Source organism: Bergeyella zoohelcum ATCC 43767, assembly GCF_000301075.1.
GTDB classification, from domain to species: domain Bacteria; phylum Bacteroidota; class Bacteroidia; order Flavobacteriales; family Weeksellaceae; genus Bergeyella; species Bergeyella zoohelcum.
This window is the reverse complement of the sequence record NZ_JH932293.1, coordinates 194,417-252,087: the sequence shown is the minus strand read 5'-3', so window position 1 is coordinate 252,087 and position 57,671 is coordinate 194,417. Positions and strand designations below refer to the sequence as shown.

At 37.9% G+C, this 57,671-nt stretch carries 47 protein-coding genes, 3 tRNA genes and 3 rRNA genes (1 of these 53 cut by a window edge); 34 read left to right on the top strand and 19 right to left on the bottom strand.

Translation table 11 applies throughout. The features are described from left to right. From HMPREF9699_RS01170 to rrf, 5 genes are all read left to right on the top strand, one after another. A 16S ribosomal RNA gene (locus HMPREF9699_RS01170) occupies nt 1–980 on the top strand; it begins 548 nt to the left of the window's first position. Between the two features lie 162 nt (nt 981–1,142). After that, a tRNA-Ile gene (locus HMPREF9699_RS01165) sits at nt 1,143–1,216 on the top strand. Nucleotides 1,217–1,299: 83 nt separating this feature from the next. Next, nucleotides 1,300–1,373, top strand: a tRNA-Ala gene (locus tag HMPREF9699_RS01160). Between the two features lie 205 nt (nt 1,374–1,578). After that, nucleotides 1,579–4,324: ribosomal RNA gene (locus tag HMPREF9699_RS01155) — 23S ribosomal RNA — on the top strand. Between the two features lie 198 nt (nt 4,325–4,522). Next, nucleotides 4,523–4,630, top strand: a 5S ribosomal RNA gene (gene rrf, locus HMPREF9699_RS01150). Together the 16S, 23S and 5S rRNA genes with 2 tRNA genes alongside form the textbook arrangement of a ribosomal RNA operon. A gap of 96 nt (nt 4,631–4,726) precedes the next feature. Here rrf and HMPREF9699_RS10720 read toward each other — a convergent pair. Both HMPREF9699_RS10720 and HMPREF9699_RS10715 read right to left on the bottom strand, forming a co-directional pair. Beyond that, complete coding sequence (locus tag HMPREF9699_RS10720; RefSeq protein ID WP_002661680.1) at nt 4,727–5,050, bottom strand: WCX domain-containing protein; 324 nt, start codon at nt 5,048–5,050, stop codon at nt 4,727–4,729. A gap of 29 nt (nt 5,051–5,079) precedes the next feature. Then, nucleotides 5,080–5,559: a helix-turn-helix transcriptional regulator gene (locus tag HMPREF9699_RS10715; RefSeq protein WP_169313985.1), complete on the bottom strand. Its 480-nt coding sequence runs from the start codon at nt 5,557–5,559 to the stop codon at nt 5,080–5,082. A 107-nt stretch (nt 5,560–5,666) separates the two neighbouring features. Here HMPREF9699_RS10715 and HMPREF9699_RS01140 point away from each other — a divergent pair, with 107 nt between their 5' ends. Next, the gene (locus HMPREF9699_RS01140; RefSeq protein ID WP_169313984.1) at nt 5,667–6,599 is read left to right on the top strand and encodes a hypothetical protein; all 933 of its coding nucleotides are present in this window, start codon (nt 5,667–5,669) and stop codon (nt 6,597–6,599) included. A 645-nt stretch (nt 6,600–7,244) separates the two neighbouring features. On the opposite strand, the gene HMPREF9699_RS01135 is transcribed toward HMPREF9699_RS01140, so the two are convergent. Together HMPREF9699_RS01135 and mutL are read right to left on the bottom strand one after the other, a co-directional pair. Continuing rightward, the gene (locus HMPREF9699_RS01135) at nt 7,245–7,976 is read right to left on the bottom strand and encodes a rhomboid family intramembrane serine protease (RefSeq protein WP_002661677.1); all 732 of its coding nucleotides are present in this window, start codon (nt 7,974–7,976) and stop codon (nt 7,245–7,247) included. A 14-nt stretch (nt 7,977–7,990) separates the two neighbouring features. Further along, entirely contained in the window at nt 7,991–9,772 is a 1,782-nt protein-coding gene (gene mutL / locus HMPREF9699_RS01130; RefSeq protein WP_002661676.1) for a DNA mismatch repair endonuclease MutL, read from the bottom strand. Between the two features lie 398 nt (nt 9,773–10,170). Here mutL and topA point away from each other — a divergent pair, with 398 nt between their 5' ends. The 12 genes from topA (at nt 10,171) to HMPREF9699_RS01070 (ending at nt 26,217) form a co-directional block, all read left to right on the top strand. Next, nucleotides 10,171–12,720, top strand: a complete 2,550-nt coding sequence (gene topA, locus HMPREF9699_RS01125; RefSeq protein WP_002661675.1) for a type I DNA topoisomerase — start codon at nt 10,171–10,173, stop codon at nt 12,718–12,720. A 6-nt stretch (nt 12,721–12,726) separates the two neighbouring features. Next, on the top strand, nt 12,727–14,088 hold the full coding sequence (locus HMPREF9699_RS01120; RefSeq protein ID WP_002661674.1) for a hypothetical protein: 1,362 nt from the start codon (nt 12,727–12,729) through the stop codon (nt 14,086–14,088). 15 nt (nt 14,089–14,103) lie between these two features. Further along, nucleotides 14,104–15,177: an arginase family protein gene (locus HMPREF9699_RS01115; RefSeq protein WP_002661672.1), complete on the top strand. Its 1,074-nt coding sequence runs from the start codon at nt 14,104–14,106 to the stop codon at nt 15,175–15,177. 4 nt (nt 15,178–15,181) lie between these two features. Next, a complete protein-coding gene (locus tag HMPREF9699_RS01110; RefSeq protein ID WP_002661669.1) occupies nt 15,182–16,174 on the top strand; it encodes a glycosyltransferase family 2 protein in 993 nt (330 codons plus the stop codon). A gap of 46 nt (nt 16,175–16,220) precedes the next feature. Further along, nucleotides 16,221–17,345: a glycosyltransferase family 4 protein gene (locus HMPREF9699_RS01105; RefSeq protein ID WP_002661667.1), complete on the top strand. Its 1,125-nt coding sequence runs from the start codon at nt 16,221–16,223 to the stop codon at nt 17,343–17,345. Beyond that, on the top strand, nt 17,338–18,222 hold the full coding sequence (locus tag HMPREF9699_RS01100) for a polysaccharide biosynthesis/export family protein (RefSeq protein WP_002661664.1): 885 nt from the start codon (nt 17,338–17,340) through the stop codon (nt 18,220–18,222). Before HMPREF9699_RS01105 ends, HMPREF9699_RS01100 begins: the two co-directional genes overlap by 8 nt. A 10-nt stretch (nt 18,223–18,232) precedes the next feature. Next, entirely contained in the window at nt 18,233–20,713 is a 2,481-nt protein-coding gene (locus HMPREF9699_RS01095; protein WP_034985379.1) for an exopolysaccharide transport family protein, read from the top strand. 183 nt (nt 20,714–20,896) lie between these two features. After that, the gene (gene porG / locus HMPREF9699_RS01090) at nt 20,897–21,790 is read left to right on the top strand and encodes a type IX secretion system protein PorG (protein WP_245946108.1); all 894 of its coding nucleotides are present in this window, start codon (nt 20,897–20,899) and stop codon (nt 21,788–21,790) included. Nucleotides 21,791–21,798: 8 nt separating this feature from the next. Beyond that, nucleotides 21,799–22,548 carry an isoprenyl transferase gene (locus HMPREF9699_RS01085; RefSeq protein ID WP_002661660.1) on the top strand — a complete coding sequence of 250 codons (750 nt, stop codon included), beginning with the start codon at nt 21,799–21,801 and terminating at the stop codon, nt 22,546–22,548. Between the two features lie 21 nt (nt 22,549–22,569). After that, a complete protein-coding gene (gene bamA / locus HMPREF9699_RS01080; RefSeq protein WP_002661657.1) occupies nt 22,570–25,119 on the top strand; it encodes an outer membrane protein assembly factor BamA in 2,550 nt (849 codons plus the stop codon). Nucleotides 25,120–25,131: 12 nt separating this feature from the next. Further along, a complete protein-coding gene (locus tag HMPREF9699_RS01075) occupies nt 25,132–25,677 on the top strand; it encodes an OmpH/Skp family outer membrane protein (RefSeq protein WP_002661655.1) in 546 nt (181 codons plus the stop codon). Between the two features lie 42 nt (nt 25,678–25,719). Continuing rightward, complete coding sequence (locus tag HMPREF9699_RS01070) at nt 25,720–26,217, top strand: OmpH/Skp family outer membrane protein (protein WP_002661654.1); 498 nt, start codon at nt 25,720–25,722, stop codon at nt 26,215–26,217. Between the two features lie 71 nt (nt 26,218–26,288). Here HMPREF9699_RS01070 and HMPREF9699_RS01065 read toward each other — a convergent pair whose 3' ends face one another. The 3 genes from HMPREF9699_RS01065 to HMPREF9699_RS01055 all read right to left on the bottom strand — a co-directional run bounded on the left by HMPREF9699_RS01065 (nt 26,289) and on the right by HMPREF9699_RS01055 (nt 30,114). Continuing rightward, nucleotides 26,289–27,227, bottom strand: a complete 939-nt coding sequence (locus HMPREF9699_RS01065; RefSeq protein WP_002661652.1) for a ribose-phosphate pyrophosphokinase — start codon at nt 27,225–27,227, stop codon at nt 26,289–26,291. A gap of 100 nt (nt 27,228–27,327) precedes the next feature. After that, nucleotides 27,328–28,860, bottom strand: coding sequence for an SGNH/GDSL hydrolase family protein (locus tag HMPREF9699_RS01060; protein WP_002661650.1), 1,533 nt, complete (start codon nt 28,858–28,860; stop codon nt 27,328–27,330). 18 nt (nt 28,861–28,878) lie between these two features. Continuing rightward, nucleotides 28,879–30,114: an OmpP1/FadL family transporter gene (locus tag HMPREF9699_RS01055; RefSeq protein WP_002661648.1), complete on the bottom strand. Its 1,236-nt coding sequence runs from the start codon at nt 30,112–30,114 to the stop codon at nt 28,879–28,881. Between the two features lie 328 nt (nt 30,115–30,442). Here HMPREF9699_RS01055 and HMPREF9699_RS01050 point away from each other — a divergent pair, with 328 nt between their 5' ends. From HMPREF9699_RS01050 to HMPREF9699_RS01035, 4 genes are all read left to right on the top strand, one after another. Then, nucleotides 30,443–31,717, top strand: a complete 1,275-nt coding sequence (locus HMPREF9699_RS01050; protein WP_002661647.1) for a PSP1 domain-containing protein — start codon at nt 30,443–30,445, stop codon at nt 31,715–31,717. Then, a complete protein-coding gene (locus HMPREF9699_RS01045) occupies nt 31,710–32,171 on the top strand; it encodes a gliding motility lipoprotein GldH (RefSeq protein ID WP_002661645.1) in 462 nt (153 codons plus the stop codon). Before HMPREF9699_RS01050 ends, HMPREF9699_RS01045 begins: the two co-directional genes overlap by 8 nt. 13 nt (nt 32,172–32,184) lie before the next feature. Then, complete coding sequence (locus HMPREF9699_RS01040) at nt 32,185–34,554, top strand: penicillin-binding protein 1A (RefSeq protein ID WP_002661644.1); 2,370 nt, start codon at nt 32,185–32,187, stop codon at nt 34,552–34,554. A gap of 144 nt (nt 34,555–34,698) precedes the next feature. Beyond that, the gene (locus HMPREF9699_RS01035) at nt 34,699–35,868 is read left to right on the top strand and encodes a GlmU family protein (RefSeq protein ID WP_002661642.1); all 1,170 of its coding nucleotides are present in this window, start codon (nt 34,699–34,701) and stop codon (nt 35,866–35,868) included. A 64-nt stretch (nt 35,869–35,932) separates the two neighbouring features. On the opposite strand, the gene HMPREF9699_RS01030 is transcribed toward HMPREF9699_RS01035, so the two are convergent. Then, nucleotides 35,933–36,799: a hydroxymethylglutaryl-CoA lyase gene (locus HMPREF9699_RS01030; RefSeq protein WP_002661640.1), complete on the bottom strand. Its 867-nt coding sequence runs from the start codon at nt 36,797–36,799 to the stop codon at nt 35,933–35,935. A 208-nt stretch (nt 36,800–37,007) separates the two neighbouring features. Between HMPREF9699_RS01030 and HMPREF9699_RS01025 the strand changes: the two genes are divergently transcribed. The 6 genes from HMPREF9699_RS01025 to uvrB all read left to right on the top strand — a co-directional run bounded on the left by HMPREF9699_RS01025 (nt 37,008) and on the right by uvrB (nt 42,156). Beyond that, nucleotides 37,008–37,847 carry a hypothetical protein gene (locus tag HMPREF9699_RS01025; RefSeq protein WP_115599261.1) on the top strand — a complete coding sequence of 280 codons (840 nt, stop codon included), beginning with the start codon at nt 37,008–37,010 and terminating at the stop codon, nt 37,845–37,847. A 10-nt stretch (nt 37,848–37,857) separates the two neighbouring features. Further along, nucleotides 37,858–38,787: a hypothetical protein gene (locus HMPREF9699_RS01020; protein ID WP_002661636.1), complete on the top strand. Its 930-nt coding sequence runs from the start codon at nt 37,858–37,860 to the stop codon at nt 38,785–38,787. A gap of 117 nt (nt 38,788–38,904) precedes the next feature. Continuing rightward, nucleotides 38,905–39,129, top strand: a complete 225-nt coding sequence (locus tag HMPREF9699_RS01015) for a hypothetical protein (protein ID WP_002661635.1) — start codon at nt 38,905–38,907, stop codon at nt 39,127–39,129. Next, nucleotides 39,111–39,410 carry a type II toxin-antitoxin system RelE/ParE family toxin gene (locus HMPREF9699_RS01010; RefSeq protein WP_002661633.1) on the top strand — a complete coding sequence of 100 codons (300 nt, stop codon included), beginning with the start codon at nt 39,111–39,113 and terminating at the stop codon, nt 39,408–39,410. The genes HMPREF9699_RS01015 and HMPREF9699_RS01010 overlap by 19 nt, the downstream gene beginning before the upstream one ends. A gap of 184 nt (nt 39,411–39,594) precedes the next feature. Next, nucleotides 39,595–40,158, top strand: a complete 564-nt coding sequence (gene pth, locus HMPREF9699_RS01005) for an aminoacyl-tRNA hydrolase (RefSeq protein WP_002661632.1) — start codon at nt 39,595–39,597, stop codon at nt 40,156–40,158. 6 nt (nt 40,159–40,164) lie between these two features. Further along, nucleotides 40,165–42,156 carry an excinuclease ABC subunit UvrB gene (gene uvrB, locus HMPREF9699_RS01000; RefSeq protein ID WP_002661630.1) on the top strand — a complete coding sequence of 664 codons (1,992 nt, stop codon included), beginning with the start codon at nt 40,165–40,167 and terminating at the stop codon, nt 42,154–42,156. 23 nt (nt 42,157–42,179) lie between these two features. Here the strand turns inward: uvrB and HMPREF9699_RS00995 are convergent, their stop codons facing one another. The 4 genes from HMPREF9699_RS00995 to HMPREF9699_RS00980 form a co-directional block, all read right to left on the bottom strand. Next, nucleotides 42,180–42,875, bottom strand: a complete 696-nt coding sequence (locus HMPREF9699_RS00995) for an HAD family hydrolase (protein ID WP_002661629.1) — start codon at nt 42,873–42,875, stop codon at nt 42,180–42,182. Between the two features lie 18 nt (nt 42,876–42,893). Beyond that, nucleotides 42,894–43,346: a heme-binding domain-containing protein gene (locus tag HMPREF9699_RS00990; protein WP_002661627.1), complete on the bottom strand. Its 453-nt coding sequence runs from the start codon at nt 43,344–43,346 to the stop codon at nt 42,894–42,896. Then, nucleotides 43,330–45,012, bottom strand: a complete 1,683-nt coding sequence (locus HMPREF9699_RS00985; protein WP_002661626.1) for an Ig-like domain-containing domain — start codon at nt 45,010–45,012, stop codon at nt 43,330–43,332. The genes HMPREF9699_RS00990 and HMPREF9699_RS00985 overlap by 17 nt, the downstream gene beginning before the upstream one ends. Before the next feature lie 192 nt (nt 45,013–45,204). Beyond that, entirely contained in the window at nt 45,205–45,516 is a 312-nt protein-coding gene (locus tag HMPREF9699_RS00980) for a hypothetical protein (RefSeq protein ID WP_002661624.1), read from the bottom strand. Between the two features lie 98 nt (nt 45,517–45,614). On the opposite strand from HMPREF9699_RS00980, the gene HMPREF9699_RS00975 reads away from it, so the two are divergent. Continuing rightward, nucleotides 45,615–45,818, top strand: a complete 204-nt coding sequence (locus HMPREF9699_RS00975) for a hypothetical protein (RefSeq protein WP_034985376.1) — start codon at nt 45,615–45,617, stop codon at nt 45,816–45,818. A 14-nt stretch (nt 45,819–45,832) separates the two neighbouring features. Here HMPREF9699_RS00975 and HMPREF9699_RS00970 read toward each other — a convergent pair whose 3' ends face one another. Next, entirely contained in the window at nt 45,833–47,053 is a 1,221-nt protein-coding gene (locus HMPREF9699_RS00970) for a serine hydrolase domain-containing protein (RefSeq protein ID WP_002661623.1), read from the bottom strand. Between the two features lie 114 nt (nt 47,054–47,167). Beyond that, complete coding sequence (locus HMPREF9699_RS00965; RefSeq protein ID WP_002661621.1) at nt 47,168–49,459, bottom strand: DUF5686 family protein; 2,292 nt, start codon at nt 49,457–49,459, stop codon at nt 47,168–47,170. 522 nt (nt 49,460–49,981) lie between these two features. Between HMPREF9699_RS00965 and rpsT the strand changes: the two genes are divergently transcribed. The 3 genes from rpsT (at nt 49,982) to HMPREF9699_RS00950 (ending at nt 50,802) form a co-directional block, all read left to right on the top strand. Beyond that, nucleotides 49,982–50,236, top strand: a complete 255-nt coding sequence (gene rpsT, locus HMPREF9699_RS00960) for a 30S ribosomal protein S20 (RefSeq protein ID WP_002686847.1) — start codon at nt 49,982–49,984, stop codon at nt 50,234–50,236. Between the two features lie 14 nt (nt 50,237–50,250). Next, nucleotides 50,251–50,325 (top strand) — tRNA-Glu (locus HMPREF9699_RS00955). 57 nt (nt 50,326–50,382) lie between these two features. Beyond that, nucleotides 50,383–50,802 (top strand): type II 3-dehydroquinate dehydratase, encoded by a 420-nt coding sequence (locus HMPREF9699_RS00950; RefSeq protein ID WP_002661616.1) that lies wholly within the window; start codon nt 50,383–50,385, stop codon nt 50,800–50,802. Between the two features lie 2 nt (nt 50,803–50,804). Here the strand turns inward: HMPREF9699_RS00950 and HMPREF9699_RS00945 are convergent, their stop codons facing one another. From HMPREF9699_RS00945 to HMPREF9699_RS00925, 5 genes are all read right to left on the bottom strand, one after another. After that, nucleotides 50,805–51,326 carry an NUDIX domain-containing protein gene (locus HMPREF9699_RS00945; protein ID WP_002661615.1) on the bottom strand — a complete coding sequence of 174 codons (522 nt, stop codon included), beginning with the start codon at nt 51,324–51,326 and terminating at the stop codon, nt 50,805–50,807. Continuing rightward, on the bottom strand, nt 51,323–52,237 hold the full coding sequence (locus HMPREF9699_RS00940) for a tyrosine recombinase (protein ID WP_002661613.1): 915 nt from the start codon (nt 52,235–52,237) through the stop codon (nt 51,323–51,325). The genes HMPREF9699_RS00945 and HMPREF9699_RS00940 overlap by 4 nt, the downstream gene beginning before the upstream one ends. Before the next feature lie 72 nt (nt 52,238–52,309). Beyond that, nucleotides 52,310–52,744, bottom strand: coding sequence for a deoxycytidylate deaminase (locus tag HMPREF9699_RS00935; RefSeq protein ID WP_002686856.1), 435 nt, complete (start codon nt 52,742–52,744; stop codon nt 52,310–52,312). Between the two features lie 4 nt (nt 52,745–52,748). Continuing rightward, a complete protein-coding gene (locus HMPREF9699_RS00930; protein ID WP_002661609.1) occupies nt 52,749–53,516 on the bottom strand; it encodes an enoyl-CoA hydratase/isomerase family protein in 768 nt (255 codons plus the stop codon). A 170-nt stretch (nt 53,517–53,686) separates the two neighbouring features. Next, complete coding sequence (locus HMPREF9699_RS00925) at nt 53,687–55,174, bottom strand: catalase (protein ID WP_002661608.1); 1,488 nt, start codon at nt 55,172–55,174, stop codon at nt 53,687–53,689. Nucleotides 55,175–55,323: 149 nt separating this feature from the next. On the opposite strand from HMPREF9699_RS00925, the gene HMPREF9699_RS00920 reads away from it, so the two are divergent. Both HMPREF9699_RS00920 and HMPREF9699_RS00915 read left to right on the top strand, forming a co-directional pair. After that, nucleotides 55,324–56,274 (top strand): hydrogen peroxide-inducible genes activator, encoded by a 951-nt coding sequence (locus tag HMPREF9699_RS00920; RefSeq protein WP_002661606.1) that lies wholly within the window; start codon nt 55,324–55,326, stop codon nt 56,272–56,274. A gap of 18 nt (nt 56,275–56,292) precedes the next feature. Next, nucleotides 56,293–57,513 (top strand): BaiN/RdsA family NAD(P)/FAD-dependent oxidoreductase, encoded by a 1,221-nt coding sequence (locus tag HMPREF9699_RS00915; RefSeq protein ID WP_002661605.1) that lies wholly within the window; start codon nt 56,293–56,295, stop codon nt 57,511–57,513. The last annotated feature ends 158 nt before the right edge of the window (nt 57,514–57,671 follow it).

Below are 57,671 nucleotides of genomic sequence, written 5' to 3'. Positions count from 1 at the left end.
GTTATCCGGATTTATTGGGTTTAAAGGGTCCGTAGGCGGGTCGATAAGTCAGTGGTGAAAGCCTGCAGCTTAACTGTAGAACTGCCGTTGATACTGTCGGTCTTGAGTGTATTTGAGGTAGCTGGAATGAGTAGTGTAGCGGTGAAATGCATAGATATTACTCAGAACACCAATTGCGAAGGCAGGTTACCAAGTTACAACTGACGCTGATGGACGAAAGCGTGGGGAGCGAACAGGATTAGATACCCTGGTAGTCCACGCTGTAAACGATGCTAACTCGTTTTTGGGGTATTATACTTCAGAGACCAAGCGAAAGTGATAAGTTAGCCACCTGGGGAGTACGAACGCAAGTTTGAAACTCAAAGGAATTGACGGGGGCCCGCACAAGCGGTGGATTATGTGGTTTAATTCGATGATACGCGAGGAACCTTACCAAGACTTAAATGGGAATTGACAGCTGTAGAAATACGGTTTTCTTCGGACAATTTTCAAGGTGCTGCATGGTTGTCGTCAGCTCGTGCCGTGAGGTGTTAGGTTAAGTCCTGCAACGAGCGCAACCCCTGTCACTAGTTGCCATCATTAAGTTGGGGACTCTAGTGAGACTGCCTACGCAAGTAGAGAGGAAGGTGGGGATGACGTCAAATCATCACGGCCCTTACGTCTTGGGCCACACACGTAATACAATGGCCGGTACAGAGGGCAGCTACACTGCGAAGTGATGCGAATCTCGAAAGCCGGTCTCAGTTCGGATTGGAGTCTGCAACTCGACTCTATGAAGCTGGAATCGCTAGTAATCGCGCATCAGCCATGGCGCGGTGAATACGTTCCCGGGCCTTGTACACACCGCCCGTCAAGCCATGGAAGTCTGGGGTACCTGAAGTCGGTGACCGTTAAAGGAGCTGCCTAGGGTAAAACAGGTAACTAGGGCTAAGTCGTAACAAGGTAGCCGTACCGGAAGGTGCGGCTGGAACATCTCATTTTAGAGACTAAGAAGTCAAAAACAAAGACTTACTCATAGTTTCGCTTTGGTTTTCGTTGGTTGTTATATATATACCCCTATAAAGATTAGTATCAGGGAAATGAGATAATTTTAATTAATAGTTTTATGATTTATACTTAAAAATATTAGTTAATAATTAAAAAGTCTCGTAGCTCAGCTGGTTAGAGCGCTACACTGATAATGTAGAGGTCGGCAGTTCGAGCCTGCCCGAGACTACTAATTAAGCATTAGGCGATAATGCAGTAAGCCATAGGCGATAAGCCTACTGCCTACACTATAGAGCCTAGAGCGTAATAAAGGGGGAATTAGCTCAGCTGGCTAGAGCGCCTGCCTTGCACGCAGGAGGTCAAGGGTTCGACTCCCTTATTCTCCACGAAGCTTAAAGCAATAGGCTTTAGGCAATAAGCTAGGAGTTTTGAGAGAAGTAGGAAAAAGGTATTAGAGCATACTGCCTACGGCTTAGAGCTTACAGCAAGAAAAAAGATCATTGACATTAACGATAAAGACATCACAAAGAGAAAACCGAGTGCTATTTATTTTTTAAATAGAAAATAAGAGTGCTTGAGTAAACCAAAAGGAAAGAAATCGTTAAGGGCGTATGGCGGATGCCTAGGCTTTCAGAGGCGAAGAAGGACGTGGTAAGCTGCGAAAAGCTACGGGGATTGGCACACACGAATTGATCCGTAGATATCCGAATGGGGCAACCCAATACATTGAAGATGTATTACACCGTAAGGTGAGCGAACCCGGAGAACTGAAACATCTAAGTACCCGGAGGAAAAGAAATCGAAGAGATTCCGTAAGTAGTGGCGAGCGAAAGCGGATTAGCCCAAAAGTTTATATATGTTTAGTAGAATACACTGGAAAGTGTAGCCATAGAGGGTGATAGCCCCGTACATGAAAGGCATAAATAGATGAAGAAAGAGTAGGGCGGGACACGTGAAATCCTGTCTGAATATGGGGGGACCATCCTCCAAGGCTAAATACTCCTGAAAGACCGATAGTGAACAAGTACTGTGAAGGAAAGGTGAAAAGCACTTCGAATAGAAGGGTGAAAGAGAACCTGAAACCGTACGCCTACAAGCGGTCGGAGCAGCATTGAGCTGTGACGGCGTGCCTTTTGCATAATGAGCCTACGAGTTAATTTTACTAGCGAGGTTAAGGATTTAAGATCTGGAGCCGAAGCGAAAGCGAGTCTGAATAGGGCGTTGAGTTAGTAGGATTAGACGCGAAACCTTGTGATCTACCCATGGGCAGGTTGAAGCTTTGGTAACACAAAGTGGAGGACCGAACCGGTTGACGTTGAAAAGTCTTCGGATGACCTGTGGGTAGGGGTGAAAGGCCAATCAAACTGGGAGATAGCTCGTACTCCCCGAAATGCATTTAGGTGCAGCGTTGTGTTAGTTTATTAGAGGTAGAGCTACTGATTGGATGCGGGGGTTTCACCGCCTACCAATTCCTGACAAACTCCGAATGCTAATAAATGATGCACAGCAGTGAGGGCATGGGTGCTAAGGTCCATGTCCGAGAGGGAAAGAACCCAGACCAACAGCTAAGGTCCCCAAATATATGCTAAGTTGAAGCAACGCGGTTGAACTGCATTGACAGCTAGGATGTTGGCTTGGAAGCAGCCATTCATTTAAAGAGTGCGTAACAGCTCACTAGTCGAGCGGTTCGGCATGGATAATAATCGGGCATAAGCATATTACCGAAGCTATGGCAGTATTGTATACTGGGTAGGGGAGCATTCTATCGGCGCTGAAGCTGAGCTGTGAGGCTTGGTGGAGCTTATAGAAAAGAAAATGTAGGCATAAGTAACGATAAAGCGGGCGAGAAACCCGCTCACCGAAAGACTAAGGTTTCCTCAGCCATGCTAATCAGCTGAGGGTTAGTCGGGGCCTAACGCGAACCCGAGAGGGGTAGTGGATGGACATAGGGTTAATATTCCCTAACCTGCTCACAATAAAAGTGACGGTTCAGCCAGACTTCTGGAGACTGACGGAATAGTCAAGGCTTAGCCTTCGGGCGAAGCTGTTGAAGAGTAACTGGATCCAAGAAAAGCGAGTGCAGCAGCCCGTACCATAAACCGACACAGGTAGTCGAGGAGAGAATCCTAAGGTGCTCGAGTGAGTCGTGGCTAAGGAACTAGGCAAAATAGTCTCGTAACTTCGGAATAAGAGACGCCATCAGTAATGATGGCCGCAGTGAAGAGGCCCAGGCGACTGTTTATCAAAAACACAGGACTCTGCTAAATCGAAAGATGCTGTATAGGGTCTGACACCTGCCCGGTGCTGGAAGGTTAAGGAAGGTTGTTAGCGTAAGCGAAGCGATTGACTGAAGCCCCAGTAAACGGCGGCCGTAACTATAACGGTCCTAAGGTAGCGAAATTCCTTGTCGGGTAAGTTCCGACCTGCACGAATGGTGTAACGATCTGGGCACTGTCTCAGCCACGAGCTCGGTGAAATTGTAGTATCGGTGAAGATGCCGATTACCCGCAATGGGACGAAAAGACCCTGTGAACCTTTACTATAACTTCGTATTGCCTTTGAGTAAGTAATGTGTAGGATAGGTGGGAGACTTAGAAGCTGGCACGCTAGTGTTGGTGGAGTCGTCGTTGAAATACCACCCTTTGCTTACTTGGAGTCTAACTTCTTTTTAGAAGGACATTGCGTGGTGGGTAGTTTGACTGGGGTGGTCGCCTCCAAAAGAGTAACGGAGGCTTTCAAAGGTACCCTCAGCACGCTTGGTAACCGTGCGTAGAGTGTAATGGCATAAGGGTGCTTGACTGTGAGACCTACAAGTCGATCAGGTGCGAAAGCAGGACATAGTGATCCGGTGGTTCCGTATGGAAGGGCCATCGCTCATAGGATAAAAGGTACTCCGGGGATAACAGGCTAGTCTCCCCCAAGAGCTCACATCGACGGGGAGGTTCGGCACCTCGATGTCGGCTCGTCACATCCTGGGGCTGGAGAAGGTCCCAAGGGTTGGGCTGTTCGCCCATTAAAGTGGCACGCGAGCTGGGTTCAGAACGTCGTGAGACAGTTCGGTCTCTATCTATTGCGGGCGTTAGATGTTTGAGAGGGCTTGAATTTAGTACGAGAGGACCGATTTGAACAAACCTCTGGTGTATCTGTTGTGCCGCCAGGCGCACCGCAGAGTAGCTATGTTTGGTTAGGATAAGCACTGAAAGCATATAAGTGCGAAACCTGCCTCAAGATGAGACATCTTTTAAGGGTCGTGGGAGATGACCACGTTGATAGGTTATAGGTGTAAAGTTGGTAACAACATAGCCGAGTAATACTAATTACCCGTAGATTTATTGCCTTTTTTCAGGCACTCTTAGTTAAGCGGTTTGCTCTTTGTGAAAGTTTTTATCTAAGAGCTGTAGGCTATAGTCTTTAAGCATTAATCGAAGTGATTATTGTTTTAGAGTAAGCCGAAAGCGAAATAAAGCATATGTTAAAAGCAGAGTGTATTTATAAGCCTAGGGCTTATTTCCTCATGCTTATAGCTAAAGACCTTTAGGGTGGTTTTAGCGGTGGGGCTCACCTGTTCCCATTCCGAACACAGAAGTTAAGCCCACCAGCGCCGATGGTACTGCGAAAGCGGGAGAGTAGGTCGCCGCCAGTTTTTTAATCGAAAGCCTTGTGAATCCTCACAAGGCTTTTTCGTTTTTATATATATCACTACTCGTTAATTAACCAAAAGTGAATAGCTAATCACCAATCAGCTCATATTGGTCTGATATTGTTTTAGATTCTTTTCGAGTTCATGGATGATGATTTTAGAAAGGCTTTTAGGTGCTAATACTTTTACTCGGTTACCATAGGAAAATAGTTCTTGGATGAAATCATAGGTAGGAACTAAAAAATACTCAAAGGTGGTGGTATCTTCGGTTTGGGATACGATGGATTGAGAATGATGGAGGGGCAAGGCTTTGATATAATGGACTTGTTGGGTATCAAAGGAGAGTCTTATTTTTTGTGGAATTTCTCCATTAGGGGAAACAATTCCAAAAGCGTGATGGAATGCTTCACCTGTATCATACATCTGTCTTTTAAATGAGCTATTACTGGTTTCTAATGGGTGATGCGGTCTAGGCCGTAGGCTTTTATTTGGAATTTTTCTTTTTTGTGTTCATTGGCCAATAGATACCATCGGTGTTTAAATTCTTTTAGGGCATAAGGTTCTACTGATTTTTTAACGATATTTCCATCGGTCCAAAATTTTTGGTAGTTAAAGGAAACCACTTTCTGTTGGGTAATGGCAGTGATGAGTTCATTAAGGTGGTAGAGTCCTCGTGCAGTGCGTTGTTCAAAGAACATAATATTGATTTTATGCTTTATTTCTCTGTAGGCATTTACTAGAAGAAGATTGTCTAGGATATTATCTTCCTGCTGGTCTATTTCGTCTTTTGCGATGTGATAGACACCTTTTTTTCGGTTGTACTGGATTTCTACTCCTAGAACTCTTTCTAAGGTATTTTTATCCCTTTGGAATGTTCTTTTTTCAAAACTAAATTCACCTAAAGCATCATGTTCTTTAAATTTCCTTTCCAATTCGTTTGTTATTTCTTCAAAAGTAGCCCCCCGTTCTCCTTTTGTTCTTAAAAAGTTCTCAATGCTTAAAGGAAAGCGAAGTCGCCAAGCGAAAGAGAATACAGGAATTGGAGGCAGATTGCGAAAAGTGGTTTGCCTACTATTTTCCTCTTCATTATAAAAATAAACCTGCTCCATTCCACATCAAAGCCAGTAAAAGGGTAACAGAAAATAGCGAATGGTTAGAGGTGCGTTCGTGGGCAAGGTCCTTGGCAAAATCTACAAGAACGATGATGGAGGTGTTGTATTTGTCGCTCACAGGAAAGAAAAAGAATTGGCTAATGATTGCCGATACCGAAGCCAACGCCATTAGGTTATTGATGCCGTATAAAAATATTTTAGAGGCAAATAATCGCATCATCAACGACTATGGCACACAAAAGCAAATCGGTAAATGGGAGGAACAGGAATTTACCTCAAAGGCTGGGTTTTCATTTCGTGCATTGGGCGAGGGGCAATCGCCCAGAGGTACGCGAAACGATGCGTATCGTCCTGATGGTATTTTGGTAGATGACTTTGATACCGATGAGAAATGCCGTAATAAGGACAGAGTAAAAAACGCTACGGATTGGCTACAAGAAGCGGCGTTTGCTACTCGTGATGTAGATACCGATTTGCTCATTATCGTCAATGGAAACATCATTGCCAAATACTGCACCATTACCATTTTGGGAGAGTTGGCAGATTGTTGGGATATTGTGAATTTGACCGACAAAAATGGGAAATCCACGTGGCCTAACAAAAACACACCCGAAGCCATACACCGAATGTTTTACAACTCCAAAGGCAAAAGGAAAGTCTCAGAAAAAGCCAAGCAAAAGGAGTATTACAACAATCCCACCGCAGAGGGCGACACCTTTAAGCAGTTTGTTTATGGCAAATGCCCACCGCCGAAAAAATGCGAGAAAATAGTAACCTATATAGACCCATCGCCCTCCAACAATAAGGACTGGGCAATTTTGGATGTTACGCTTTTCTTTGCGGTAACCCGCCATAGATAGTTTGCCATAATTATATTGTTTTAATTTCTACTTATTTTTTTACCAATAAAAAAGGATACAAAGCGTGTTTTTTCCTATTTTTTTCGGTTGGGCTCTGGTAAGCCTTGAAGTCCAAATAAGTAGAAACAGCCTGCGTCCCGTACGGGATGCAAAAACCAATTTCCACTATTATCTTAGACTTCTTTTTAAATGTACCAGATTTAACCGAATCCAATAATAGCAGGTGTTTTATGCAATATGTCTTTTAATATATTTTGTTCCGTATAATTTTCTAAATTTTAGAATGAATCCGTAAATTTAACAAAATTTTTAATATATACATACCGCAGGCTGTGATTTTTTTATTTTATTTTACAAATTTAAAAGTAGATAGAGTCAAAATGAGTCGCTTTGCTATTAGGGCTTAAAATTTTTCTGAAAATTTTCTAAAAATCCTTTTGATATTCTTAAAACTTTAGCCAAAAAGTAGGGGATGAGCCGGCTGTTCATCGTCTGCCATTTGAAAAGTTGCATGGAACTAACTCTGCCAAAAGTCAATAGTTACTTGCTATGAGTCATGAGTCATCGGAAAGTCTTTGTTGCTCATAAAAAATCCCCTTCCTGAAATGAGCAGAAAGGGGGCGGATGTTATTGTGTATGTTTGTTTTACAGCATCATATTCTGTTTCTTTTTCCAGTTTTTAATCCAAAAATAGCCTACTACGGCTCCTCCTAAATGGGCAAAGTGTGCGATATTATCTCCTTCCAATTGTCTTATTCCTAAATATAATGAACCTAAAATAATCATTGGTAAAAGATATTTTGCCTTAATCGGGAAAGGGATAAACATGAAGAAGAGCTTGGCATTAGGAAATAATATGGCAAATGCCGTTACTACTCCGAATATGGCTCCTGAAGCACCTACCATGGGAGTAATAAGAAAACGATACAGGTCTTGTGCAGGTGCAGGAAGACCATAGTAATAGCGGGCATCTCTTTCGGTATAATGGGCATTGGCAAAAACTTCGGAAGGGTTCATACCTATTGCTTCTACCGCTTGTACGATTTGCTGAATCTGAAAGAAATTCCACACATTAAACAAAACGAAAGACCCTAATCCACAGATAAAATAAAAGGTGATAAATTTTTTCTGTCCCATGATTCTTTCTAATACAGGCCCGAAACTGAAAAGCGTAAGCATATTAAATAAAATATGCATAAAATCTCCGTGTACGAACATGTGGGTGATGATTTGCCAAATCTTAAAATCTTGGCTCATAGGATAGTAAGCCGCTAAGAATGTTTTGAGCGGTGGAAATAAGAACTGTGTCAGTACAAATACAATGGCATTGAGCAGAAGAATTGCTTTTACTGCAGGAGGGATATTTCGGAAATCCATAGTTTTCTTTTTGTTTAAAATTTATTTTTGAGTTCCTCTAAAGGGAGTTCTATATAGCATCTTTTTCCATCGGGAAGGTATTGTGGGAAACCTAAGGCGGTAAAATCTTTGATGAGCTGTTCGGCATCTAACTTATTGATAAAGTCAAATCTGGATTTACTCTGTAGTTTATTCCACTGGTTTTGGTAATACTCCATGAAATCTTCTTCGCTCCGATAGTCTAAAATTTCGAATAGATTTTCTATAAATGCATGCACTTGGCTTTCTTTGAGTCCTTCTGGGACGGCCTGAATCCTCAAAACAGAATCATGAGCTAAATCAATTTGGAAGCCCAAAGTAGGTAAATATTTTTTGATAGAGCGGTATTTGGCTTTTTCCATTTCGCTCAAGTGGTATTCTACAGAAAAGAGTAGGGTATTAGAAATTACTTTTTTATTTTCTGTTTGGGTATTTCTTTCAGAGATGATGAGTCTGTGCATTCTTCCTAAATCCATCATCAGCGTTTTATCCTCTCTATTCATCAGCCAATATCCATTAGGCAGTCGCATCATATCTTCATCAAAATCTTCTTCTTCAAAGAGATTGATTTTAGAAGGGGTAGCTTCAAAGGAAGGTGTGTAAAAATCACTCATGCCATGGATTTGTGCCTGAGAGATAGTGTTTTCTGTTTCGAAGGGATTAAAATTTCTATCTACAGCGATAGTGGGTGGTATAGTAGAATTTCCTGATGATGCGTTGCTTTTAGAAGATTGTATGATCATCTCCTCAAAATCTGGATTTCTATCAAAATCCAAACTTGGAGCGATATTATAGATTCCCAAAGAACGCTTTATGGTAGATCTTATTAATGCGAAGATTAAATGCTCATCTTCAAATTTGATTTCTGTTTTTTGGGGATGTACATTTACATCTATTTTTTCGGGTTCTGTTTCTAGGAAAAGAAAAAAGCTAGGTGTATAGCCAGGCATCAGTAGCCCCTCAAATGCCTCTTGAACGGCTTTATTGAGGTAAGGGCTTTTAAAAAATCTACCATTGACGAAGAAAAACTGTTCTCCTCGTGTTTTTTTTGCTCCTTCAGGTTTGGCTACGAAACCTTGGAGTTTTATCCAGCCTAAATCCTCTTTCAGGGGGATAAGTAGGGGCTGTAGTTTTCGTCCGAAAATATCTACGATTCTCTGTAGTGAGCTTCCTTTCCGTAGTCTGAAAATGGGAGCATCATTATGAAAAAGATCAAATTCTATCTGTTCATGTGCCAATGCTACTCTTTGAAATTCATCTAGGATATGTCTAAATTCTACATTATTATTTTTAAGAAATTTTCTTCTTGCAGGGACATTGTAGAAAAGGTTTTTTACCGCGATGCTTGTTCCTGTAGTAGTTTGTATGGGTTCTTGGAACTGGAGCATTCCCCCTTCTATATAGATATTCGTCCCAATGTCAGCATCTTGTTTTTTGGTTTTCAGCTCCACCTGTGATACTGCCGCGATGGACGCTAGGGCTTCTCCTCTGAACCCCTTAGACATAATTTTAAATATATCTTCCGTAGTTCTAATTTTGGAGGTAGCGTGTCTTTCAAATGCCATTCGGGCATCTGTTTCAGACATACCTATACCGTTATCTACCACCTGTACTAAATTTCTTCCTGCTTCTCTTACAATGAGTTCCACTTTGGTAGCTCCAGCATCTATGGCGTTTTCCATAAGTTCTTTCACGATGGATGCGGGTCTTTGTACTACCTCTCCGGCAGCGATTTGATTGGCAACATGGTCAGGTAAAAGCTGGATGATATCTGGCATAGTACTTATTTCCGTGCAAAGTTACGGAATCCAAAGTAGAGCGTAAAGATGAAAATGTAAATGTGGAAAAAAATCATGAACATCCGCAATCTTTATCACAATGGCTTCTTTTGCTATCAAATTTTTTAGGCGAAAAATTTTTCTTAATGACTTTGAAAATAGAATAACAAGCAAATATGATGGCGAATATAATGAGGAGGTATTGTAGCGTTTCCATAGTGAATCATTCAGTGGTGATAATTATTACAAATGTACGCAAAATATGTTTTCATCTGTATATTAAGGAGTAGAATCGTTTTTAATATCGGAACTCATGCTCAGTAAGATGAAAATCAAAACCAATTTCTTATGCTTCCCCACTTCAAAAAAAAGAGTACTTTTGCAAAAATTTTCATCGGATGGCTAAAAATTTAGTGATAGTAGAGTCGCCTGCCAAGGCAAAAACCATTCAGAAGTATTTGGGAAAAGATTTTGAAGTGAAGTCTAGCTTCGGTCATATCAGAGATTTACCTAAAAAAGGAATGGGAATTAATCTCGAAACTTTTACTCCTGATTATCAAGTTTCTGCCGATAAAAAAAAGGTGGTAACGGACCTGAAATCCGCGGTGAAAAAAGCTGAAATGGTATGGCTCGCTTCTGATGAAGACCGTGAAGGAGAAGCCATTGCTTGGCATTTGGCAGATGAGCTAAAACTGAAAAGTGAAAATACTAAGAGAATAGTATTTCATGAAATTACTAAAAATGCCATTCTCAAAGCCATTGAAAATCCGAGAGAGATAGATCAGAATTTAGTCAATGCACAGCAGGCTCGTAGAGTGCTGGATAGGATCGTAGGTTTTGAGATGTCTCCTGTGCTTTGGAAGAAAGTAAAAACAGGACTTTCCGCAGGAAGAGTACAGTCAGTAGCGGTTCGTCTTATCGTGGAAAGAGAACATGAAATCAGAGATTTTAAGCCTGTAAGTTCTTATAAAGTAGAGGGGAATTTCATTACTGAAGACCAGCAGAAGATTAAGGCAAAAGTAAAGGTAGATTTTGCAGATGAAAAAGCAGCGGAAGCCTTTTTGGAACAAACTCAAACGGTGAATTTCTCAGTATTAAATATTGAAAAGAAACCAGGAACGCGTACGCCATCTGCTCCTTTTACCACTTCTACACTTCAGCAGGAGGCTTCTAATAGATTAGGCTATGGTGTAACTACTACCATGCGTGTGGCACAGAGACTTTATGAAGAGGGGTATATTACCTATATGAGAACGGACTCTGTAAACCTTTCTCAGGAAGCAATAGATGGAGCGAAAAATCAGATTATCAATGAATATGGAGTGGAGTACTCTAACCCTAAGAAATATACTACCAAATCTGCCTCTGCACAAGAGGCACACGAAGCAATAAGGCCTACGGATTTTTCGGTAAAAAGCATTGATGATGCTCAGCTGAATAAACTTTACCAGCTTATCTATCGTAGAACGCTTGCTTCACAAATGGCTCAAGCGAAAATAGAGAAAACGACGATCAGTATAGGGGGTAAGAAATTAAGTACTCATTTTGAAGCACAAGGGGAAGTAATTGTCTTTGATGGTTTTTTAAGAGCTTATGGCATGATGAAAGAGGAAAATGATGATGAACCAGTAGAAGGTATGTTGCCAAAAGTGGAAGTAGGAGCAAAACTTAGCTACTCTGAAATTAAGGCGATGGAGAAATTTTCTAGACCTCCTGCCCGATTTACAGAAGCGGCTCTGGTAAAAAAGTTAGAAGAACTCGGCATAGGAAGACCCTCTACTTACGCACCTACCATTCAAACGATTCAAAATAGAGAATATGTAGATAAAAGGGAAATTCTTCCTCAGCAAAGAGAAGTGATGCAGATGGTGCTGAAGAAAGGAAAGATTTCTAAAGAAATACGCACTGAAAATTTTGGAGGGGATAAAAATAAATTCGTACCTACGGATATAGGTGAAGTGGTAACGGAGTTTCTGATTCAGAATTTTGCTGAAATTTTGGATTATGGCTTTACCGCAAAAGTAGAGCAGGAGTTTGATGATATTGCTAATGGAGATGAACAGTGGAAAAGTGTACTCTCAGGATTTTATAATGAATTTCACCCTAAAATAGAAGATGTAGAGGAAAATGCAGACCGTGCTACTGGGGAAAGACTCCTAGGAAAAGACCCTAAAACAGGGAAGAATGTCTATGCCCGAATGGGGAGATATGGAGCCATGATTCAGATAGGTGAAAGTGATGACGAGGAAAAACCTACCTTCGCTTCACTCCTTACCATGCAAAATATCGCTACCATTTCTTTGGAGGAAGCATTGGATTTATTTAAGGTGCCTTTTGATCTTAATCCTGTGGATGCTTTGCCAGTGAGTGTGGGCGTAGGGCGTTTTGGTCCTTATGTGAAATGGGGAGAAACCTACATCAGTATCCCGAAAGGAGAAGATCCACTGAGTGTAAACCAAGAAAGAGCAGAGGAGATTATCGCTGAAAAGAAAAAAGCCGATGCTCCAGTGGCTACCTATAAGGGAGAGCCTGTAACGAAGGGGACAGGAAGATTTGGACCATTTATTAAATACCAAAATCTATATATCAATGTGCCGAAAAAGTATAATTTCGATGCACTTGCTACAGAGGAAATACATGAGCTTATTGAAGCGAAATTAGAAAAAGAAGCCAACCGGTATATTCAGCAGTGGCAAGATGAAAAAATCAGTTTGGAAAATGGTAGATGGGGGCCTTTTATTCGTTTTGGTAAGGCAATGCTCAAAATTCCTAAGAATGAAAATGATGAGAAATATACGGCAGATGAGCTGAAAGAAGTTTCTTTAGAAGAAGTGAAAAAATGGATTAAAGCACAGGATGAAACCGCCTTCGAACCAAAGAAAAAAACGGTAGCCAAGAAGACTGCTACAAAGAAAGCAACTACCACAAAAAAGACGACTAAGAAATAGAAAAAAATGCAAATTCGCTCTCTGAGGTTTCAAGATATTAAGACGCATTTTCCCATTAAAACCATGCTCATCATCATTGGGGTATGGCTGGTTTTAGCGTTAGGGAATTTTTTATCCATAGAGTATGGAGTATATTTAGGGGTGGATTTGTTTTTTCCATTTTCGGTGCTTTATCCTTCTGAGTTTTTATGGCAAGGCTTTATTTTTAGCTTCTTATTCGGTGTGGCAGGAGTGTATTGCTGGGATAAGGTAGAACGGTTTTCTTTATTACAAGTGATTTTGTGTTGTATATTGCTGGTTTTTTTAGGTAATATGATGCAGGGGAGTTTTGATAATGCTTTTCTTAAGCCTTTTTATTGGAAAGGACAGCAATATTATTCTGATGCCATAAAGGTTACAGATGCTGCTGATTTTCTCAGAACTTTTGAAGAGAAACAAGATACTTTTTTACTCCATACCAAAACGCATCCTCCCTTTGTAGTGCTGATACATTATTATTTATTGCAAATATCGGGAGGAAGTATAGTTTTTTTGTCTTTAGTATTCACTGGTTTTGCCATGCTTATTTTTCCTATTATGATGAGGATATGGCAGAATTTTGACTTTCCTGCATTACAAATCAAGAAATTATTATTATTATTGGCAATAGTACCTTCGGTAAATATCTATACTTTAGTGAGTTTAGATGGTTTGATATTGGTCTCTGTGGCATTGGCTTTGTGGGCGGTAAGTGAGGTGTACAAGGTAGGGAAAGTAAGTTTATTCTCCATTATTCTTACGGTTTTATCTATTGTTATTTCTAATTCATTGAGTTTTTCAGGGTTGTTTGTCATTGCTTTTTTAGGGATTTTAGCATTGGTTCAGCTATGGAAAAGAGACGCCCGATTTGCTTGGTTGGGAGGAATTAGCTTGATGATTTCCATTTTGGTCTTTTTAGGGTATTATTATATAGGAGGGTATAATCATTGGGAAGTGTTTAGAGCTGCTTCGGCGTCTGAAAACCGATATGGATTTATGCTTTTTTCTATTCCTCACATTTATTTTGCCACTCGTTTGCAAGATATAGCAGAAATCATGATGTTTTTATCATTGCCTTTTATTACGCTGTGGTTCGATAGAAAATACAGCGCTTCATTTTTAGAAGATTCGTTTACAAAAAAGGTGGCCTATTCTGCTATTTTTGTTTTGTTACTCATGTTTTCTACGGGGGCTTATGGCACGGGAGAAACGGCAAGGGCGTGTTTATTCATCGTTCCATTTATTTTTATTTTGGAGAGGAAAATACCTGCCATTACCTTTACCATTGTTTATTTTCTGTGTGTGATGCAGACATTAATCATGCAGACTGTAGGTAATTTTTTCTGGTAGTTAATATTAAAAACTATGAATATTTCTGATGTTTTTTCTCCTTTTCAGAAACCTGATGTAAAAGAATGGCAGTTGGGGGCTCATCTTCGTAAATCTTTGAATCATGGTCAGGTAGTTATACTTACTTGTAGTGATTATAGAGGTGTAAATATGGAAAGGACGGTAGATTTTTCCATGTTAAGAAATGAACTTTACCAGCTCGCTTCTATAGAAGCACAGTTTGCTTTTTATGATTTGGGAGATTTGATTTCAGGAAAGACCTTACAGGATACGCATTATATTTTACAAGAGGTTTTGCTCTTTCTTTTTCAGAGAAATTGTAAGGTCATCGTTGTAGGAGGAGGGGGTGATTTGTCTTATGCACTTTTTTCTGCGGTCAATTCATTTAAGAAAAGCGTAAGGTATGCTCATTTTTGTGCAGGTCTAGATATTCATTCGGAACAATTGGAGCAAGATTTAGACGCTACTAATTTCTTGGCAAAAATTTTTGATAACTCATCTTTTCATGTGAAAGATTTTACCCTTTTGGGATATCAGAGACATCTGACGAGTCCTTTTACACTGAATTACTTAAAAGAAGTAAATTTTGATACACTTCGTCTCTCTGAGATATTGTCTGCGTCTTATATCGTAGAGCCTAGACTTCGTTTTGCAGATTTGGTAACTATGGATGCCAATGTCTTAGAGACTATGCGTGAACCTATTGCTTTTCATCCTCAGGTCAATGGTTTGAATAGGAGGGAGATATGTTCATGTATGCAAAGTATAGGTTTAGGAGTGAATTTGTCTGCGGTAGGACTTTTTAATTTTGATTTTTCATCTTCTTGGCAAAATACATCTCTTCTCGCACAGATGATTTGGTATTTGATGGAAGGAATGTCCATTGCTCAAACTCGTCCAAGGGTACCAAATGTGGAAACTTATTTCGTAATGATTAATGAGGAGAATTTTGTTTTTAAAAAAGATGTTTTCACGGATCAATGGTATTTTGGTGCTTCTGAGTATCTGGAAAATTGTCTGCCTTGTAGCTATCAGGATTACCTTCAAGCGAAAAATGGAAGCATTCATCCAAGACTTTTGAAACAATAATGTTATGGTAAAAGTATCTATAATCGTTCCGGTGTATAATGTGGAACAATATCTTTCTAAATGTTTAGAATCACTTGTGAACCAGACACTAGATGATTTAGAGATTATTGTGGTCAATGATGGAAGTAAGGATGATTCAGCTCAAATTGCTCAGCGTTATGCTGTTCAATATCCCGATAAAGTGATGTATTTGGAAAAGGAAAATGGAGGGCTGAGTGACGCTAGAAACTTTGGAATAGATTATGCGAATGGAGCTTATCTCGCATTTGTGGACAGTGATGATTTCGTGCTTCCTACCATGATGGAGGAAATGTATGAGCTTTGTCAAAAACACGATGCAGATATTGCCATTTGTAATCTTCAGAAAGTGAATGAAAACGGAGAAATTACGCAGAAACTGGGACAGCTTTCTAATTTTCCTACCGTTTTTACACTGGCAGAAAGGCCTGATGCTTTTGCAGATATGTCTTATTTTGCCTGCAATAAGATATTTAGAAAAAATCTTTTCGCTCACTTGCGCTTCAGAAAGGGGTTGCATTTTGAGGATATAGAGCTTATTCCGAGGATACTGCTCAGGGCCAATACTATTGCCAGAACAGATGTGTACCACTATCAGTACTTTGAACGCACGAACTCTATTAGTAAATCTCATACTATTAGGGGGTTAGATATGTTAGAGGCGGTAGAAACGGTTACTCAAGATTTTAAAGAAAGGAATATGGCAATAGGGCATCAGCACTTAAAGTCATTTCAAATTCTTCAGGGGTACTATAGTTTTTTAGCCTATCTTGCCTTTGTAAAAGAGGAGGCTGTTTATCAGGAAATGAAGCGTAAGTTAAAAGCGTTTTTAAGAAAAAACGAAATTTCTAAGCTACAAATTTTTAATTATAAGCGATTTGGTAAAAATTATATACTATCTTTGCCATTGAAGAAAAAAATGTATTACCTTTTACATCTGTTAGGAGCCGATGGTATCATCCGGAAATGGCTGGTGTAGAATTTAACATATGGTAAAATTCATCTTTTGAGGTATTTATAGTGGAATGAATCAGTTTGAATCTTTAATCATATCATCGGGATTGTCATCATTTTATGTAAAGCTCACCTTAGGATTTTTGAGTGCTTTTTTTGTGTGTTATCTTTCCGTGCCTACCATAGTGAAGATTTCATTCAAGAAAAATTTGATGGATGAACCAGGAGTTAGGAGTTCTCACTTGAGGAAAATTCCTAATCTCGGTGGAGTTGCTATTTTTTATGCAATAGCTATTTGTGCATCGGTTTTTGCGTATGAATTATTTGATAAGTACAAGTTTTTATTTGCGTCATTGGTGATTTTGTTATATATCGGAGTAATGGATGATATAGTGGTCATGCGGGCGTATAAGAAGCTGATCGCTCAGATAGTAGTTTCTTTCCTGATTGTAGTAGGTTCAGATGTAAGGATTAGGAGTTTATTTGGCTTATTTGGTATAGAGGACTTGAACTATGTAGTTAGCGTATTGTTTAGTGTGTTTACATTTATTATACTTATCAATGCGTTTAATTTAATTGATGGGATAGATGGCCTGGCAGGAGGGTATGCCATATTGTGTAGTTTAATGTTTGGTGCCAGTTATTTCAGATTAGGAGAAGAACATTATTCTTTGGTTATTTTCTCTGCAGTAATTGTAGGAGCGGTATTAGGTTTTTTACGCTATAATTTATCTAATTATCGTATTCAGAAAATATTTATGGGAGACACGGGGTCTATGATTTTAGGTTTTTTACTCGCCTTTATGGCAATATCTTTTATTGATATTTTTATTGAGAAAGAGCCTTCTGTTTCTCAGATGGTGTATCATTTGGATTCGGCACCCGTTATTGCTGTGGCGATATTGATGTTACCTATCGTTGATACTTTAAATGTGATTATTATTCGTTTGTTTAAGAAACAATCTGTTTTAGAGGCAGATAAAAATCATATTCACCATAAATTGTTAGATTTAGGGTTGTCACATGGAGGGTGTACAGGGTGTATATTGTCTTATTACTCTTTAGCAGTTTGTCTGATATATTTTTGTAGGCATTTAGAGAATAATGTATTATTGCTTCTGGTGCTATTTATAGGTTTTTTTGGTGCTTATTTGCCTACATTTTTTAAACTAATTAAAACCAATAATAATGGATAATCTTATACAGATGAAAAATAAATTGTTTTGTCTTTTTGCGTTTTCTGTGCTTGTCTTACAGTCTTGTATTGTAACAAAGGATGTTCAGTATATGCAGCCTAACGAGAATCTTATCATTGATGAGGAAGGCTTGGTGCCTTACAATGTCCCTACTTATAGGGTGACCAAAAATGATATTTTTAATCTTAATATTGTTACCACTTCTAAGGGAGATGCTGCTCAATTTTATTCTACATTGAATGCTACTATCCAAGGGACACAAAATATTTTGCCTGGACAGCAAGGGGGAAGAGGTGGGGTAAGTGTGATAGGTAATGGTATAGGAGGAAATGCTCAGTTCTATTTTCAAGGAATAAAAGTGGATGCTAAGGGGGATATCTATGTATTTGGAATTGGCTATATCAAAGCGGAAGGTAGAACGGTAAAGGAAATTTCAGATGAAATACAGGAGTCTGTAAATCTTAATTTTCAAGAAGGAAAAAGTGAAGTAAGATTGAATTTAGATGGGATTAGATATCACATATTGGGAGATATAGAAACTGTAGGAATTACAGGGGAGAAAGTATCTCATACTCAGACTTTAAATCTTTTCGAAGCATTTGCCCAAAATGGAGGACTTAATAGAACGGTAGATAGAAAAAATATCAAAATCCAAAGAAAATTTCCTGAGGGAATGCGTACCGTTACTGTAGATGTTACCAGAGAAGATATTCAAAATTCACCTTATTTTTGGGTACAAAATGGTGATGTAATTATTCTCAATACCCGAAAAAATTCGTTCAATGGATTCGGAAAAGATCCTGTACAAACCATTACTACTGGGGTCACTGTGCTTACTACACTTTTGTCTGCATACTTAATTTTTACAAGGCTCTAAAGATAAAAATATGATACCCTCAAAAAAACAAAATGTAATGGATACCTCTCAAGAAATAGAAAGGAAGGTAGAAAATTTTTCCATTTTTGATGTTCAACATTTTATCAGAAGAATTATCAGAAGTTGGTATTGGTTTGTGCTTATGTTTACCGTGGGCTATGCTATTGCCTATGTCTATATTCGTTATTATGCTCAAAGGATTTACTCTTCAGATATAATACTTAGCGTAACTAAAAACTCTTCATCTTATAATACATCAGGTCAGTCTATTAATTTTATTTGGGGGCAAACAAATAGCACGGAAGGCATTCAATTAAAAAAGATGTTGCTTTCTCGTTCTCATAATGAAATTCTCGTTAAAGAACTGAAACTTTATGTGAATTATAAGACAGCAGGTCTTGTCCGAGAGACTTTTATGGATAAGAATGATTCTCCTTTCTTTTTTGAAATAGATGAAAATCACCTTCAGCAGGTGGATTATCCTATATTCATTACTCCTAAGGGGGATAAATATGAAATTTCTTTTCCTGGACAAGCTTCTAATAAACTCTATGATTATTACTCAGAAAGCTTTAAAAATGTAAAGTCTTTCGCTAGTCCTCAAACTAAAACCATCGCTTTAAATGAGTGGTTTGAGTCTCCCAATTTGAGATTTAGATTAGTACCTAATCCTACTCCCTCTGGACTAGAAGTTCCGAATGTAATTATCACATTAAGCACCGTAAATAGTGCAGTGAGAGCCATCGTGGGAAGTATGGAGGTAAACTTTGATAGAGAGATAGCATCCATTATGCAAATCACTAAGAAGGGATATAACCTGAATGAAACAGTCAATTTTTTGAATGCTTCTGTGGAATTCCTTAAGGACAGAAGATTGCGTGAGCAAACATTAATGGACAAAAATACCAAGGCTTACATTGATGATAATCTGGGTAAAATCAAATATAAATTAGATTCTGCTGCAGGGATTATGAACGAACTTAAAGTCAAAGATGGACTTTATGATATAGAAGACCTGGACAGAAGAGCATTAGAGCAAATTAAAGAATTAGATGCTAAGAAAGCGGAGGTTCTTCTAAAGATGAATTCCTTATCGAATATTAAAGGAACGCTCTTGTCCAACAATATTGAGAAAATTATCAGCACCAAAATGGCTGGATTTGAAGATGCTGAATTTGCAACATCGGTAACAGATCTACAGACATTACAAGATAAAAAAAGTGAAATAGAAAACATTTATCAACCTAATTCCGAGCCTATTAAGGAGATTAATAGAAAAATAAAAGAGGCTCAAAATGCAGGAGCTGGTAGTCTCAATAGATATTCCAATACATATTTAGGTGAAATAAAGAAGATAGATGATCAGATTCGTGAATTGGAAGGCAAACTATCTAATTTTCCTGAAAAAGAAAGAAAGTATTTGGATGCTAAGAGAGGCTATGAAATGATAGAATCCACCTATACGCTTCTTCAAACTAAACAGCATGAAACTCAAATCAGATTGGCATCTCAAGATTCAGATATTGCAGTAATAGATCCTGCTAAAAATATTGGACAAGGACCTATATCACCCAATATTTCTAATGTCAAGACATTTATTATTTTACCACTGTTATTACTTCCTTTAATTATTGTTCTGCTTAGAGAGTTGTTGGATAACAAAGTGAGAAACCTTAAAGAAGTTCTCAGTGTAACTAAGATCCCTTTCTTGGGAGTTATCGGTAGAAATGTTTCCGAAAATAATCTTGCTGTTATTAATCAGTCTAAATCTTCTGTCGCAGAGGCCTTTCGATCAGTGCGTTCGCATTTGAGATTTATAGGAAGTAAAAGAGAAAATAGTCAAGTATTTCTTGTTACCTCATCTGTGGGAGGAGAGGGTAAGACATTTGTTTCTATTAACTTGGCTTCTGTTCTTGCATTGGGAGGAAAGAAGACCATATTATTGGGAATGGACTTAAGGAAACCAAAAATATTTGGTGATTTTAAATTGGACAATAGTAAAGGTATTTCTAATTACTTAGTAGGAAGCGTTACTAAGGAAGAAATTATTAAGCCTACTCATATTCCATCGCTTTTCATCGCTACGGCAGGAGAGATTCCTCCTAACCCATCAGAACTCTTGATGAGTGATAAAAATCATGAATTCATAGAACAGCTGAGAGAAGAATTTGATTATATCGTTATTGACTCTCCACCTGTAGGATTGGTAACAGATTCATTTGATTTGATGAAATATTCGGATGCTAATGTCTATGTGGTAAGACATGAATATACAGAGAAGTATATGCTTAAGATGATTGCAGAAAAATATCAAAATAAAGAGGTAAGTAATTTGGCGATTGTGTACAATGATGCAGATCATAAAAATGGCTATGGCTATGGTTACGGCTACGGCTATGGTTACGGCTATTTTGACGAAGATGCACAATATGAGCTTCCGTTTTTGCCAAGAATCATAAAGAATATAAGAATGATTTTTAGTAGAAAATAATAGGCTAAGAGTATATAAAGTTTGTTTATAAATATCACTTTTGATGGTTTTTTTAGTCAAAAGTGATATTTTATAATTTTTTTTGTACTTTTAACCAATTGTTAAGAATTTTGTAAACCTAATTTTGTTTTATATTTGCATGACAGATGCCAAAGGATAAAACAACTAATATCCATGCTTTTTATGAAAAAACATTTAGCACTTGGTTTTCTTGCATTTCTACTCGGAAATGTGAGTATTTATAAAGCTCAAAGAAACGAAATAGGCGTAAGGCTAGGAGTGAATAATCTGGTAGGAGATATAGGAAATACCAATTATTTCATTCAGAGACCATTCGCTTCCGTTAAAGGTTCTGGGGTTCCTGTATCTGTAGGGGGCTTTTATAGATTTAATTTTAATCCTCAACAATCTTTAAGATTGGATGTAGGATACAATAGGATAAAATTCTATGATGAGCTTACTCAGGAGGAGTATAGAAGAAATAGAGGGACTTGGGGAAATAATAATGCCTTTGAGGCTTCGCTTTTATTCGAATACAATTTTCTGGGTATTAATAACGAGCAAAGATATGGTATGCTCAGCCCATATATTTTTGCAGGTTTTGGGGCAATGATGCATAATATATCTCAAGTAAAATTATTTCATGATTTTACTAGAGATGCAGATGGGGTAGCCCTTGCTCCTACTCACGAAGAAGATTTTGTAACCTCCTATACTTTTAATAAAACACAAAAAATAACCCCTTTTATTCCCTTTGGAATTGGGGTAAAATATAAATTTAATTATAATTGGACGGTATCTGTAGAGGCAATGCTGAGACCTACATTCTCAGACCAGCTGGATTATAGCCATCTTAGAGCGGAAGATATTAGAAGTGAGTATAGCCAAGATATCATTACACCAAGTACCAATGCTTCATTACTCCAAGTGCCAGAATATTATAATATTAGTTTACAAAGAGAAAAAGAATTCTTAAAAAATAGGCAAATAGGAGAAACCAAAGGCAAAGACTGGGTAAATAGTGTTACCATAGGATTGTCTTACTCTTTCGGGAGACCACCATGTTATTGTGATTAGTAGTAAAAATGTCATCATTTAAAGAAAAAATTAACCGAAATAATCTCCCTCAGCATATTGCTATCATTATGGATGGCAATGGTAGATGGGCGAAAAGTAGAGGAGAAGAAAGGACTTTTGGGCATAAAAACGCCATAGAAGCCGTTCGTAATGCCATTAATGCTTGTAATGAAATAGGCATTCCTTACCTCACCCTTTATACATTCTCTTCAGAAAATTGGAATAGACCTAAGGAAGAAGTCTCTACGCTGATGAACCTACTCTCAGAAACGCTCCTCTTAGAAGCGGAAGAGATTTTTACCAAAGGACTAAGGATGCATATCATCGGAGACCAAAGTAGACTTCCTCAATTGGTGCAAGATCAGCTGAACCAAGTGGTAGAGCTTACCCAAAATAATACCAAAGGAAATCTTATTCTCGCACTCAGCTACGGGAGTCAGCAGGAAATAGTGAGAGCAGTGAGGAATATAGCCCAAAAAGTGGCCAATAATGAACTACAATGGGATGAAATTAATGAAAGCACTATAGAAAATCACCTCTATACAAAGGACTTTCCACCTGTAGATCTCATGATAAGAACCAGTGGAGAAGTCAGAATATCTAACTTTTTACTTTGGCAAATGGCATATGCAGAAATGCAATTTCTAGATGTACTTTGGCCAGACTTTACCAAAGAAACACTTTTTGAGTGCGTACTGAATTATCAAAATAAAGAAAGACGATTCGGAAAAACAAGCGAACAAATCTCTACCCAATAATTTTTTAGATTGATTGACAAGATGATAAAACTGAAATATATCCCAATTATTTTATGTGTAGCGTCTGCCCATCTTTATGGACAGATTACCCCACAGGGGAATACCAATGCTCCAGCCACTACACTTCAAGTCCCTGAATCGGGAACTTATAAGCTCAAAGATATTGTAATCGATGGGGTGAAAAAATATTCTTCCGCCCAAATTCTTCGTATTACTGGGCTGAGAAAGGGAGAAACTGTAGAACTGCCAGGGCAAAAACTAAGTACAGCTATTAAAAAACTTTGGGATACCAATAGCTTCTCAGAGGTAGAAGTTCTTGTGGAAGATATCCAAGGGGAAGAGATCGTCCTTAAATTTAAACTCAAAGACCTTAAAATATTAGGTGAAGTAAAATTTCAAGGAAAAGGAATCGGTAAGTCTAAAAATGAAAAACTGGCAAAAGATAATAATCTGAAACCAGGAATGACCATTACCCCTACCTTGGTAAATAATCTGAAAAATAATATTGCCAATGATTATGTGAAAAAAGGATTCGCAGACGCATCGGTATCCATTACCGAAAAGACCAATCCTGCAGACCCATCCTTAACCGATTGGACAGTGGATGTGGAAAAAGGCAAAAGAATAAAAATAGATAAAATAGAGTTTACAGGAAACGAAAATATCTCCGATAAAAAACTTAGAAAAAAAGCATTTAAAGATACTAAACAGAAAAGAATAGGAATAGGAGGTATCCTTAAACCTTCTAAATTCTTACAAGATAAATACCAAGAAGATAAAAAGAATTTAGTAAATTACTATAACTCCTTAGGATACCGAGATGCTAGAATATTGTCAGACTCTGTGTATAGGAATAAAAATAACCAATACGAAATAGATGTAAAACTCTATGAAGGAAAACAATATTATATCGGAGATATCACCTTCGTGGGAAATACCGTTTTCTCTACTGAGTTTCTAGAAAAACTCTTAGGATACAAGAAAGGTGATATTTATGATGCCGTAGGTTTTAATAAGAAAGTAGGAGAAGATGGAGGTAAAGAAGATGATTCGGATATCCGTTCTCTCTACATGAATAGTGGCTACCTTTTTTCTAATGTAATTCCTATAGAAAAATCTATTGATGGGGATAAAATAAACCTTGAAATTAGAATTAATGAAGGGGAAAAATCAGCATGGAACAAAGTAACTTGGTCAGGAAATAGAGTAACCCATGACCATGTGGTGCTTCGTGCATTAAGAACCAAACCAGGAGATTTGTTTTCTAAATCAGATATTAAGCGTACCTACTTTGATTTAGCGGGTATGCAGTATTTTGACCCACAGGCAATAAAATATGAGCCTAAACCCAATCCTCAAAATAATACCGTAGATATGCACTGGACACTGGCAGAGAAAAGTTCTTCTCAGGTACAGCTTCAGGCAGGATACGGTGGGAATACTTTCATCGGTACTCTTGGGCTTACATTTAATAATTTCTCACTGAAAAATTTCCTTAAGCTCAAAGGATTTAAACCTGTACCTCAAGGAGATGGACAAACACTTTCCATCCAAGCACAGGCAGGGTATTACTTCCAAAACTATGGACTCTCTTTCGTAGAGCCTTGGCTTTTCGGAAAAAGACCTACCGCACTTTCTGTGGGAGTAAACCAATCCAGAATTAATCAAAATACCATTTCTGGAGATGATATGAAACTGAATATTACCTCAGTAAATGCAGGGCTAAATCGTTTGCTTAACTGGCCAGATAATTATTTCTCACTTTATACTGGATTACAGTACCAGAGCTATCAGTTTAGCAATTATCCTTTCCAATTTGGACAAACCTTGGAATACCACGGAAATGCACATAATTTTAGTATTAATCTTGGGCTTTCTAGAAATTCCGCAGGGTATGACCCATTCTTCCCTACTCATGGTTCCAATGTGGAAGCATCGGTGAAATTTACACCACCGTACTCATTATTTAACAAGAAAGATTATGCTTCACTATCCAATATGGATAAATACAAGCTCATGGAATTCTTTAAGGTAAAGCTTAAGGCAGAATCTTATAATGAAATAGTAGGAAAGCTCGTCCTTAGAACCTCTGGAGAAATGGGCTTCATGGATGGGTACAATAAACAGCTGGGAGCTCCGCCATTTGAAAGATTTTATCTAGGGGGAACGGGGCTTTTTGGGCAAAGATTTGATGGAAGAGAACTGATACCGCTCAGAGGTTATGAAAACTCTAGTACATCTGGTGCTACCTTTAATTCAGCAGATGACATTACACCGCTCGGGGGAGGAACCATCTATAATAGATTTGTGGCGGAACTTCGTTATCCTATATCTATGAACCAAACTGCAAAAATTTGGGGTCTTGCCTTTGCAGAAGCTGGAAATGTATGGAATAACTGGGGAAGCTATAATCCTTTCCAGCTGAAGCGTTCCGTAGGAGTAGGGGTGAGAGTATATATGGGTGCTTTCGGGCTTATCGGTTTTGATTTCGCCTATGGATTTGATTCGCCAATTTATAATAATACGCCTTCAGGATTTAGAACGCATTTCTTGATGGGGCAAAGTCTTTAATTTTTTGGTAAAATGAAAACTTTTTGTAATCGTTTTTTTTTCGTAGTACTATTTGTGATAGGTAGCGTTTGTACCTTTGGTCAAAAAATAGGCGTAGTAGATACCCACTACATCATGTCTCAATTACCCGAGTATAAAGATGCTGAAAGTAGACTCAATGCTCAGATTAAAGCATGGGAAGAGGATATTAAAAGTCTGCAAAGTGAATATGAAAAAAAGAAAGCAGCTTTTGATTCTGAGCGGGTATTACTCATTGGTGATCAGCTTATCCAAAGAGAAAAAGAAGTGGTAGATTTAGAAAAAAATATTAAAACTACGCTCAGTCTTCGTTTTGGTACCAATGGAGAAATAGAAAAATTAAGAACCAATTTACTTAAGCCTTTTCAAGACCAAATTTGGGAAGCGGTAAGAGTAGTATCAGAAGCCAATGGGCTTGGCATTGTTATTGATAGAAGTGGAGATGTAACCATTATTTACCTTAAAAAGAGCTATGATTATTCTGAAAAGGTAATTAATATGCTTACCAAAAATCAAAAAAAATCAAGTGCTAAAAAATAATTATATTTGCACATTAAAAATTAAAAAAATACAATTAATATTATGAAGAAACTTCGAGTTTTATTAGCATCAGCAATCATGATGCTTTCAGTAGGAGTAGTGAGTGCACAGAAAATAGCACACTTAAATTATGAAGAGGTACTTTCTTTAATGCCTGAAACTAAAAAAGCAACGGATGATTTAGATAAATTCTCTAAAACAAAAGATGCTGAACTTAAAAAATTAAGTGATGCTTGGTCTGCAGATGTCCAAAAATTTGAGGCTGAAGCAGCAAAAATGACTGACGCTCAAAGACAAGCAAAAGGGCAAGAGCTTCAAAAGACACAGCAAAATCTTCAGCAAATGCTGAATACTGCACAGCAAGATATTCAGAAGAGAAGAGAAACGCTTCTCCAGCCGATTATCAATAAACTGAATGCCGCAATAGAAAAAGCAGCAAAAGCAAATGCTTATGAATACATCATTGATTCTAGTGCTTTAATCTATCGTGGAGGTACAGATGCTACCGCCGCTGTGAAAAAAGAATTAGGATTAAAATAATTTTCCTTCATCATGATATAAAAAAGCCATCTCTTTCATGAGATGGCTTTTTTGTTTTTTAGTAGTATAGATTAAATCACGAATTTATTACTGATACTCTTATGCTCATGTACCATACGCATCACATCAGCGAAGAGTGGGGCACATGAAAGTACTTTAATTTTAGAAGAAAGTTCCGTTTTTACAGGAATAGAATCGGTTACAATCACTTCTTCCAATGCAGAATTATTAATGTTTTCATACGCTTTGCCCGAAAGTACACCATGGGTCGCCATTGCTCTTACGGATTTTGCTCCGTTTTTAATGAGGATTTCAGCCGCTTTACAGAGGGTTCCTGCGGTGTCTATCATATCATCAATCAAAATCACATTACGGTCTTTTACATCTCCTATTAGGAACATTTCTTCCACTACATTGGCTTTTTTACGCTCTTTGTAGGCGATAACCACTTCAGCACCTAGATGTCCAGCGTAATTTTTCGCTCGTTTTGCACCTCCCATGTCTGGCGAAGCAATGGTAAGGTTATCTAAATTAAGAGAAGTAATATAATCTACAAAAATGCTAGAGGCATACAAATGGTCCACTGGGATTTCAAAGAAACCTTGGATTTGGTCTGCGTGTAAGTCCATGGTCATTACTCGTGTAGCTCCTGCTGCAGTGAGAAGATTGGCTACCAATTTTGCTCCAATAGGTGCTCTTGGTTTATCTTTTCTATCTTGTCTAGCAAGACCGAAATAAGGAATTACTACTGTAATATTTTTTGCTGATGCTCTTTTGGCTGCATCAATCATAAGGAGGAGCTCTAGTAGATTATCTGCAGGAGGAAATGTAGAGCCTATGAGGAATACTCTACCTCCTCTCACCGTTTGGTCTAATACGGGCTCGAACTCTCCATCACTGAACTCTTGGAAATTAATTTTTCCTAATTCTTGTCCGTAATGTTTTGCGATTTGTTCTGCTAAATTTTTGCTTGTACGCGTAGAAAACAAGTAAGTAAGTTGTTCTGCCATTGTTCATTGAGTTTGAAGTTACAAAAGTAATAAAAATCGCTCATCTAGTAAACAGATGAGCGAAGTTATTCCATACTTTTTGCCTCACAAGAAGCACATTCTATGGGAAAGTAATTCCTGAATAATGATTAGGATTTACCTGTTGTAGTGTGGCATTGTATTTCTTATTAATGGCTTTAATAAATTCATTGGCGATAATGGCATATCCTCTGCCTGTAAGGTGTACTCCATCTAAGGAGAAAGCACCTCCTGTAACAAAACTCGCATTATAGTTGGTACCATTGTATAGTATTCCCGAATTTTTTCCAAGTTCTTCCATTTTGGCATTTGCGTCCACGAAAGCCAGTCCGAATTGCTCTGCAAGTTGCTGTATAGAATGGTTATATGTGGCTGTAGCGGTGAGTACTTCCTGTACCTCTGTTTTGGTAAGTATATGCATATCCTCTAAAGGATAAGAAATGCCGTACTTCATATTCGGGATAGGAAGTCCTGTAGGTGGAGTATTAATCACTGCTCCTGTAGGTGGAGTATTAATCACTGCTCCTGTAGTTAGGAGTACTAAGTCTTCGTGGGTAGCGTGTCTTGCTTGTCCGTAGGTTAATCCCATTATTCCTGCTAGATTAGCATTTACTCCTGCTGCGATGAGTGCGGCGGTAAGCTGTGCAGAAAGGTTGGTAAGGCTTTCATCTTTGATGAGCAAAGGATTTTTTCCTGTGGTTGCCAGCTGTATTCTATCCCCGTGTCCTAATGCGGTGAGTGCAGTTTTAAGAGGGGAGAGTAATGAAGTGTTGAGTGCCGCAGGTTCCGTATCTTTTAATGGAACAGCATTATACGGAATAGCAGTAAAGAAAGGAATAGCGGTTACATTAGGGATATTTGCAATGACCCCCTTTTTAGCCCCAGCGGTATTCATGGTTTGAATAATGGTACGAATGGTTCCTGCGAAAAGGGTAGGGTCGGTAATGTCATTTTTACCATAACCTGCAGGGTTCATATCGCCTGTTCTGTTCACACCTATGCCCCCTGAAGTAGCATAGAAAAGTACATCATTGTTCCCAATCCAAAGTGAATAGAAAGTAGGGTTTTTCTTCACAGCATCTGCTAAAACAGAGGTGTTAGCAGCACTTGCGAATCTTGCAAAATAAGGATTTGCAGTGCCATTAGCAATTCCTGATGGATTTCCATAGCCATTGGCAAGAAGGTGGAAAGTTTTCGCACCTGGAACTCCCAAATTGTTGTAAGAACCTGAAACGAAATTTAATGGACCTGCTGGTGCAGAAGGTACAGGGGTGAGTTTTCCAGATATTAGCTGCAGTGTGAGCTTACCTGGGAGTCCTAGATTTGTAAAGCCCCCTGTATTATTGGGCATGAGGGGTTGGGTAAAAGCACCTCCTCCTGCTTTTTTCATTTGCTCAGCGATGATGTTGGGATATGATTCATTCTGTCCATCAAGATACAAAGCACCATCTCTGTATCCTGCGGTGAGTGAATTTCCTAAGGAAACGAAAGTAGAAAAGTCGGCTTCTCCAGCAGTAATCTGATAATCTTTCACATCGGTTTCAAATTCTGTATTACAGCTTGTTATCGATAGAATAGAAGCCATAGCCAGTGTAGATAATATGATTTTTTTCATTGTACTAATAGCATTAAATTAAAATGGATTGTAAGAAAGTCCTAAGCCGAAATAGTAGGCTTTTGCCTTTGCCTGACCGAAGAATCCAATGTTATGATTATGGACAGAGCGGCTTTGCATAAACGCGTAGGCTCCTGAAATATCTACAGACACTTTATTAAAATTGAGCCCAATACCTCCAGTTAATACATTGTTATTAAAGGAAGGTGTTTCAGGGATGAAGTGTGCGTCATCATACGGAGATTCATCAAAATAATATCCCAACCTACCAGCGAAGCGTTTATTGAACTGGTACTGTGTACCTACTCTTATGGTTTTCGTGTTTTTAAAATTTTTCACATTGGTAACAATGGTAGGGTCTGGAGCATTTGGGTTAAGCAGTGCATGGTCAAAATCTAGGGTAAGTTGTCCATATCTTTCCCATCCTGTATAGTTAAAGTCTGCGGATATTTGCCATTTTGGAGTGATTTTATAGGTAGCTCCCAAAGTATATTCATCTACTAAAGGAAGCGTGGCTTTAAATCTATCTTGTCCATTGGCATCTAAATTTCTAATTGGGAAGAGGTAAGAAGGCATGTTAAAAGTTACCTTTCCGTTTTCTGCTTTCATATCAATAGGAGAACGATATGCCACACTTAAATCCCATTTTTCATCAGGCTGGAAATAAAATCCAAAACCGAAACCATGACCAGATGCTTCGTTATCAGAAAGGTTCATGCTGCCTCCTATTTGGTTAAGGCTTCTGTCCCAGTTAACGGAGCCTTTTGCGTAGATATAACTCGCACCGAAAGAAGCCCAGTTTGCCATTTTCACGGAGACCATCGGCTGGAAAAAGAAACTTTTCAGTTGCATCTTATCTACTATTTCATTTCCTGTCCATCCTTGTGGCCACTGAATAGTGCTTCCAAAAGGAGTAGCGAAGCTAAATCCTAATGATAAATCATCGATTACTTTGTATGCTACGGCAGCGTAAATAGGAGTTCCTAGAGGGTTTTCAGTAGAGAAATTCTCCCCCGTATTTAGGTTTTGGTAGTTGATGGTAGTCCCCACGCCGAAGCCACCTGCAGCAATGCTGAGTTTGTTAGGAATGAAAGAAATCCCTGCGGGATTAAAAAAAGCCACACTGGCATCTTGTGCATGGGCACTGGTATGTGCCATGGCAAGCTGTTTTACCCCTTGAAGGGAAACTCTAAATCCCCCAGCATAGGTCATAACGCCAGAAAGCATGGCAATGGTGAATAATATTCTTTTCATAAGAGATATGATTTTAATTACCAAAAATAGAACTTCCACAGATATAAAACAAAAAAATAGGATGATTTTTTGTAAGTGAATGAGTGTTTTGATGTACAATATGTTGAGATATGAATATATTTTTGAGGGCTTATGGTGCATTTATGAGCAAAGGGACTTTATAAAAAATATTTTAATACTTTACTGAATATGAGAGCATAAGTTATGAGTGGTTTTTATTGAGGCTTAAAATAATCTCATTGCTCTCTTCATGTTAATTTTTCCATTATCCCTATCATCAGTTCAAAAAAAAAAGTAACTTTGCGGATTAAGATAAAAAATATAATATATGAGTTGTGGATGTAGAACATCTGGAAACTCTGCTGAATCTTGCAGCACAAAATCTATTAATGGATGTGCCCAAGTAGATACTTGTGGCAATAGCTATAAATTAAGTGTATTTGATTGGTTGGCAGGTGTACAAAATCCGACCGATCAAAAATGTGAATGGGTAGAGGTTCGTTTTAAAAACGATAGAAAAGTTTTTTTTCATAATGTACATCATTTACCATTGCACATTGGGAGCGTGGTAACCGTAGAGGCCAGTCCTGGGCATGATGTAGGTGTGGTAAGTCTTACGGGGGAACTGGTGAGAATTCAGATGAAAAAGAAAAAGGTTTCTGAAGATAATGCACTGAAAGTCTATAGAATAGCTACGAGTAAAGATATAGAAATTTGGCACGAGGCAAGGGAGAGAGAGGCAGGGATAAAATTAGAAGCACGAAAAATAGCTCAAAACCTTCATCTTCAAATGAAAATTACCGATGTGGAATTTCAAGGAGATGGCTCCAAGGTTACTTTTTATTATACCGCAGATAGCAGGGTGGATTTCAGGCAGTTGATTAAAGATTTAGCTTTGGCATTTCGTGCGAAAATAGACATGAAACAAATCGGTTTCAGGCAGGAGGCATCCAAAATAGGAGGTATAGGCTCTTGTGGTAGGGAACTCTGTTGCTCCACATGGCTTACAGATTTTCGCTCTGTGAACACTAATGCAGCCAGATATCAGCAGTTGAGCATTAACCCTCAAAAACTGGCAGGACAATGTGGTAAACTGAAATGCTGTCTTAATTTTGAACTGGAAAGCTATTTGGACAGTTTAAAGGATTTTCCGCCTACCACTACTACCTTGGAAACGGAAAATGGAAAGGCTTTTTGCATTAAAATAGATGTATTTAAGAGGAAGATGTGGTTTGCGTATGTGGAACGCTCACTTTCTTGGTATGATATTGACATTGAGGATGTAAAACACATGATGGAGCTTAATAAGAAAGGGGAGAAATCACCACCATTGGAAGATTACAAAACCCTTGGTGTGGATGCTCTTATGGTGAATACAGACCTCATTCAGGAAGACCGTTTAGACCGTTTTGAAAGAAAAGAAAGGCAGAAGAGAAGTAGTAAAGGCCGAAGCAGAGAAGGGCAAAAAGGAAATCATAGGCCGAAAGCTGAGGCGAAACCTACAGCACAAGGTTCTGCCCAGTCTTCACAAGAAAGAAAGCATACTTCATCTAAACCTAAAAAAAGATTTAAACCTAAGAATAACAAAAGAAACAATGAATAAATTCTTGTGGGTAGGCTTGCTGTGTGTGTTATGTATGCAATGTACAGATTCTAAAGAGGCAGTGGAAACGCTTCCAATTAATAATTCTTGGTATCGTAAATATGAGCCTACATTCACCATAGAAGCAAATGATACTGCTGCGAAGGATATTTTTCTCATGGTAAGGAATAATGACGATTATCCTTACAGTAATATCAGATTTATTGTAACTTTACAAAAAGAGAAAGAAAAACCTATCACTGTGGATACCCTGAATTTTACGCTCGCAAGACCAGATGGCAGTTGGTTAGGGAAAGGTTTTGGAAAGGTGAAAGAATCAGAGTTGCTTTATAAGAGTAAATTTTCTTTTCCAAGCACAGGTAAATACACAATGAAAGTAGCTCAAGCCATGCGTAAAGATTCCCTGAAAGGGATAGAAGATATTGGGTATAGAATAGAGACATCAAAACCATAATTTAGAAACATTTATGGAAAATAATAAAACAAAAAAGACAACAGGAAGTACTTTTCCTTTGCCTCCGAAAAAGAAAAAAAATAGAGGATGGAAGCGTTGGGTCATTATCATTTGGCTCGGGCTGATAGCTTCTGTCTTAGGAATTGTTGCGTTATTTTTTGCAGTAGCCAATGGCTACTTAGGCACCATGCCAGATGTAAAAGAACTAGACAATCCTGATATTTATGTAGCATCAGAAATTTATTCTGCAGACAATGTTCTTTTAGGAAAATTTGAAAAAGAAAAAACGAAACCAGTTACCTATCAAGACCTTCCACCTCACCTTATTTTTGCTCTCCAAGCAAAAGAAGATGAGCGATTTAAGGAGCATTCAGGAATTGATATTAAATCCGTAGCGAGGGCTATTTATTTCCGTGGAGGAAGAGGAGGTGGCTCTACCATCACTCAGCAGCTGGCAAAACTACTTTTTACTCCAGATCCTTCATCTAATAAATTTAAGAGAGTAGCTCAGAAATTGAAAGAATGGGTAGTGGCAGTAGAATTAGAAAAGAGATATACCAAAGAAGAAATTATAGAGCTCTATTTCAATAAATTTGATTTTACTTATAATGGAAATGGAATAGAGATGGCGTCTAATATCTATTTTAATAAGTCAGCAAAAGATTTGACACTTCCAGAGTCTGCCATGTTTGTCGCCATGTTAGAAGCCCCATCTAGTAATAATCCACTTAGAAATAAGGAAAAAGCTAAACGCCGTAGGGATGTGGTATTAGGACAGATGAGAGATTTAGGCTATATAGATGAATCAGTGTACCAACAAGCGGTAGATACACCTGTAAAAATAGATTATAGACCTGTAAAAACCATTAGTGAGGGCTATTCTGCTTATTATAAATATCATTTAAGAAAAGAAATTGCTCCTATCTTAGAAGAACATGAGAAGAAAACAGGGAAAAAACTGAATCTCTTTAAAGATGGGATAAAAATTTATACTACCCTAGATTCTAAAATGCAAAAATATGCTGAGGAAGCCATTAAGGAGCACCTTACCATTCTTCAGAAGAACTTTGATAATGAGCAAAGGGGTAGAAAAGACCGTCCGTTTTATGGGGTAAACCAAAAGCAGATAGATGAAATCATGATGGCAGCCATAAGGAGAACGGGAAGATACAAAAGATTAAAAGCCGAAAATGTATCCGAAGATTCTATCATGATAGACTTTAAAACGCCTACCAAAATGTCTAGGTTTACTTGGAATGGAGAAGAAGAAGTGGAAATGTCTCCTTGGGACTCTATCCGTTACCATAAGCAAATCGCACAGGCGGGGCTGATGTCCATGGTACCTGGAACGGGAGAAATTAAGGCATGGGTAGGGGGAATAGATTGGCAACACTTTCAGTATGACCATATTAAACAAGGGAAAAGACAGGTGGGTTCTACCTTCAAACCCTTCGTGTATGCTACAGCCATTATGGAGCTGGGAATGACGCCTTGCTCACAAGTTTCTAATGCTACTTATGTGAAAGGCTCATGGAGAGTAGCAGGGTCTGGTGGTATGCTTACCCTTAGAGATGGATTGGCACACTCTAAAAACCCAGTGGCGGTGAGACTGATAGAACAGGCGGGAGCTAAGAAAGTAAAAAGATTAGCAAAAGACCTTGGGGTTACTGAGGAAATGCCGGATAATCTTACTATTGCTTTAGGTTCTTCTGATATTACCATCTATGAAATGCTAGGTGCATACTCCACTTTTGCTAATTATGGAAACTATATCAAGCCTGAAATGATTTGGAGAATAGAAGATGGAAACGGAAGGGTCATCAAAGATGTAAACCCCGAGGAAAGAGAAGTGATGAATGAAAAATATGCTTATACGATGATAGAGCTCATGAGAGGGGTGGCAGATTTCGGTACGGCATCAGGAGAATTGAGAAGAAGAGGCATTGCTAGAGGAGTAGAAATTGCAGGTAAAACGGGGACTACCCAGAAAAACTCTGATGGTTGGTTCATGGGCATCGTTCCGAATCTCGCTACGGGCGTTTGGGTAGGCTGGGAAGATCGTGCTACGCACTTTAGAAGCACAGGAGAAGGACAAGGTGCCAAGATGGCATTACCCATTTGGGCAATATTTATGAAAAAAGTATGGGCAGATAAATCACTGAATATCACACCTGATGATAAATTTGTGAAACCATCTGAGTGGAACAATGGCTGTGCAGATCTTCAGGGAATGGGCGGAGGATATGGAGATGAAGGGGGCTACCAAACCATAGAAGAGCTGAAAAACCCTACTCCGAGAGAACCGAAGGAAAATAATACTCGCCGTGAGGAAAGCGTAAATGATGCTATTAATAGAAATGAAGAAATAGATTTTAACCAATAAAGATAGGAGGCGATAAGCAGGAAGCGATAAGCAATAGGCATCCTGTTCATACGCATTTTAAAAGTTGGGAGATGGTAGGTTGATAGTCATTAGCTACTCACATCTCCCTTCTTAATCCCTTACCTCCAAAACTACCATCCAACAATGAAACAACTTGTATTTTCAGATGCTCAATATTGGGCAAATTTTCGTCCATTAACGCTTACAAGACCTGTGGCCGAACTCCGATTCGGTATCCTTACCTTTGCTGAAAGATGGCAGAAACTATTGAATAGTGATACCGTCTCTTATCTTACCGAAGATTATTTACAAGATAAATTTCCTGCTCCTAAAAAAGTGGAGAGTATAGTCATCGTTGCTAATTTTTTACCCGATGAAAAAGCATTGGAACAGATAAAAAATCTGCAATTAGGGGAAGCATTGGTTTATCGAGATGAACTTTTGGTAGTGAAAATCAATATGGAAAATTTTTCACTGAGTAATATCTCTAAAATGGAGGACATCTCTGAGGGGATTACTATGATAGAAAAGCCTACCGACTTGTTTTCACTCAATCATATAGCGATAGATTTTGATTTTGATTTGCTTACCAAGGGAAGAACTTCACAGCCCTTATCTTCTACCAACGGCTTTTTGGGTGACGAAAAGGATTTGTTTATAGAAGAGGGAGCCGAAGTAGAATTTTCTACCCTTAATACCAAAACAGGGAAAATTTACATTGGAAAAGATGCTGAAGTGATGGAAGGCTGTCACCTACGAGGACCTATCGCCTTATGTGAAGCATCTAAATTTAATCTCGGTGCCAAAGTTTATGGAGCCACCACTATAGGGCCTCATTCTAAAGTGGGTGGTGAGGTGAATAATATCGTGGTTTTAGGCTATTCTAATAAGGGACATGATGGTTTCGTGGGGAATTCAGTCATCGGGGAATGGTGCAATCTGGGAGCGGATACTAATTCATCCAACCTGAAAAATAATTATGCCAGTGTCAAGCTCTATAATTATACTTCCCAAAGCATGGAAGATACCGGCTTACAGTTTGCTGGGCTTATCATGGGGGATCATGCAAAAACGGCGATTAATACCCAGCTGAACACAGGAACTGTGGTGGGGGTAGGAGCTAATATTTTCCGTTCAGGATTTCCACCCAATTTTGTGCCTGATTTCTCTTGGGGCGGACACAGGCATGATGAGAAATTTTCTCTTCCCAAAGTATATGAAGTAGCAGAAAAAGCCATGGCAAGAAGAAAAATAGAGCTTACTGCTGTGGATAAAGTCATACTGAAATATTTGCATGAGAATATGAACACTTAGGAAGTCATTCATAAACAAAAAAGCTGTCCTCAAAGACAGCTTTTTGCTTTATTATTTTTGTATCTTAGAAATTGAAAATGCTTTTTGCTTTGTTATAGGCTCTTTCAAAGTCTAAGAGGTTGAGGTGAGAAGGGAGTTTTTCTTTGGCTATAAAATTAATCATCTGTTCTGTAGGCATATTTCCTACCAATTCGTCTTTCGCATAAGGACATCCTCCTATGCCTTTTATTGCAGAATCAAAGTGAGTACATCCAGCATCATAAGCAGCCTTGATTTTGGGGTAAGCATCTTCATATCTATTATGAAAATGGGCACCAAAATGCAAGGTAGGAAACTGTGGCAGCACCATCTCAAAAACTTGTTTTATGCTTGTTTCATCTGCCATTCCTGTGGTGTCTGAGAGGAGGATTTTTTCCACTCCGATGTCTAAAAAATGCTTTGCCCATTCTATGATTTCTTCTATGTTCCACGCCTCACCGTAGGGATTACCGAATGCCATGGAGAAATAAACATTGAGTTGTTTATTGGTAGATTCAGTCTGTTTTTTTATTTCTTTGATTTGTTCAAAGGCTTCTTTTCTTGATTTTTTGGTATTTCGTTGCTGGAAAGTTTCAGAGATAGAAAAAGGAAACCCTAATATGTCCACCTTGTTATGCTCCAATGCTTGACGGGCACCTTGGATATTTGCTACAATTACCGAGAGTTGTGTTTTAGAAACTGTTTTGTCTATCCCATGGAGTACCTCGGCGGTATCTGCCATCTGAGGAATAGCTTTTGGAGAGACAAAACTGCCACAATCTAACACATTAAATCCTACTTTCATGAGTAAGTTCATGTATTCTATTTTGTCATCGGTAGGAATAATGTCTTTCCATCCCTGCATGGCATCTCGTGGGCATTCTGTTAAAAATAAAGGTAATTGTGCTTCCATGGGCAAAAAAATGTTTTGTTGTGAACAAATCTATTAATAAATTTTTAGATAGGGAAATTTACTTCTAATCTGACAAGTATGTTTTTAAAATTTTATTAATGTATTATACATTCTTTTTGTCTTTTTTTATTTTTTGTTCCTATTCGATTAAAAAAATAATTGTAGTTTTGGTAAAAATAAATTAGCTTTGTATCAAATGTATCAGTGTATGATAAAGAACTATTCATTTTTGTTGCTCGGTACGGTTGCGTTATTACTCGGGAGCTGTGCAGACCCTGTTTCTTCCGTTACTAAGGATGAAATAGAAGGTCCAAGAATGCTAAAAACGGTAACTTCTACCAATGGAAACACGCTGGAGAAATACCAAATTTCTGATTATGGCATACTTCAGAAAATAATACTTCCTAACCAATCTTTTACATTCAATTATTTAGGAAATACCCTTAAAGAGATAGAGGTAACAGGAAGTTTTGAATCTTTCCCGTCAGCAGAGAAAATTACTATTCATCCCAACTATAATACAGCAGGGCAGATAGCTAGTGTTACCAATGAGATTTTTGTAGAAGGGAATAAAAAATACAGAGAAGTAACTACTATAGAGTACAATAATTTAGGACAGCCTGTGCTTTTCTTTAAGATTAGTTTTCAGGCTTATGTTAATGGTTTTGGAGTTACTTATTATGTACCTTACAGCTATACTTATAACAATGTTACTTATCAAGGCAATAATGTAGTCAATGTAGAGCTGAAAAAAGAAAATAAAGATACCACGGGAGCCATTACAAGCGTACAGGCTACAGATTATAAATACGAAGGCTTCGATTGGAGACCGAATCCGTACAATACCATGACGAAGCACTCTCTTATTATCATGGCAAGCTATGCCCCTGAGATGACCTATAATTTGTCCCAAAATAATGCTACTAAGCGTAAAACAACTACTCAAACAGGAGGACAAAATGTGACAACATTTAGCTATAAGCATGATTCATTTGCGTATCCACTGACCAATGGACATGTTAATTTTCAATATCAACCGATACCCTAATTATTAAATCATGACAAATAATATCTTCAAATCGTTTTCTATTTTGGTAATGGTACTATATTCATTGATTTCTTGTAGAGATACTTTCAGTGAAACAGGAGATTTACTGAAAGATATCAATTACAACGCTCATACCATGGGAGACCAAAGATACCTCTATCAAGAGACTACTTCTGCCGATACCATTGCAGAATATAAATACGCGGGGAAACAATTGATTCAAATCAAGGGAATTGATAGAATGACCTATATGTCTTATTCTGGGGATCAAGTAAACCAAATCAGACATATATATAAAACTGATGCCGATAGTACCCATTTTACTCAAAACTTGATTTATAATATCGCGGGTTCGGGAAAATTGGATAAAATTACTGAGCAGAAATCTTTCTTTGTGTTTCCAACAACACCGCAAGGAAATCTTTTAGAAACTAAATACTACGCAGAGTATGATATCACTTATAATGGTGCAGGAAAAGTAGCTACTATTCTCAAAAAGGAAGCCGCCCTGCTTCCTGATCCATGTCATCCTCATGTTCAAGAGCCTGTTTTTGTATATCAAACTTATAAGAGAATAACACTTACTTATGATGCTACCAATACCAATGTAGTAGCAAGTAAAACGGAATCAGGAACGATAGATCACTGCTCTATGACGCTTTCAGCACCCGTATTTGAAAGAAACTATGAATATTTGGAATACGATGGTCTGAAAAGTCCTTACAAACTTCTTCCGTATGAGTATTTGATTTTTAGAATCTCTCAGGCTGAAGATAGCTATGAAGGGTATATCTTTTCTCCACAAACGCCAGAAATTCTTAAACGCTCAGGAACGGGAATCCCTGTGCCTCAAGAGTTGGCTACTAGCAAAAGAAAATACGATAAAGATAATTATCTTACTCTAGGCTGGTTCAGAGTTTTTGAATACAGACCATTGTAAAGTAAACTTTAATCTCAGCTTTTAATCGGGCTGAGATTTTTTACTAGTAAAAAGCAGCAGAGTAGGTGTTTTTTTCTATTTTTGTAAAAAAAGGATTGAATTAAAATAAACCGAAAGATGAATACAGCAGAGCTTAAGATAGAATTAATCAATAAAATAACGAGTGTTAAAGAAATTCGAATCATTCAAGAAATTCAAAAAATTTTAGATTTCGAATTAGATGGAAACGAATACGAAATTACCCCCAATCAAAGAAAAAGAATTCTTTACGCACAGAAGGATTCTTCAATTGCAGAAGAGGAGGCAAATAGGGAAATCGAAGAATGGCTAAGCGAAAAATAATTTGGACGAAAAAAGCTCACTTTGAAAGAAAGGAAATACTTGATTATTGGATAAAAAGGAATAAATCTAAGAATTATAGTATCAAGTTAAATAAACTTTTTATAGACACTTTAAAACAAGTATCTGAATGTCCAACCATTGGAAGAATCACCGAATTTGAAAATGTGAGAGTAAAAATTATTCGTGATTATCTTCTTTTTTATGAATATGATTCGAAACAGGTAAAAGTATTGACTATCTGGGATGGGAATAGAGCAGAAGAAACACTTGAAATGAAGTAAACACTATAGGCGGATTCATAGTTTTTGAATACAGACCGCTGTAAGAAAATCTATTATTTTTTTTAGCAATATCCACCCATTTCATTCATAGAGAAAATATGCGTTTAGCTTGATGATTAATCAAGGTAAACGCATTTTAATATGAGAGTAAAATGATGAATTGATTTTAAAAAATAAAACAGAAATGAAATACCTCATTATAGGATTAGGAAATAAAGGCGATGAATACACAGAGACACGGCATAATATTGGATTTAAAGTAGCTGAGAAAATCGCTGAAAAAATAGAAGCCAAGTTTAATAGTGCTAATTTCGGATGGACTGCGGAAGGAAAGTATAAGGGAAGAAAAGTATTGCTTCTAAAACCAGATACTTATATGAACCTTTCGGGCAAAGCCATAAAATTTTGGATGGCAAAAGAAAATATTCCTATTGAAAATATTTTGGTAATTACAGATGATTTAGCACTCCCTTTCGGAACGCTCAGAATGAAAGCAAAAGGCTCTGATGCAGGACATAATGGATTGAAATCTGTCCAAAATGAACTCCAAAGCCAAGCATATCCGAGATTGAGATTCGGAATCTCGGCAGATTTTTCTGCAGGAAAACAAGTGGACTATGTTTTAGGTGAGTGGAATGAAGAGGAAAAAGAAAAACTTAACGAAAGAATCAATCAGTTTGCAGATGCAGCTCTTTCTTTTGTCTTCGCTGGAATACAAAACACCATGAGTGCTTTTAATGGTAAATAATAGATGATGAAATTTAAACTCCAATCTGAATTTGAACCTACGGGAGATCAGCCACAGGCGATAGAACAGCTTACTGCAGGAATAGAAAAAGGTGAAAAATACCAAACACTCCTCGGGGTAACAGGCTCTGGAAAGACTTTTACCATTGCTAATGTAGTGAACCGAGTACAAAGACCTACCATTGTTTTGGCACATAATAAAACTTTGGCAGCACAGCTTTTCATGGAGTTTAAAGAGTTTTTTCCCGAAAATGCGGTGGAGTATTTTGTTTCTTATTATGACTATTATCAGCCCGAAGCCTACATCGCCTCCACGGGAACTTATATAGAAAAAGATTTGAGCATTAATGAAGAGGTAGAGAAGCTCAGGCTCTCTGCTACGGCAAGTTTACTATCAGGGAGAAGAGATGTACTGGTGGTAGCTTCGGTGTCTTGCATCTATGGTATTGGAAATCCTACGGAATTTCACAAAACCCTTATTGCCATTGACAAGGAAAATAAAATCACGCGTACGGCATTTCTGCATGCTTTGGTCAATGCTTTGTATGCCAGGGCTTTAAATGAATTTCAGAGAGGGACATTTAGAGTAAAAGGAGATGTGATAGATGTTTTCCCTGCCTATGCAGATACAGCAGTGAGAGTTCAGTTTTTCGGTGACCAAATAGAGAAGATTCAGTCTTTTGACCCTATTACAGGAAATGTTTTGGCGGATTTTGACCAAATCCAAATCTATCCTGCCAATCTTTTTGTTACTTCTAAAGATACGCTAAATAATGCCATCCGAGCGATTCAGGATGATTTGGTAAAGCAAGTAGATTTTTTTCAGTCTATAGAAAAGCCATTAGAAGCCAAAAGACTACAAGAAAGAACAGAACTGGATTTGGAAATGATAAAGGAGTTGGGCTACTGTTCGGGCATAGAAAATTATTCCCGATATATGGACGGTAGAGCTCCTGGTAGCAGACCTTTCTGTCTCTTAGATTATTTCCCGAAAGATTATCTCATGGTTATAGATGAAAGCCATGTAACGGTACCTCAGGTGCATGCCATGTATGGAGGAGATAGAAGTAGAAAAATGTCTTTGGTAGAATATGGTTTTAGACTTCCTGCCGCTATGGACAACAGACCACTTAAGTTTCAGGAGTTTGAAGAACTTCAGAATCAGGTGATTTATGTTTCGGCTACCCCAGCAGACTATGAATTGGAAAAAACGGAAGGGGCTTACATAGAGCAAATTATTCGTCCTACAGGGCTTTTAGACCCTATTATAGAGGTGAGGCCTACGCTGAATCAGATAGATGACCTTATGGAGGAAATCCAAAAAAGAGCAGAGGTAGATGAACGCGTATTGGTAACTACTTTGACCAAAAAAATGGCAGAGGAGCTGACCAAATATTTTACTAAATTCGGTATCCGATGCCGATACATCCATTCTGATGTAGAAACACTGGAAAGAATTCAGATTATGCAAGATTTGCGAGTAGGGATGTTTGATGTATTGATAGGCGTAAACCTCTTGCGTGAAGGTTTGGATTTACCTGAAGTATCATTGGTAGCCATTTTAGATGCTGATAAGGAAGGTATGCTTCGCTCCCGAAGGTCCATGATTCAGACGGTGGGAAGAGCAGCGAGAAATATTCATGGAAAAGCCATTATGTATGCAGATAAAATGACGCAGAGTATGCAGAAAACCATTGATGAAACCAACTATCGCCGTAAGAAGCAGCAGGACTATAATGACAGGCATGGTATTACCCCAAAAGCACTGAATAAAAAAATCTCTGAATCTTTGGTGGGCAGAACGAAAGATTTTCCTGATGATAAATATACACAGAAGCAGATTCTCGCTCAGGTGGCAGAAAAGAAAATGACCTATTCTTCTGAAGATAAAGAGCAACTCATTGCCCAAAAACAAAAGGAAATGGAAGCTGCTGCAAAGCATCTAGACTTTATATTAGCGGCAAAAATTCGTGATGAAATAAAAGCCCTGATGCAGTAATATGAAAACGGAGTACTACTTCTTTAGAGTATATTTTTAATTTCTAATAGTGATTGTACGGTTTTTACATTTTCTGCATGGTAGCCATCATTAAAGCAGTCTAAGAAAATGGCGGGCATTCCAAAAGCCAATGCTCCTTCTATATCGGCTATCCAGTCGTCCCCTATCATCATGGAATTTGCTATGGTAGCATCAGATTTATGGAGAGCATACTGAAATATTTCTGCTTGTGGTTTTCGTATTGAAATTTCATCGGCACTGGTAATGGTGGAAAAGAAAAACGCTATTCCAGACATTTGGCATTTTCTGTGGGTAACTTCTTGAAAACCATTAGATAAAATATGTAGTTCGTACCCTTTGTTTTTAAGGTAGGTAAGTGTTTCTATGGTACCTGTTACCAGTTCATTATGTCCGATAATTTCGTCTAAAAATTGGTTTTCAAAAGAGGTAGAGAGGTTGATATCATCAATTCCGAAGAATAAAAAAGAATCATAAAAACGGTGCTTTCTCAAGTATTCTTTGGTGATTTCTCCGTCTCGGATTTGTGCCCAAAGATTTTCATTGATGGTAAAATATTCACGGTGAAAATCTTCAAAGTCTATTCCATAAAGGGCATTGATGTTTTCTTTTTCAAAGATATCTTTCAGTGTAAGATAGGCGTTTTTTCTATGGTCCCAAAGGGTGTTATCTAAATCGAAGAAAAGATGTTGTATAGTCATGGAATGTCAAAATAGGGATTAATTTCTTTGTTCTATTTGCTGGAAATATTGTATCATCATCTGTCTTTGTTCTGCGGTGAGCCTTGCTTCTGGATGCAAAGGGAGATAGCCCGAAAGAGGCATTTTTCTGTTTTCAATTTCTTCCACAGATTTTTGCATCATTCGCTTTTTTAGTTCTTTGTTATAGGTACCCCATTCAGAGAAATTGAGGTGTTCTTGTCCTTCGTTGATATGATTTTTTACTGACCAAGATATCGGGGCGATGTATGCGTACCAAGGGTATTTTACCTCGTTAGAATGACAATCATAACACGCATTTTTTATCAGTGTTTGGATTTCTCTTGGGGTATTTTCTATAGTAACGAAATTTTTAGTGGCTTCCACGGGGGCATGGGTTCTATTTATAGGAATGAGCTGTATCCCTACGAGTACTGCGATGATGCCAAGGAAAATTTTAGTCTGTTTTTTCATCTTTGTTTTCTATTATTGAGGAGGCATCTAGAGGTGTGGTGGTATTTTCTAAATTCCAATCTTCTATTAATTCCCAAAGCGGACGAATGGTGATTTTTTTAGGAAAAATAAATACAGGCTCTGCGTATTGTTGGTTTTGTAAATCTGCGGGAGACCAAAACTCATCATGATTTTCATCTACTAAAATCCTTGCATGGTATTCTCCAGGTTTTAGGATAGGGAATTTGATATTCTTATCAGAGGTATATCTTTCGGCAATGATTTTTCCTTCCGTATTGATGAGTTGAATCCATCGGAATTGGGGCGTTTGTTCGGTGTTTTTTAATCTTAGTTCTAAACTGCCATAGTTGCTTATTTTGTCTAGGGTAAAATCCCACTGGTGGGTCTTTTCATTGGCAGTGAAAAAAGATATTATAGATGCTTTAGGAACGGTAAGGGTGTATTTTTTGTCTTCTAAAAATTCGGCAGAAATGGTGATTTTAGTGGCATCTTTAGGCATTATTTCCGCTTTGAAAGGGATGGTGGTAAGGCTATCCTGCATCAGTTTCCAGCCAGAGGTGTCCAGTTTTTCTAAGGGGAGATTACTTTTAATGATAAAATTACTTTTAGGAGGGAGGATGGCTTCACCAGAAAGACTGAGCGTAGGAGGCTGGGTATTTCTGAAAAATAAACTGGCTTTACCTTTTTTCTCCCCAGCGGTGTACTCAAAAGTTAAATTTTGTGGTGTATTTTTCTTAAAAATTTCTTGTGTAGTATCCACAAACACTTGTACCGAATCAGAGTGAGGTTTTTGGTGTACTTTGTACACTAAATCTTTGTTTTCTGGCTGTAAATTTACCTCAGAGGTATTTCCTTCAAATAGGAACAAAGCTCCCCCCGGTATTTCTTTCGCTTCTACATATTTTACTGCTTTCTTAGATGGGAAAAGAGATAGCTGTACCTTAGAACGAGATTCATTGATGTGGAGAGTGTCTCTGAGGAAAGCGATGGACTCTGTGCCACTATCAAAGATAGCGTTTTCATTTTTATCTTCAAAGCCGATGATTTTATAGGTGCCTTTGGATAGATAATTCAGCTCGAAATAGCCATCTTCATCTACTTTGGTAATGTAGATGGGCTTTTTATTATAGTCAATGGTATATTTATATGGGTAAAGCCCTACTACTTTTACTGAAGCGTTTTCGGTACCCGATTTTTTAGCCACGCCCTCTGTATGGTAGCCTTCTTTGAGGTAGCCACTGAGGTAGAGGTCTGCTATTTTTTCTCCTGTGGAGAAAGCGAAGTTATAGTAAGGTAGCACATTGCCCTCATTATTATCACGAATGGCATTCCCGAAGTTAAAGCTATAGGTAGTATTGGCTTGTAGAGTATCTTTCCACTCAATGACCAATTCTTTGGTGGGTAAATTAGAGGGAAGGATTTTAGTGATGTGCTTTATAGGAGGGGAGATGATGAGATTTTTCTGTATGTCTTTTAGGGTAATGTATTCATCAAATTTTATTCTAAGTGTACGGAAGTCTTTAGGTACTTGGGTAAAGGGAGAATCTATGTTCACCGCCAAAGGTCTTGGGGCGATGGTGTCTTGGTCTCCTCCCACAGGAGCACCTAAACGGGCACAAGAAAATAATGTAAAAATGAGTAGGAGTATCCCGAAAATATGCTTCATGAAGAGATTTTGTGCAAATGTAAGATTTTTGGAATGATTCGTTTTAATGTATAATGTAGAAAGTAAAAAGTATAAAGTATAAAGTATAAAGTAAAAAGTATAAAGACTTTTGATGTATGGCTTTCTGCCTACTCCTTACAGCATTTAAAAAAAAAGCTACTTCCAATATTGGGAGTAGCTTTGGTGGTGTTTTTAGCGTTTGTCCTCTATACCGAACTCTTTCCAAAGTTCTTTAGAGATACCCATTTTAATGTATTTTTTAAGATGAGTATAGGTGGCTCTCATCTCATTCAGATGCTTATCCAGTTCGGCAGTTTTTTCTTTCAGTAGTGCTTTTAGTTTTTCTTGTTCTACATTGGTTTGGACTGCTTGTTGGTACGAAGTGTTCAGTTGATTCTTAAGTTCTTCGGTAACTCCTACTGGCATATTTCCCTCTCTTTTATTGAGAGCTTCTACTAGTAATTGTGCTGATGTGGTTTCTTCAGCGAAAGATTTTTTTGCCATAAATTTTGTTTTTTAGTTGTGATTGGGCTAATGTAGTGATTTTTTTTCAAAAAATATGTTTACTGGTAGAGAAATTTATATTATCTAATGTTTGATTCGTGTTTTTTTCAGTCAAAGAGCTTTGGAATGGTGCATTGAATTTCCTAGATGGTGCATGGAGTTTCCTAGATGGGGCATTAAATTTCCTAGATGGGACATTAAATTTCCTAGATGGGGCATTGAATTTCCTAGATGGTGCATTAAATTTCCTAGATGGGACATGGAGTTTCCTAGATGGTGCATTAAATTTCCTAGATAGATAATTGAGTTTTTTTAATTATTCCTCCATCGTCATCACGCTATCTTTAGCAATCAGCTCCATGGCAATCTCATATTTCATTTTCTCAACGGGATAGTCCCCGAAAAGACTTGCCAATGCTAACGCAGTGTAAGGGCCTTTAGAAAATTTGTTCCCAATGGCAATGATGGTTACTTTTTCATCTAATAAATGTCCGAAGACGGCATTTGTGCCGTGCCACCATCCGGTATGGTAAGGTAAGATTTTAGCATTTTCATAAGTCTTTAGCCGGAAGCCCAGTCCGTAGTTTTTTACGCCTGGTTTTTCATTGCTGTAGGGGATGAAGAGCTGTTCCTGAAGCATAGGATTTAAGAATTTCCCAGAATACAGTGCAGTGGAAAATAGAAGCAAATCTCTGGGGGTGGTATATACATTTTTATCTCCATAGACCATGTCTAAGGCATCATACGCAAAGGGTTTTTCGTTTTTGGAATAGAAAGATTTCGCTGCGGTAAGTGTGTCTTTGGGCTGAAATATGAAGGAGTTTTTCATTTTCAGGGGCTGAAAGATAAGTGTATTCATGGCATCGGGAAACTTTTTCTTTGTCAGTTTTTCCACGATGAGTGCCAGAAGGGCATAGTTAGTATTACAATAGGCAAACCCTGTTTCTGGGGCTTTATGGATATCGGGTTTATGCAGAATCATGGCTTCTAAAATTTCACCATTCGTCCAAAATGCTTTTTGATATTTAGGATTTTTTTTAGCAATATCGGGCATGAAATGTTCGTATTTGGGGAGCCCACTTCTTTGGTTGAGAAGGTTTTTTACGGTAACGCCTTTATAACTAAATCCCTTAAAAATTTCGGAAATAGGTGTGTCTAGGGAGAGCTTGCCTTGTTCCACTAATTTGAGTACCGCCATAGCAGTCAGTGGTTTAGAAATAGAGGCGATATGAAGAGGGGTTTCTTTATCAATGAGCTGGGAATGATTTCCATCTGCAAAGCCTCTATAGTTTTCGTAGAGAATACGGTCTCCTTTGGCCACGAGAAAAGCCCCCCAAAGGTTTCCCTCTTCCCAAATTTTTTGATAGTAATGCTGGATTTTAACTACCGTTTCAGGGGAGGTGGCTTTATCAGCATCAGAAAAATGAGCTGCGTAAGGGGAAGGAGAATTGGTATGCTTTTGCGATGTTTCCTTTTTTTGGCAAGAGAAAAAAAAGAGGACTAGAATACCGAATCCGTATATTACTTTTTCTATCATAATTTCTATTTAACGCGGTAGTCCCTCGCTCTGGAGGGAAATAGGTTTACTTTTTTTCTTTATTTGCTGTGCAAAATTAATAAATGTGAACATTTTGGGTACGCTCCTTGAGCGTTAATAGGAATATTGAATCCCAAATTTGATTCCGAATTTTGAGCTGTTGGGAAGGTGGAGATAGTTTCCACGCCAATTAAAATCAATGCGGAAAATCCTCAGGTTTCCTATTCCTATATTCTCTACCCCTAAGCCATATTCGAAATAGATGTTTTTATCGGGGGCACGGTACCTATACCCTGAAAGATTCATGGCTTTGGCTTCATCAGAGAGTGTTCCGTAGGCGGCTTTCGCTATGAGTACCTCTCTTAGGTTGAGTTTTTTTATCAGAGGTAAGAGAGAGAAGAGTTTACCATTGAGATGATGTTCCCAGTGGGTAGTAATATAAGAGCTGGCGATGAACTCATAAAAATTGAGCTGGGCAAAAGCATATTTCGCAATGCCATAAGACTGGTTTCCAGGGATGCTATTCTGCAAAGGAATAGGTACGGGGTCAAAGGTTTTTCCTATTTCTACCCCTACGAAGGATTTCCCCAAAGTGCCTACTAAGAAAGGTTTGTTAAAAAGAAACTGGAGTTTATTGTATGCTACATCGCTTCCGAAGACTCCTTCAAATCCTCGGGTATATTTGAGTACGATGGTGGGGGCTAGCGTTCTGCTTTCACTTCTATCAATGCCTGTTTTAGCAAATTTAGCACCAGGTCTTGCAATGAGACTCAAGGTAAGATGGCTATCTGTAAGGTGAGTGTGTACATTGCCTTTTCGGTCATAAAACCGAATATCAAATTGCTTAGGCATAGCAGCTTTGATTTTCTGATGGTGGGCATCTAAACGAATGGTAAAGTTTTTTATGGGGTCTATAGCAGTAAAGAAATTATGCTGAGAAACCCAGCTGAGTGAGTTATTTTCTCCTCTTCCAAAAACGGAGGAAGTGGCAAAAGTACTTCTTATGATGGCATCATCTGTGGTAAGCTGTGCTCCCAGTTGCCTCAGGGAGTGTCTATGTCCATAGCCCAGCATGAATCTATTGAGCTTGTTAAACATATATTTTCCTTCAATGGCATACTTAAACCTCTCATCTCTGAAACCATAAGTGAGAAAGCCCTGCACTCTCCACATATCATTTTGTCCAAAATAAGTTCTTGAGGATAGCCTCAGCCTATGTCCTTCAATGGCATTATAGTCATAAATGGAATACAGGTACCCGATGTCTATGGCATTGCCTATATTATAATATCCCGTAGCAAGAACTTCGGTGGTTCTTACAATCGCCTTAAACTTGGGCGTCTCTTGAAGTTTATCCAGCATTTCGTAGATACCTTTTTCCTGCACAGAGAGTGAATCATGCCTATTCTGATTCCAGAAATCATCACTCTGAGTATAAAAATTCTTGTGTTGTTCTTCTTCTTTTTCGGTGAGCTGGTCCTCAGTGAGGGGAATGTTAAACTGATATTGATTGTAAGACACGGAGCGGGTAACGATGAAACTCTTACGATTATTTTTTTTATTTTTTGAAAAAGGTGAAAGCTCTATGGAAGTGGAAAGTTTTTGGGGTAAAAAGGTATTTGTATCAGGGTTGTCATACTCTATTACGGTAAAAACGCCATTGACAAAATTTACGCCCATTTTTGCGGGAGAACGGAGTGTTGCTCTAAGTACAGAATATTCATCTGTAGAGATATAAAGACTCCCCGTAAAGGCTAATGCTTCTTTGATTCGAGGTTCAAACTGAATGACAAAAGCCTTCTGGCTGCGGTAGTGAATGGTGTCCGTAATGGCAAAATGATAGGTGGCAAAAGCATTTTCTCCTACGGGCGACTGAAATCCGATGTCAAAATAATTAATGACATTGTCATATAGATTAATTTCCCTATACAAGTTCTGCCCAGCTCTTCGGACCAGTTCATTTTCTTCAAACCCCGAGCTTTTTTGGGCAATCATCAGTTTTTTCTTTCTTTTTGTAGGCGAATTTTGTACGAAATGATTGTAAATAGATTCATTCAAATAGACAGGAAGTGAAGGTTTTCCGTGAGTTGCAGAATCGGTATAATTAAAAATAAAATCTAAACCTTGAAATATTTTACTGTTTATAAACGCACTATCAATATTGGCTACATCGTACTGAATTTTCTCGTACTCTTGAAGAGAGTAGGTGTCAAATTTTTCTAAGGCGTTGTTTTTTTTTCTGCTCCAGACCTCTTTCATGATGGCGTAGGCAGGATTATCCTTTTTATTTTTGTACTTTTTTTGTACCTTTTTGATGACTATTCCGTCTATTTGCTTTTCTGTTTCCTGCTGAGATAACAAATACGAAAAACAAAATAGTAGTATAAAAGATAAACATGATTTCATACCCCAAAAATATTAAATGAAGACTATACTGGCATTGCTGAGTTTTTTTGATGTAATCATTCTCAGAAATAATACCCCATAACACTACAAATCTAATTATTATTTTCCGTAAAAAATGAGTTGCGGTGTAGAATTGTACGGAAAGATTCTTTTGGAGAATGGTGTCCTGTCTCTTGTTTCCTTTTTAATATAAAGAATGAGTTGTTCAAACTTTGATGAAATAATAGCGATTTTACTTTTGTCTAAAAAAAGAAACTTTTGATAAAACCACTTTTGTATAACTTTGCCTTTGTGGTAATAAAAATTTAAACGAGCTTATAATTGTTTTATCGCCTGTAATATGGACTATGAAGGGGCTTTCCAGAATTTAATAAAGAAAAAAATGAAAATTGATGTAAAATTATTTTATTGATTATAAATGTGTTGGGTGTAAATGTTCGTTTTTTTTGAAAAAAAAGTAAAAGAAAATTTGGAGGTAACGGAAATTGTCATATCTTTGCAACCACAATTGAGACAGGAACAATGGCAAATCATAAATCAGCACTTAAGAGAATTAGACAAAACGAAGCGAGAAGACTTCGTAATAGATATTATCACAAAACTGCAAGAACTGCAATGAAGGTTTTGAGAAATGAAGAAGATAAGTCTGTAGCAGAAGCTCAACTTCCTAAAGTGATATCTTTGTTGGATAAATTAGCAAAGAAAAATATTATTCACAAGAATAAAGCTGCAAATTTGAAGAGCAAATTAACAAAGCATGTAAATAAGCTGGGTTAATATCATAAATTAATGGCCCGTTCGTCTATCGGTTAGGACTCAAGATTTTCATTCTTGCAAGAGGGGTTCGATTCCCCTACGGGCTACCAACCTTCGGATTTTTCCGAAGGTTTTTTTTATTTTTGTAGCATTATATATCATAGGACATGAAAATAGCAATTGTTAATGGACCAAATCTTAACCTTCTTGGGACACGCGAACCGCAAATCTATGGTACAGAAACAATGGAAGGTGTATTGGAAACCATAAAATCTACTTTTCCTGAAGTAATATTTGAGTACTTTCAATCTAACCATGAAGGTGCGATTATTGATTTTTTGCAGCAAAGTGATTTTGATGCGTTAGTGATTAACCCTGCTGCTTATACGCATTATTCTTATGCTATTGCAGATGGGCTAAAAAATATTCAAAAAAAGAAAATAGAGGTACACATCAGTAATATTTACCAACGAGAACCTTTTAGGCAAAAATCGGTTACGGCACCTTATGTAGATGGTGTTATCACTGGGTTGGGGACAAAGGGATACCTCCTCGCTGTTTCAGCGATAGTAAATGAAGCGTATTGAAATTAAAAAAAATATCGCTTTCTGTAGCTTTCCATAAATGTTTTCTGAGAATTGAAAGCCATTTTTTCTATGGGAAGGCTTTCTAAATCCATCCAGATACCGCATCTGATTTCTGTGCAGTCTATTTTTGGGATGAACTTTTCCTCCAAAATTAATTCATAAAACATATCCATGGTACGGTAAGTTACTCCTTTGTACGGATAGATATTAGGTTGAGAGCCTAAGTATCGGAGTTTTTCTATCGGAAAGATAATACCTAGTTCTTCATGGAGTTCACGCACACAGGTTTCTTCCGATGTTTCTTCGGGGTCTGAAAAGCCTCCAGGTAAATCCAAAGCACCTGAATTGGGAGCAATGGCTCTTTGGGTGAGGAATATTTCATTCCCTACACGAAGAATAACCGCTACTGCTGCTGCAATGTTATGGAATAATACAAAATCACAATCTGAACACTGCCATTTTCTATGATTTATAAAGGTGAGGCTTTCTTTACCACAAACGGGACAGAATAGTAAGTTTTTCATATGTTTTGATTTCTAGGGTGATGATGGAGTACAGTTTCTCTAAGTTCTTCGGTTTCCAAATGGGTATATATTTCTGTAGTGGTAATGCTAGAGTGTCCCAGCATTTCCTGAATGAAACGCAAATCGGCACCGTTCTGGAGCAAATGCGTAGCGTAGCTATGCCTGAAAGTGTGAGGAGAAATATTTTTCTTAAGATGGGCTTTTACGGCAAGTGCTTTAATCATGGTAAATACCGAAACTCTTGAAAGAGCTTTTCCACGAGTGTTGAGGAATAAAGTATCTGTAAAATCAGGGTGAATATCTATCTCTGGCCGATAATACTTTATATAATTTTCAATAATTTCCTGAGTGTAATCAGTAAGTGGTACCCAGCGTACTTTATCGCCTTTTCCTATTACTTCTACGAAATTTTCTTTAAAATTAATTGACGAAATTTTTAGTTCAATAGCTTCAGAAACTCTTAATCCGCAGCCGTATAAAACCTCCAAAATACAATAATCTCTTTCTCCTATGAAACTTCCTCTTTCTATCTGTAATAAAAGTGAGTCTATTTCGGTAGTACTGAGCGTATCTGGTAAATAGAACCCCAATTTAGGAGCCTGAAGTAATAATGCAGGAGAGGTAGGAATGAGGTTTTCTTCTACTAAAAAATGAAAAAAAGATTTAATGCCTGAAATCCATCTTGCTTGTGCTCTCGGACTGGTTTTTTCTTTGAATTGTTGATAGAGAAACTCTTGTAAATCCGTGAGGGTAATAGATTCTGGGGATAAAACTTCCAGCTGATTTTCGGCGAAAGATTGGAGCTTTTTTACATCTCTAAGGTAAGCCAAAATGGAGTTGTGAGCCATCATTTTTTCTAATTGTAAATGGCTCTCATACATAGCGATTCTCTGATTCCAAACGCTTTCCATTTCTTTTTTAAATTTCTCTTAGTAAAGATAGGAAAAGAATTTCAAATCTCAAACCCCAAATTTGAAATATCATTAATAGTTTGTATCTAGTTCTTCTTCTGCTATTTGGAGTATTTCTACGCCATTTTCCTTAAGGAAATCTAACCCTGAAGCATCAGAATATCTATGAATATAGACTACTTTGGAGATGCCGGCTTGCAGTATGAGTTTACTACATTCTTTACAGGGTGAAAGTGTGAGGTAGAGTGTGGCACCTTCTGCACTTTGAGTGGATTTTGCTAGTTTTAGGATGGCGTTTGCTTCTGCATGAAGCACATACCATAAGGTGTTTCCTTCATCGTCTTCGCATTGATTTTTAGCTCCTGAGGGAGTTCCATTAAATCCATCAGAAATAATCATACGGTCTTTTACTACTAAGGCACCCACTTTTTTTCTTTCGCAATAAGATAATTTTGCCCACTCACGAGCCATGCGTAAATAGGCAAAATCAAATTTTGTAGTTTCCAATGTATTAAAAATTTGGTTTTCTTTTCTCTAAAAATGCGGTAACTCCTTCTTTTTTATCGTCCATTTCAAAGAGTTCACCGAAAGACTGAATTTCCTTTTCGAAGCCCCTTTCCGTTGCCGATAAATTGACTGCTTCTATGGCTTTTTCTATGGCCATAGGTGAGTTTTTAGCAATGCTGTGTGCGAGTTCTTCTGCTTTTATTAATAACTCCGATGGTGGAAATACTTCATTTACCAAGCCTATTTCTTTTGCTTTGTCGGCAGAAATCATTTTAGCTGAAAAAATCATTTCATTTGCTAATCCTTTTCCTACCAATTGTGGTAATCTCTGTGTGCCTCCGTAGCCAGGAATGAGCCCTAGGGTCACTTCTGGAAGTCCTAATTTAGCATTATCAGAGGCATAACGAATATGGCAAGCCATTGCCAGCTCTAACCCACCTCCCAGTGCAAAGCCATTTACTGCTGCAATGACAGGTTTTTTAAGGTTTTCTATTTTGTTAAAGAGTGTGTTTTGTCCTTTTTCTGCTAATGCTTTTGCTTCGTCAAAACCATAATCAGCAAATTCCTTGATGTCTGCACCTGCTACGAAAGATTTTTCGCCACTTCCTGTAAGGATGATGACTCTGCACTCGGTATCGTTTTCTAATTGAGAAAGTGCTTCGCTCAGTTCTGCAATGGTTTTTCCGTTCAATGCATTGAGTGCTTCTGGACGATGGATGGTAAGCTGTGCTATATATCCATTTTTTTGGATGATGATATTTTCAAAATTCATAATTTTCTGAATTAATATTATTCTGTTTAGCACAAAGATAAAGAATTTGGTTTTGTAAAGAGGATTTATAAATAAAAAAAGTCCCTATTCCTTTGTGAGGGATAGGGAGATTTAGATTACAATGAAATTTGTACGCTTTGTTAATTTTTTTTGGAAAAAGTATGAACTTTCTATGCGTGTTTATTAATATGATTCAGCATATTAAAATCAATTTCTAAGTTCATCTCTTTCACTATTCTCATTCCTAAATCCAGATGAGCTCTAAAGAAATGACACAGCTGTCTGTTAATAATTTCATTTTTCTTTTCACCTTGGATTTGTTTCATGCTTGCTGCAATGTTTTTAATCAGATGGGTTCTATCTTCATCATTCATTGCTTTAGAATATAGAAGTCCTGGCTGTGTATAGTGGTCGGCATCATTTTCATTTCGGTTAAAATAAGCTACCATATTACTATCTAATTCATAATCATAGGATTTATGCTTGGGTGAAGGATGTACATCACCAAAGCTATTGGGGTAGTAATTAGGAGCATTTCCATACTCTCCTTGTGCCATGGCACCATCTCTCTGGAAATTATTTACAGCGAAAGGGCATCGGTTCACTTCTAAAAGATGAGCATTTGCTCCTACTCTGTATCGGTGGGCATCAGGATAGGAGAGTAGTCTTCCCTGAAGCATTTTATCGGGGGAAAAGCTGATGCCGCTGATGAGGTTACTTGGAGAGAAAGTAGCTTGTTCTACATGGGCGAAATAATTATTCGGAATTTCATTGAGTTCAAGCTCTCCCACTTCTATTAGGGGATATTCTTCATGAAACCAAACTTTGGTGACATCAAAAGGATTCCATCGGAAATTATTGGCTTGTTCTTCGGTCATTACTTGGATGTAGAGTTTCCACTTTGGAAAATTTCCTTCGGCAATGGCATTACAGAGGTCTTCTTGTGCGAAGTCTGGATTTTCTCCGGCCATTTTCACCGCTTGTTCATCGGTAAAATTCTTAATGCCCTGTTGGGTTTTGAGATGAAATTTCACCCAAACTCTTTCATTTTTCGCATTAATCATACTGAAAGTGTGTGAGCCAAATCCGTGAATATGTCTGTAGCCATAGGGCGTACCTCTGTCTGACATGAGAATCAATACTTGGTGGAGAGATTCAGGGTTGAGGCTAAAGAAATCCCACATCATGGTAGCACTTTTCAGGTGGGTATCGGGGGTTCTTTTTTGGGTGTGAATAAAATCTGGAAACTTTTTAGCGTCTTTAATGAAGAAAACAGGTGTATTGTTTCCTACTAAATCCCAATTTCCTTCTTCGGTATAAAATTTTACAGCGAAACCTCTTGGGTCTCTAGCAGTATCTGCACTTCCTTTTTCGCCACCTACGGTAGAAAATCGTACAAAAACCTTACATTCATTACCTACTTTAGAGAATAGCTTTGCTTTGGTGTATTGGTGGATATCATGTGTTACGGTAAATTTTCCATAGGCACCTGTTCCTTTGGCATGTACCACTCTTTCAGGGATTCTTTCCCTTACGAAGTGTGCTAAGTTTTCGTGTAGATAAAAATCTTGTAATAGTACGGGACCTCTGGCTCCTACGGTTTGGGAGTTTTCGTGTTCGAAATAAGGACTTCCAGATGCGGTGGTTAATTTTTTCATGTTTTTTGTTTAAAAAATTTCCGAAGAAAATAGATGAGTAATAGCACAAAGATAAATAATTTGAGAAATGAAAAGCCCATTTATTTGCTAAAAAACATCGTTTTATTAATAAAGATAGAGTATTTTTGTCATCATAAATTATTGGCAAAATGAATATTCAGCAGCTGGAATACCTTATAGCGGTAGATAAACATAAGCATTTCGGAAAGGCGGCTCAGGCTTGTTTCGTTACACAGCCCACACTCAGTGCGATGATTCAAAAACTGGAAGATGAACTGGATGTAAAGATATTTGATAGAAGTAGTCATCCTATTCGTACTACGGATATGGGGATGCCTGTTATTGCTCAGGCTCAAAAGATTCTAGATGAAATTAATGCACTGAAAGATATTTCTAATTCCCTGAGGAATGTGGTAGCAGGAAAGCTTACAATAGGGGTGATTCCTACCGTATCCACTTACCTTTTGCCTACGGTAATTTTAGATTTTGTGAGAGAGAAGGCTGCCATTCAGCTGGTGGTGAGAGAGATGGCTACGGAAGGAGTGCTGAAAGCACTTAGAGCGGGAGAGATAGACATGGGCGTAATTGCTACGCCACATTCTGGTGGAGAGGAGTTTTATCAAGAGGTGCTTTTTAATGAGGAGCTGATGGTGTATAGCTCAGAAGAGCTGAAGTGTACTCAGGGGGCTTTTGTGGTTCCGGAGCAGATAGATACAGATAAAGTTTGGCTTTTGGAAGAGGGAAATTGTCTTTCTACTCAGTTTGAAAGAATTTGTCATTTAAAGGAAAATGCACTTGCACCGAAAAATTTAAACTATCGTGCTTCTAATATTAGTAGTCTTATCCAGATTGTAGATAGGCTAGGAGGGATTTCTATTTTGCCAGAGCTGGCCTCTAAGACCATGGATGAGAACAAGCTATCTAGAGTGTATAGATTTAAAAAACCTTTTCCTTACAGGGAGATTTCTATGCTGTACTACAAACCTACTTATAAACAAAAACTCATAGACGAACTGAAAAAATTCATCCAGCATTTTCTTCATCCTAGCTTAAATTATTATCAGTCTGAAGAGGATTATATTAATATTAAACCAGAATAGACGCTTATAACGCATTGTATGAAAGACGGAAAAAAACATGTCATCATCATAGGTGGAGGAGCTGCGGGGTGTTTTTGTGCAGCAAATTTAGATGCCCATAAGTATCAGATTACCATTTTGGAACAAAATAAAGACCTCCTACAGAAGGTAAAAATTTCGGGAGGTGGAAGGTGTAATGTAACCCATGCTTGTTTTGACCCTAGGGAGCTGTCTTTATTCTATCCCCGAGGGAGTAAGGAACTGAGGAGTGTTTTTTCTAAATTTCAGCCAGGAGATATGATGCAGTGGCTGGAAGAGCGAGGCGTAGCCGTAAAAATAGAAAATGATAATAGGATTTTCCCAGAGAGCAATTCCTCCCAAACCATTATAGACTGCTTTTTGCGTGAAATGCAAAAGAATGGTGTGCAGGTTCATACTCAGTCTGTGGTTCACCAAATTATTCCCACGGATGTAGGGTACACGGTGCATACAAAAGATAAGGTTTTTCATGCGGATATTATTCTTTTCAGTACGGGCAGTAGCCCCAAATCATTACAATTACTGGAAAACCTTGGGCATCATATCATCTCCCCAGTACCCTCTCTTTTTACTTTTACCATACAAGATGCGTTGCTTAATGAACTGAGTGGTACCAGTTTTCCTAATGCTACCGTGAAAATAAAGACCCTGAAAAGTGAAGAAACAGGAGCGTTGCTCATTACCCATTGGGGGCTTTCGGGGCCTGTGATTTTAAGGCTTTCTGCATGGCAAGCTCGGGAGCTGGCGAAAGTGAATTATCAGTTTACCATTGAAGTTAATTTTATTTCAGAGCATATAGAAAAGTGTATAGAAACTATGGAAGACTATAAATCTATGCACCCGAATAAGACATTGTCTCAGAGTAAAATTTTTGACATCACCAATAGATTTTGGTCAAAGATACTCACCGAAAGTCAGATAGAACCTTATAAAACTTGGATGCAAGTTTCTAAAAAAGGCATCAGAAAAATAGCAGAAAACCTTTGCCAAAAGGAATTTCAGGTTCAAGGTAAATCTACTTTTAAAGATGAATTTGTCACCGCCGGTGGAGTAGAGCTTAAAGAAATAGATTTTAAAACCATGGCATCTAAACTTCTCCCCAATTTCTATATAGCGGGTGAAGTTTTGGACATAGATGCCATTACGGGAGGGTTTAATTTTCAGGCATGCTGGAGTGAGGCTTGGATTATAGCTACTCACTTGAACGAAATGAACGGATGACGATAAAAGAGAAACTGAAAAACCCATCTAGGAATTTGAATAATCCATATAGAAAATTGAAAGACCTATCTAGGAATTTGAATAATCCATATAGAAAATTGAAAAACCTATCTAGGAATTTGAATAATCCATATAGAAAACTGAAAAACCTATCTGGG

Excerpts from the sequence above, each read along its gene's own strand:
- HMPREF9699_RS10720 (WP_002661680.1), bottom strand. The coding sequence starts at position 5,050 with ATGTATGATACAGGTGAAGCATTCCATCACGCTTTTGGAATTGTTTCC.
- HMPREF9699_RS01135 (WP_002661677.1), bottom strand. The coding sequence starts at position 7,976 with ATGGATTTCCGAAATATCCCTCCTGCAGTAAAAGCAATTCTTCTGCTC.
- mutL (WP_002661676.1), bottom strand. The coding sequence starts at position 9,772 with ATGCCAGATATCATCCAGCTTTTACCTGACCATGTTGCCAATCAAATC.
- topA (WP_002661675.1), top strand. The coding sequence starts at position 10,171 with ATGGCTAAAAATTTAGTGATAGTAGAGTCGCCTGCCAAGGCAAAAACC.
- HMPREF9699_RS01120 (WP_002661674.1), top strand. The coding sequence starts at position 12,727 with ATGCAAATTCGCTCTCTGAGGTTTCAAGATATTAAGACGCATTTTCCC.
- HMPREF9699_RS01115 (WP_002661672.1), top strand. The coding sequence starts at position 14,104 with ATGAATATTTCTGATGTTTTTTCTCCTTTTCAGAAACCTGATGTAAAA.
- HMPREF9699_RS01110 (WP_002661669.1), top strand. The coding sequence starts at position 15,182 with ATGGTAAAAGTATCTATAATCGTTCCGGTGTATAATGTGGAACAATAT.
- HMPREF9699_RS01105 (WP_002661667.1), top strand. The coding sequence starts at position 16,221 with ATGAATCAGTTTGAATCTTTAATCATATCATCGGGATTGTCATCATTT.
- HMPREF9699_RS01100 (WP_002661664.1), top strand. The coding sequence starts at position 17,338 with ATGGATAATCTTATACAGATGAAAAATAAATTGTTTTGTCTTTTTGCG.
- HMPREF9699_RS01095 (WP_034985379.1), top strand. The coding sequence starts at position 18,233 with ATGATACCCTCAAAAAAACAAAATGTAATGGATACCTCTCAAGAAATA.
- porG (WP_245946108.1), top strand. The coding sequence starts at position 20,897 with ATGAAAAAACATTTAGCACTTGGTTTTCTTGCATTTCTACTCGGAAAT.
- HMPREF9699_RS01085 (WP_002661660.1), top strand. The coding sequence starts at position 21,799 with ATGTCATCATTTAAAGAAAAAATTAACCGAAATAATCTCCCTCAGCAT.
- bamA (WP_002661657.1), top strand. The coding sequence starts at position 22,570 with ATGATAAAACTGAAATATATCCCAATTATTTTATGTGTAGCGTCTGCC.
- HMPREF9699_RS01075 (WP_002661655.1), top strand. The coding sequence starts at position 25,132 with ATGAAAACTTTTTGTAATCGTTTTTTTTTCGTAGTACTATTTGTGATA.
- HMPREF9699_RS01070 (WP_002661654.1), top strand. The coding sequence starts at position 25,720 with ATGAAGAAACTTCGAGTTTTATTAGCATCAGCAATCATGATGCTTTCA.
- HMPREF9699_RS01065 (WP_002661652.1), bottom strand. The coding sequence starts at position 27,227 with ATGGCAGAACAACTTACTTACTTGTTTTCTACGCGTACAAGCAAAAAT.
- HMPREF9699_RS01060 (WP_002661650.1), bottom strand. The coding sequence starts at position 28,860 with ATGAAAAAAATCATATTATCTACACTGGCTATGGCTTCTATTCTATCG.
- HMPREF9699_RS01055 (WP_002661648.1), bottom strand. The coding sequence starts at position 30,114 with ATGAAAAGAATATTATTCACCATTGCCATGCTTTCTGGCGTTATGACC.
- HMPREF9699_RS01050 (WP_002661647.1), top strand. The coding sequence starts at position 30,443 with ATGAGTTGTGGATGTAGAACATCTGGAAACTCTGCTGAATCTTGCAGC.
- HMPREF9699_RS01045 (WP_002661645.1), top strand. The coding sequence starts at position 31,710 with ATGAATAAATTCTTGTGGGTAGGCTTGCTGTGTGTGTTATGTATGCAA.
- HMPREF9699_RS01040 (WP_002661644.1), top strand. The coding sequence starts at position 32,185 with ATGGAAAATAATAAAACAAAAAAGACAACAGGAAGTACTTTTCCTTTG.
- HMPREF9699_RS01035 (WP_002661642.1), top strand. The coding sequence starts at position 34,699 with ATGAAACAACTTGTATTTTCAGATGCTCAATATTGGGCAAATTTTCGT.
- HMPREF9699_RS01030 (WP_002661640.1), bottom strand. The coding sequence starts at position 36,799 with ATGGAAGCACAATTACCTTTATTTTTAACAGAATGCCCACGAGATGCC.
- HMPREF9699_RS01025 (WP_115599261.1), top strand. The coding sequence starts at position 37,008 with ATGATAAAGAACTATTCATTTTTGTTGCTCGGTACGGTTGCGTTATTA.
- HMPREF9699_RS01020 (WP_002661636.1), top strand. The coding sequence starts at position 37,858 with ATGACAAATAATATCTTCAAATCGTTTTCTATTTTGGTAATGGTACTA.
- HMPREF9699_RS01015 (WP_002661635.1), top strand. The coding sequence starts at position 38,905 with ATGAATACAGCAGAGCTTAAGATAGAATTAATCAATAAAATAACGAGT.
- HMPREF9699_RS01010 (WP_002661633.1), top strand. The coding sequence starts at position 39,111 with ATGGCTAAGCGAAAAATAATTTGGACGAAAAAAGCTCACTTTGAAAGA.
- pth (WP_002661632.1), top strand. The coding sequence starts at position 39,595 with ATGAAATACCTCATTATAGGATTAGGAAATAAAGGCGATGAATACACA.
- uvrB (WP_002661630.1), top strand. The coding sequence starts at position 40,165 with ATGAAATTTAAACTCCAATCTGAATTTGAACCTACGGGAGATCAGCCA.
- HMPREF9699_RS00995 (WP_002661629.1), bottom strand. The coding sequence starts at position 42,875 with ATGACTATACAACATCTTTTCTTCGATTTAGATAACACCCTTTGGGAC.
- HMPREF9699_RS00990 (WP_002661627.1), bottom strand. The coding sequence starts at position 43,346 with ATGAAAAAACAGACTAAAATTTTCCTTGGCATCATCGCAGTACTCGTA.
- HMPREF9699_RS00985 (WP_002661626.1), bottom strand. The coding sequence starts at position 45,012 with ATGAAGCATATTTTCGGGATACTCCTACTCATTTTTACATTATTTTCT.
- HMPREF9699_RS00980 (WP_002661624.1), bottom strand. The coding sequence starts at position 45,516 with ATGGCAAAAAAATCTTTCGCTGAAGAAACCACATCAGCACAATTACTA.
- HMPREF9699_RS00970 (WP_002661623.1), bottom strand. The coding sequence starts at position 47,053 with ATGATAGAAAAAGTAATATACGGATTCGGTATTCTAGTCCTCTTTTTT.
- HMPREF9699_RS00965 (WP_002661621.1), bottom strand. The coding sequence starts at position 49,459 with ATGAAATCATGTTTATCTTTTATACTACTATTTTGTTTTTCGTATTTG.
- rpsT (WP_002686847.1), top strand. The coding sequence starts at position 49,982 with ATGGCAAATCATAAATCAGCACTTAAGAGAATTAGACAAAACGAAGCG.
- HMPREF9699_RS00950 (WP_002661616.1), top strand. The coding sequence starts at position 50,383 with ATGAAAATAGCAATTGTTAATGGACCAAATCTTAACCTTCTTGGGACA.
- HMPREF9699_RS00945 (WP_002661615.1), bottom strand. The coding sequence starts at position 51,326 with ATGAAAAACTTACTATTCTGTCCCGTTTGTGGTAAAGAAAGCCTCACC.
- HMPREF9699_RS00940 (WP_002661613.1), bottom strand. The coding sequence starts at position 52,237 with ATGGAAAGCGTTTGGAATCAGAGAATCGCTATGTATGAGAGCCATTTA.
- HMPREF9699_RS00930 (WP_002661609.1), bottom strand. The coding sequence starts at position 53,516 with ATGAATTTTGAAAATATCATCATCCAAAAAAATGGATATATAGCACAG.
- HMPREF9699_RS00925 (WP_002661608.1), bottom strand. The coding sequence starts at position 55,174 with ATGAAAAAATTAACCACCGCATCTGGAAGTCCTTATTTCGAACACGAA.
- HMPREF9699_RS00920 (WP_002661606.1), top strand. The coding sequence starts at position 55,324 with ATGAATATTCAGCAGCTGGAATACCTTATAGCGGTAGATAAACATAAG.
- HMPREF9699_RS00915 (WP_002661605.1), top strand. The coding sequence starts at position 56,293 with ATGAAAGACGGAAAAAAACATGTCATCATCATAGGTGGAGGAGCTGCG.